Source organism: Bacillus sp. JS, assembly GCF_000259365.1.
GTDB classification, from domain to species: domain Bacteria; phylum Bacillota; class Bacilli; order Bacillales; family Bacillaceae; genus Bacillus; species Bacillus stercoris.
Window position 1 is genome coordinate 2,495,802 of the sequence record NC_017743.1, and the last position, 56,606, is coordinate 2,552,407.

Annotated in this window: 64 protein-coding genes and 1 other annotated feature (2 of these 65 cut by a window edge); of the genes, 9 read left to right on the forward strand and 55 right to left on the reverse strand. The window is 43.1% G+C overall.

The annotated features are described in order from the left end of the window. On the forward strand, positions 1-233 hold the 3' portion of the coding sequence (ispG, locus tag MY9_RS12630) for a flavodoxin-dependent (E)-4-hydroxy-3-methylbut-2-enyl-diphosphate synthase (RefSeq protein WP_080478249.1). It extends 901 nt beyond the left edge of the window; 233 of the gene's 1,134 nt are visible here — the last part of the coding sequence; its start codon lies beyond the left edge, outside the window; its stop codon occupies positions 231-233. 25 nt (positions 234-258) lie between these two features. Here ispG and MY9_RS12635 read toward each other — a convergent pair whose 3' ends face one another. After that, the gene (locus tag MY9_RS12635; RefSeq protein ID WP_080478340.1) at positions 259-648 is read right to left on the reverse strand and encodes a DUF308 domain-containing protein; all 390 of its coding nucleotides are present in this window, start codon (positions 646-648) and stop codon (positions 259-261) included. Between the two features lie 132 nt (positions 649-780). On the opposite strand from MY9_RS12635, the gene MY9_RS12640 reads away from it, so the two are divergent. Further along, entirely contained in the window at positions 781-1,362 is a 582-nt protein-coding gene (locus MY9_RS12640; RefSeq protein WP_014664629.1) for a nucleotidase, read from the forward strand. Between the two features lie 40 nt (positions 1,363-1,402). On the opposite strand, the gene zur is transcribed toward MY9_RS12640, so the two are convergent. Beyond that, positions 1,403-1,840, reverse strand: coding sequence for a zinc uptake transcriptional repressor Zur (gene zur / locus MY9_RS12645; RefSeq protein WP_004398578.1), 438 nt, complete (start codon positions 1,838-1,840; stop codon positions 1,403-1,405). Between the two features lie 136 nt (positions 1,841-1,976). Continuing rightward, on the reverse strand, positions 1,977-2,858 hold the full coding sequence (locus MY9_RS12650) for a YitT family protein (RefSeq protein ID WP_014664630.1): 882 nt from the start codon (positions 2,856-2,858) through the stop codon (positions 1,977-1,979). A gap of 115 nt (positions 2,859-2,973) precedes the next feature. On the opposite strand from MY9_RS12650, the gene MY9_RS12655 reads away from it, so the two are divergent. Next, entirely contained in the window at positions 2,974-3,228 is a 255-nt protein-coding gene (locus MY9_RS12655; protein WP_014664631.1) for a DUF2624 domain-containing protein, read from the forward strand. 26 nt (positions 3,229-3,254) lie between these two features. On the opposite strand, the gene MY9_RS12660 is transcribed toward MY9_RS12655, so the two are convergent. Continuing rightward, positions 3,255-4,148: a deoxyribonuclease IV gene (locus tag MY9_RS12660; RefSeq protein ID WP_041521383.1), complete on the reverse strand. Its 894-nt coding sequence runs from the start codon at positions 4,146-4,148 to the stop codon at positions 3,255-3,257. 9 nt (positions 4,149-4,157) lie between these two features. Beyond that, complete coding sequence (gene cshB, locus MY9_RS12665; RefSeq protein ID WP_041521384.1) at positions 4,158-5,474, reverse strand: DEAD-box ATP-dependent RNA helicase CshB; 1,317 nt, start codon at positions 5,472-5,474, stop codon at positions 4,158-4,160. Positions 5,475-5,642: 168 nt separating this feature from the next. On the opposite strand from cshB, the gene MY9_RS12670 reads away from it, so the two are divergent. Both MY9_RS12670 and MY9_RS12675 read left to right on the forward strand, forming a co-directional pair. Further along, positions 5,643-6,380 carry a YqfQ family protein gene (locus MY9_RS12670; RefSeq protein WP_014664634.1) on the forward strand — a complete coding sequence of 246 codons (738 nt, stop codon included), beginning with the start codon at positions 5,643-5,645 and terminating at the stop codon, positions 6,378-6,380. A gap of 122 nt (positions 6,381-6,502) precedes the next feature. Then, on the forward strand, positions 6,503-7,447 hold the full coding sequence (locus MY9_RS12675) for a 4-hydroxy-3-methylbut-2-enyl diphosphate reductase (protein WP_014664635.1): 945 nt from the start codon (positions 6,503-6,505) through the stop codon (positions 7,445-7,447). Positions 7,448-7,469: 22 nt separating this feature from the next. Here MY9_RS12675 and MY9_RS12680 read toward each other — a convergent pair whose 3' ends face one another. From MY9_RS12680 to rpsU, 25 genes are all read right to left on the reverse strand, one after another. Continuing rightward, entirely contained in the window at positions 7,470-8,591 is a 1,122-nt protein-coding gene (locus MY9_RS12680; protein WP_014664636.1) for a Nif3-like dinuclear metal center hexameric protein, read from the reverse strand. Continuing rightward, complete coding sequence (trmK, locus tag MY9_RS12685; RefSeq protein ID WP_041521385.1) at positions 8,584-9,234, reverse strand: tRNA (adenine(22)-N(1))-methyltransferase TrmK; 651 nt, start codon at positions 9,232-9,234, stop codon at positions 8,584-8,586. The genes MY9_RS12680 and trmK overlap by 8 nt, the downstream gene beginning before the upstream one ends. A 255-nt stretch (positions 9,235-9,489) precedes the next feature. Further along, positions 9,490-9,852 (reverse strand): cytochrome c550, encoded by a 363-nt coding sequence (gene cccA, locus MY9_RS12690; RefSeq protein WP_003230068.1) that lies wholly within the window; start codon positions 9,850-9,852, stop codon positions 9,490-9,492. 328 nt (positions 9,853-10,180) lie between these two features. After that, positions 10,181-11,296, reverse strand: a complete 1,116-nt coding sequence (gene rpoD, locus MY9_RS12695; protein ID WP_003226225.1) for an RNA polymerase sigma factor RpoD — start codon at positions 11,294-11,296, stop codon at positions 10,181-10,183. Positions 11,297-11,495: 199 nt separating this feature from the next. Then, on the reverse strand, positions 11,496-13,307 hold the full coding sequence (gene dnaG, locus MY9_RS12700) for a DNA primase (RefSeq protein ID WP_014664639.1): 1,812 nt from the start codon (positions 13,305-13,307) through the stop codon (positions 11,496-11,498). A gap of 33 nt (positions 13,308-13,340) precedes the next feature. Then, entirely contained in the window at positions 13,341-13,835 is a 495-nt protein-coding gene (locus tag MY9_RS12705) for a YaiI/YqxD family protein (RefSeq protein WP_014664640.1), read from the reverse strand. Positions 13,836-14,088: 253 nt separating this feature from the next. Then, the gene (locus MY9_RS12710; protein WP_014664641.1) at positions 14,089-14,901 is read right to left on the reverse strand and encodes a pyruvate, water dikinase regulatory protein; all 813 of its coding nucleotides are present in this window, start codon (positions 14,899-14,901) and stop codon (positions 14,089-14,091) included. A 25-nt stretch (positions 14,902-14,926) separates the two neighbouring features. Continuing rightward, positions 14,927-15,565 carry a transcriptional regulator CcpN gene (ccpN, locus tag MY9_RS12715; protein ID WP_003237058.1) on the reverse strand — a complete coding sequence of 213 codons (639 nt, stop codon included), beginning with the start codon at positions 15,563-15,565 and terminating at the stop codon, positions 14,927-14,929. A gap of 132 nt (positions 15,566-15,697) precedes the next feature. After that, entirely contained in the window at positions 15,698-17,737 is a 2,040-nt protein-coding gene (glyS, locus tag MY9_RS12720) for a glycine--tRNA ligase subunit beta (RefSeq protein ID WP_014664642.1), read from the reverse strand. Beyond that, entirely contained in the window at positions 17,730-18,617 is an 888-nt protein-coding gene (glyQ, locus tag MY9_RS12725) for a glycine--tRNA ligase subunit alpha (RefSeq protein WP_040083765.1), read from the reverse strand. Before glyQ ends, glyS begins: the two co-directional genes overlap by 8 nt. A gap of 82 nt (positions 18,618-18,699) precedes the next feature. Continuing rightward, positions 18,700-18,874 (reverse strand) — a binding site (T-box leader). A gap of 39 nt (positions 18,875-18,913) precedes the next feature. Further along, entirely contained in the window at positions 18,914-19,681 is a 768-nt protein-coding gene (gene recO, locus MY9_RS12730; RefSeq protein WP_014664644.1) for a DNA repair protein RecO, read from the reverse strand. A 36-nt stretch (positions 19,682-19,717) separates the two neighbouring features. Then, positions 19,718-19,861 (reverse strand): YqzL family protein, encoded by a 144-nt coding sequence (locus tag MY9_RS12735; RefSeq protein ID WP_003230053.1) that lies wholly within the window; start codon positions 19,859-19,861, stop codon positions 19,718-19,720. A gap of 147 nt (positions 19,862-20,008) precedes the next feature. Then, positions 20,009-20,914, reverse strand: a complete 906-nt coding sequence (gene era, locus MY9_RS12740) for a GTPase Era (protein WP_014664645.1) — start codon at positions 20,912-20,914, stop codon at positions 20,009-20,011. Beyond that, positions 20,895-21,305 (reverse strand): cytidine deaminase, encoded by a 411-nt coding sequence (locus MY9_RS12745; protein ID WP_014664646.1) that lies wholly within the window; start codon positions 21,303-21,305, stop codon positions 20,895-20,897. Before MY9_RS12745 ends, era begins: the two co-directional genes overlap by 20 nt. A 118-nt stretch (positions 21,306-21,423) precedes the next feature. Next, positions 21,424-21,795, reverse strand: coding sequence for a diacylglycerol kinase family protein (locus tag MY9_RS12750; RefSeq protein WP_014664647.1), 372 nt, complete (start codon positions 21,793-21,795; stop codon positions 21,424-21,426). Further along, positions 21,776-22,249 carry an rRNA maturation RNase YbeY gene (gene ybeY / locus MY9_RS12755; RefSeq protein WP_014664648.1) on the reverse strand — a complete coding sequence of 158 codons (474 nt, stop codon included), beginning with the start codon at positions 22,247-22,249 and terminating at the stop codon, positions 21,776-21,778. The genes MY9_RS12750 and ybeY overlap by 20 nt, the downstream gene beginning before the upstream one ends. After that, on the reverse strand, positions 22,250-24,385 hold the full coding sequence (pgpH, locus tag MY9_RS12760; protein ID WP_014664649.1) for a cyclic-di-AMP phosphodiesterase PgpH: 2,136 nt from the start codon (positions 24,383-24,385) through the stop codon (positions 22,250-22,252). Positions 24,386-24,463: 78 nt separating this feature from the next. Then, the gene (locus MY9_RS12770; RefSeq protein WP_014477373.1) at positions 24,464-25,423 is read right to left on the reverse strand and encodes a PhoH family protein; all 960 of its coding nucleotides are present in this window, start codon (positions 25,421-25,423) and stop codon (positions 24,464-24,466) included. Continuing rightward, on the reverse strand, positions 25,420-26,616 hold the full coding sequence (gene yqfD, locus MY9_RS12775) for a sporulation protein YqfD (RefSeq protein WP_014664650.1): 1,197 nt from the start codon (positions 26,614-26,616) through the stop codon (positions 25,420-25,422). Before yqfD ends, MY9_RS12770 begins: the two co-directional genes overlap by 4 nt. An 18-nt stretch (positions 26,617-26,634) precedes the next feature. Further along, positions 26,635-26,916 carry a sporulation protein YqfC gene (gene yqfC, locus MY9_RS12780; RefSeq protein ID WP_003237082.1) on the reverse strand — a complete coding sequence of 94 codons (282 nt, stop codon included), beginning with the start codon at positions 26,914-26,916 and terminating at the stop codon, positions 26,635-26,637. A 56-nt stretch (positions 26,917-26,972) separates the two neighbouring features. After that, the gene (locus tag MY9_RS12785; RefSeq protein WP_014664651.1) at positions 26,973-27,392 is read right to left on the reverse strand and encodes a hypothetical protein; all 420 of its coding nucleotides are present in this window, start codon (positions 27,390-27,392) and stop codon (positions 26,973-26,975) included. A 24-nt stretch (positions 27,393-27,416) separates the two neighbouring features. Beyond that, positions 27,417-28,412, reverse strand: coding sequence for a flotillin-like protein FloA (gene floA / locus MY9_RS12790; protein WP_014664652.1), 996 nt, complete (start codon positions 28,410-28,412; stop codon positions 27,417-27,419). A 21-nt stretch (positions 28,413-28,433) separates the two neighbouring features. Continuing rightward, positions 28,434-29,747: an NfeD family protein gene (locus MY9_RS12795; protein WP_014664653.1), complete on the reverse strand. Its 1,314-nt coding sequence runs from the start codon at positions 29,745-29,747 to the stop codon at positions 28,434-28,436. A 130-nt stretch (positions 29,748-29,877) separates the two neighbouring features. Further along, entirely contained in the window at positions 29,878-30,324 is a 447-nt protein-coding gene (locus MY9_RS12800; RefSeq protein WP_003230022.1) for a GatB/YqeY domain-containing protein, read from the reverse strand. Positions 30,325-30,338: 14 nt separating this feature from the next. After that, positions 30,339-30,512: a 30S ribosomal protein S21 gene (gene rpsU / locus MY9_RS12805; protein WP_003152957.1), complete on the reverse strand. Its 174-nt coding sequence runs from the start codon at positions 30,510-30,512 to the stop codon at positions 30,339-30,341. A 172-nt stretch (positions 30,513-30,684) separates the two neighbouring features. Between rpsU and MY9_RS12810 the strand changes: the two genes are divergently transcribed. After that, entirely contained in the window at positions 30,685-31,608 is a 924-nt protein-coding gene (locus MY9_RS12810) for a Na/Pi symporter (protein WP_014664654.1), read from the forward strand. A 36-nt stretch (positions 31,609-31,644) separates the two neighbouring features. On the opposite strand, the gene mtaB is transcribed toward MY9_RS12810, so the two are convergent. The 12 genes from mtaB to gpr form a co-directional block, all read right to left on the reverse strand. Beyond that, a complete protein-coding gene (mtaB, locus tag MY9_RS12815; RefSeq protein ID WP_014664655.1) occupies positions 31,645-33,000 on the reverse strand; it encodes a tRNA (N(6)-L-threonylcarbamoyladenosine(37)-C(2))-methylthiotransferase MtaB in 1,356 nt (451 codons plus the stop codon). Further along, positions 33,000-33,770, reverse strand: coding sequence for a 16S rRNA (uracil(1498)-N(3))-methyltransferase (locus tag MY9_RS12820; protein WP_014664656.1), 771 nt, complete (start codon positions 33,768-33,770; stop codon positions 33,000-33,002). The genes mtaB and MY9_RS12820 overlap by 1 nt, the downstream gene beginning before the upstream one ends. A 22-nt stretch (positions 33,771-33,792) precedes the next feature. Then, complete coding sequence (gene prmA, locus MY9_RS12825; RefSeq protein ID WP_004398884.1) at positions 33,793-34,728, reverse strand: 50S ribosomal protein L11 methyltransferase; 936 nt, start codon at positions 34,726-34,728, stop codon at positions 33,793-33,795. Positions 34,729-34,752: 24 nt separating this feature from the next. Next, the gene (gene dnaJ, locus MY9_RS12830; protein WP_014114461.1) at positions 34,753-35,880 is read right to left on the reverse strand and encodes a molecular chaperone DnaJ; all 1,128 of its coding nucleotides are present in this window, start codon (positions 35,878-35,880) and stop codon (positions 34,753-34,755) included. A gap of 199 nt (positions 35,881-36,079) precedes the next feature. Next, positions 36,080-37,915: a molecular chaperone DnaK gene (gene dnaK / locus MY9_RS12835; RefSeq protein WP_014664658.1), complete on the reverse strand. Its 1,836-nt coding sequence runs from the start codon at positions 37,913-37,915 to the stop codon at positions 36,080-36,082. 23 nt (positions 37,916-37,938) lie between these two features. Continuing rightward, positions 37,939-38,502: a nucleotide exchange factor GrpE gene (gene grpE, locus MY9_RS12840; protein WP_014664659.1), complete on the reverse strand. Its 564-nt coding sequence runs from the start codon at positions 38,500-38,502 to the stop codon at positions 37,939-37,941. 71 nt (positions 38,503-38,573) lie between these two features. Continuing rightward, positions 38,574-39,605 (reverse strand): heat-inducible transcriptional repressor HrcA, encoded by a 1,032-nt coding sequence (gene hrcA / locus MY9_RS12845; protein WP_014664660.1) that lies wholly within the window; start codon positions 39,603-39,605, stop codon positions 38,574-38,576. Between the two features lie 80 nt (positions 39,606-39,685). Beyond that, positions 39,686-40,825, reverse strand: a complete 1,140-nt coding sequence (gene hemW / locus MY9_RS12850; RefSeq protein ID WP_014664661.1) for a radical SAM family heme chaperone HemW — start codon at positions 40,823-40,825, stop codon at positions 39,686-39,688. A gap of 55 nt (positions 40,826-40,880) precedes the next feature. Then, positions 40,881-42,716 (reverse strand): translation elongation factor 4, encoded by a 1,836-nt coding sequence (lepA, locus tag MY9_RS12855; RefSeq protein ID WP_014664662.1) that lies wholly within the window; start codon positions 42,714-42,716, stop codon positions 40,881-40,883. 133 nt (positions 42,717-42,849) lie between these two features. After that, a complete protein-coding gene (locus MY9_RS12860; RefSeq protein WP_014664663.1) occupies positions 42,850-43,188 on the reverse strand; it encodes a YqxA family protein in 339 nt (112 codons plus the stop codon). Between the two features lie 16 nt (positions 43,189-43,204). Then, the gene (gene spoIIP, locus MY9_RS12865) at positions 43,205-44,410 is read right to left on the reverse strand and encodes a spore autolysin SpoIIP (protein WP_014664664.1); all 1,206 of its coding nucleotides are present in this window, start codon (positions 44,408-44,410) and stop codon (positions 43,205-43,207) included. A gap of 62 nt (positions 44,411-44,472) precedes the next feature. Next, complete coding sequence (gene gpr, locus MY9_RS12870; protein WP_014664665.1) at positions 44,473-45,579, reverse strand: GPR endopeptidase; 1,107 nt, start codon at positions 45,577-45,579, stop codon at positions 44,473-44,475. 203 nt (positions 45,580-45,782) lie between these two features. Here gpr and rpsT point away from each other — a divergent pair, with 203 nt between their 5' ends. Next, the gene (rpsT, locus tag MY9_RS12875) at positions 45,783-46,049 is read left to right on the forward strand and encodes a 30S ribosomal protein S20 (RefSeq protein ID WP_003229989.1); all 267 of its coding nucleotides are present in this window, start codon (positions 45,783-45,785) and stop codon (positions 46,047-46,049) included. Between the two features lie 14 nt (positions 46,050-46,063). Here rpsT and holA read toward each other — a convergent pair whose 3' ends face one another. Beyond that, the gene (gene holA, locus MY9_RS12880) at positions 46,064-47,107 is read right to left on the reverse strand and encodes a DNA polymerase III subunit delta (RefSeq protein WP_014664666.1); all 1,044 of its coding nucleotides are present in this window, start codon (positions 47,105-47,107) and stop codon (positions 46,064-46,066) included. 39 nt (positions 47,108-47,146) lie between these two features. Then, on the reverse strand, positions 47,147-47,260 hold the full coding sequence (locus MY9_RS21610; RefSeq protein ID WP_134975484.1) for a hypothetical protein: 114 nt from the start codon (positions 47,258-47,260) through the stop codon (positions 47,147-47,149). A gap of 76 nt (positions 47,261-47,336) precedes the next feature. Here MY9_RS21610 and MY9_RS12885 point away from each other — a divergent pair, with 76 nt between their 5' ends. After that, entirely contained in the window at positions 47,337-47,471 is a 135-nt protein-coding gene (locus tag MY9_RS12885; protein ID WP_003229983.1) for a YqzM family protein, read from the forward strand. A 40-nt stretch (positions 47,472-47,511) separates the two neighbouring features. Here the strand turns inward: MY9_RS12885 and MY9_RS12890 are convergent, their stop codons facing one another. From MY9_RS12890 to MY9_RS12900, 3 genes are all read right to left on the reverse strand, one after another. Further along, on the reverse strand, positions 47,512-49,842 hold the full coding sequence (locus MY9_RS12890) for a DNA internalization-related competence protein ComEC/Rec2 (RefSeq protein WP_014664667.1): 2,331 nt from the start codon (positions 49,840-49,842) through the stop codon (positions 47,512-47,514). 3 nt (positions 49,843-49,845) lie between these two features. Then, on the reverse strand, positions 49,846-50,415 hold the full coding sequence (locus tag MY9_RS12895; RefSeq protein ID WP_014664668.1) for a ComE operon protein 2: 570 nt from the start codon (positions 50,413-50,415) through the stop codon (positions 49,846-49,848). 66 nt (positions 50,416-50,481) lie between these two features. Then, entirely contained in the window at positions 50,482-51,099 is a 618-nt protein-coding gene (locus MY9_RS12900) for a helix-hairpin-helix domain-containing protein (protein WP_014664669.1), read from the reverse strand. Between the two features lie 83 nt (positions 51,100-51,182). On the opposite strand from MY9_RS12900, the gene comER reads away from it, so the two are divergent. Further along, positions 51,183-52,004, forward strand: coding sequence for a late competence protein ComER (comER, locus tag MY9_RS12905; protein ID WP_004398597.1), 822 nt, complete (start codon positions 51,183-51,185; stop codon positions 52,002-52,004). Positions 52,005-52,069: 65 nt separating this feature from the next. Here comER and MY9_RS12910 read toward each other — a convergent pair whose 3' ends face one another. The 8 genes in view from MY9_RS12910 to MY9_RS12945 are tightly spaced (at most 17 nt apart) and all read right to left on the reverse strand, a layout consistent with a single transcriptional unit that may run on beyond the window. Further along, a complete protein-coding gene (locus tag MY9_RS12910; protein ID WP_014664670.1) occupies positions 52,070-52,813 on the reverse strand; it encodes a class I SAM-dependent DNA methyltransferase in 744 nt (247 codons plus the stop codon). Continuing rightward, the gene (rsfS, locus tag MY9_RS12915; protein WP_014664671.1) at positions 52,810-53,166 is read right to left on the reverse strand and encodes a ribosome silencing factor; all 357 of its coding nucleotides are present in this window, start codon (positions 53,164-53,166) and stop codon (positions 52,810-52,812) included. The genes MY9_RS12910 and rsfS overlap by 4 nt, the downstream gene beginning before the upstream one ends. A 17-nt stretch (positions 53,167-53,183) precedes the next feature. Further along, complete coding sequence (gene yqeK / locus MY9_RS12920) at positions 53,184-53,744, reverse strand: bis(5'-nucleosyl)-tetraphosphatase (symmetrical) YqeK (RefSeq protein ID WP_014664672.1); 561 nt, start codon at positions 53,742-53,744, stop codon at positions 53,184-53,186. Continuing rightward, positions 53,734-54,303, reverse strand: a complete 570-nt coding sequence (locus tag MY9_RS12925) for a nicotinate-nucleotide adenylyltransferase (RefSeq protein WP_014664673.1) — start codon at positions 54,301-54,303, stop codon at positions 53,734-53,736. Before MY9_RS12925 ends, yqeK begins: the two co-directional genes overlap by 11 nt. Positions 54,304-54,314: 11 nt before the next feature. After that, entirely contained in the window at positions 54,315-54,605 is a 291-nt protein-coding gene (gene yhbY, locus MY9_RS12930; RefSeq protein ID WP_014664674.1) for a ribosome assembly RNA-binding protein YhbY, read from the reverse strand. Next, entirely contained in the window at positions 54,599-55,441 is an 843-nt protein-coding gene (gene aroE / locus MY9_RS12935; RefSeq protein ID WP_014664675.1) for a shikimate dehydrogenase, read from the reverse strand. The genes yhbY and aroE overlap by 7 nt, the downstream gene beginning before the upstream one ends. A 17-nt stretch (positions 55,442-55,458) precedes the next feature. Continuing rightward, positions 55,459-56,559, reverse strand: coding sequence for a ribosome biogenesis GTPase YqeH (gene yqeH / locus MY9_RS12940; RefSeq protein ID WP_014664676.1), 1,101 nt, complete (start codon positions 56,557-56,559; stop codon positions 55,459-55,461). Positions 56,560-56,562: 3 nt separating this feature from the next. Further along, positions 56,563-56,606: the 3' end of a YqeG family HAD IIIA-type phosphatase gene (locus MY9_RS12945; RefSeq protein ID WP_003226126.1), read on the reverse strand. 475 nt of this gene lie beyond the right edge of the window; only the last 44 of its 519 coding nucleotides appear in the window; the start codon falls outside the window, past its right edge; the stop codon is at positions 56,563-56,565.

The window sequence follows — 56,606 nt, forward strand, 5'->3', positions numbered from 1 at the left end:
CTGTTCTCGGCTGCGCTGTAAACGGGCCTGGTGAAGCGAGAGAAGCTGATATCGGAATCGCCGGCGCACGCGGTGAAGGACTGCTGTTCCGGAAAGGAAAAATTGTCCGTAAGGTTCCCGAGGAAACGATGGTTGAGGAACTCAAAAAAGAAATTGACATTCTTGCTGAGGAACACTATGCAAAGCTTGAAGCTGAAAAAGCAAATTTAAAAGAAGAAACACAAAAAGCTTGACGGGAACCCGTCAAGCTTTTTTGTGTTAGAAAAATGGAATAATAAATATTCCAAGCACTAATGAAACGACACCGATACCCATTGCCCAAGCACCCAGGCCTTGAGCACCTCTTCTTCTTGCGATATAGCCGACAATAATACCGGCAGCTCCCAATAAAACAGGCAGTACAAACAATGAAATAATGGACAAGGCTAAAGCGATATATCCTATTCCCCGTCCTTCATTGACATTGCCGCCGCTGCGATCGTTATCTCGGTCATTGCTGCGGTCAGCAGCACGATAAGGCTCTGCGATTTCAGCAGCTGTTTCCTCAAAAAAACCGTCATTGTCGCGGGTAATATTTGTTCCTTCAGATCCATGATCAACATAGTAACTGTTGTTATCACGCTTTTCGTAATCGTATGCCACCTTCAATTCCCCCTTCTGTTTTATTAAAGGAGCTTTTATAGTTTGATCCATTTTGCCTGATTCATGTTTGCTAAACTTTTCTGTTAATGTCAATTGTTTATGTTACACTTGAAAGGATGAAACTGAAGGAGTGTGGGCATGTTACGCTTAGGAATAGATATTGACGGCACAATTACGGCTCAGGATACATTCGTCCCTTATTTGAACCGTTCGTTTAATCTTTCCATTTCATTAAACGATATGACGGATTATGATTTAACAAAGCTGTTAAACATTACCCAGGAAGAATTTTGGGATTGGATGAATCAAAATGAAGCAATTATATATAAGGAAGCATTGCTTGCACAGCATGCAAAACAGTCACTTGACCTCCTCAAAGAGGAGCACAAGCTTATTTATATTACAGCGAGACGGACTCATTTAACTGATGTTACCTATGAATGGTTTGACAGACAAAACATTCATTATGATCACATCGAACTTGTTGGCGGTCATCACAAAGTTGAAGCGGTCAAAAACCATAACATCGACCTGTTTTTTGAGGATCATCACGGAAACGCCATGATGATTGCGAAGGAAGCCGGGATACCGGTGATTTTGTTCAATTCCCCTTATAATCAGCTTCCGATTGATTCAAGCATCATCAGAGTGAACAACTGGCTGGAAGCCGTCCAATGGATGAACAACAACAAGCACCATTTGATACGTGTCAATAACTAAAAAAGGAGCCCAAACCGGGCCCCTTTTTCATATATATTCATTACGCAGTAGTGTTTTCTTGGTTTTCCGCTGTACAATCAGGGCAAGTGCCGTAAATCTCAAATTTGTGCCCGCTGACCTGATAGCCATCCAAATCATCACAAAGCTTGTCCATCGGACATGATTCAATTTCCTTTGTTTTGCCGCAGGCAAGACAAATAAAATGATGATGGTGATGAGTGAATGAACACTTAAATCGGAAGAGCTTTTCACCAGACAGCTCAGTTGTTTCCAAAATCCCAAGTTCTTCATATAAAGAAAGATTTCTGTAGATTGTATCAAAGCTTAAGCCTGGATAATCATCATTTAATGCAGACAGTACGTTTTTAGCGGTAAGATATCTGTCTGAATCAGCAAAAAGCTGCAGCATATCCTCCCGTTTGTTTGTATATTTATATCCGTTTTCTTTTAGTAGGTTCAGCGCTTCTTGTACGTTCATGAAGGGTCCCCCTTTTCGCTTTGCTTAAGAACGTATCCCATGTATGAAAAAGAAAATGGCAGCTGTCTGTCAGCAAGCCATTTTCTTTACCGCAGATAAAATTATACCCATAAAATGAATAAAAGTAAATGAAAGCCTAGTGGATTGCGTTTTTGAATTTTCCGCCTCTCGTTTCATGAGTATTCATAATTGTGATGAATGCATTTTGATCAACTTCAAACACGATTGATTTGAGCTTTGTCACTTCCAGCCTTGTGACAACCGCGTAAATCACGTCTTTTTCTTCGTCCGTATATCCGCCTTTGCCCTTCAGCTTTGTTGTTCCCCGGCCGAGACGGTGCAAAATAGCATCCGAAATCTCATCATACTGATCAGATACAATAATGACCGCTTTTGTTTCATCAAGCCCTTGGATGACGGCATCAATGGTTTTCATCGCAATGTAATAAGTCATGAAAGAGTACATCGCTTGCTCAGGACCAAACTCAAAACCAGCCCAAATGAAAATGAATACATTGATGAGCATAACGAACTCACCTACTGAAAAAGGCAGCTTTTTCGTCAGCAAAATACCGAGGATTTCAGTGCCATCCATTGAACCTCCGTTTCGTATAACGAGCCCGACGCCAAAGCCGAGCAAAAGACCCCCGAACACAGTAGCCAAAATAGGCTGGGTTGTAAAGGCTTCTACATGGTGAAGTGAGGATTCAATAACGGCAAGCCCGACAATCCCTATAAAAGTAGAGACAAGGAAGGTCTTACCGATATATTTATATCCGAAGATCATAAAAGGAATATTTAATATGACAACGAAAAAAGCAAAATTCAGAAAGGGGTTTGATATAAAGAGGTGGTCTAAAATAAGTGATACACCGATGATCCCGCCATCAATAAAATCATTGGGGATTAAAAATAATTCGATACTTACAGCCGCAGATGCAGCTCCTGCCAGAATCATAAAGACCCTGAAAATAAAATGGGAAAATGTTTCTCTCTTATGTTGTTTTGTTGGGGTCATAAAATCTCCTTTCCTGCAATAACTATTTTAAATACATTATAAATCTATTTTACCATTAAACACTGACACATTTTACTGATTTGCCCATACATTAAGTCTGGAGGTGGAATGATCGATGATTTTATTTCAAAGAATTATTTTGCAGCGGCTTAATCAGGCTACTGCTGACGATTTGCTGAAGTACTCAAAACAATACGGAATCAGCTTAACAAGATCGCAGGCCGTTGAAGTGGCGAACCTGTTAAACGGCAAAAATGTAAACATCTTTAATGAGAGTGAACGGATGCGGCTGTTGAAACAAGTAGAGACAATTACATCGAAAGAAACAGCTCAAACCGTTAATGAACTATTCAAACAATTCACAAGCTAAAAAATGGGGGAATTATCCCCCATTTTTTATTGCTGTAAAATCTTTTCGAGCAATGTATCATCAAATTGTTTTTCTTTCAGCATTTCGATCTCAAAACGGTATGGCGGTTTTTTGTTCTTTTTATCCTCACCGACATACGGTGTTTCTAGAATTTTAGGAATGTCTTTTAACTGCTCATGGTGAACAACATATTGCAGAGCGTCAAAACCTATTTCACCAAAGCCGATATTTTCATGGCGGTCTTTTCTCGCGCCTTTGACATTTTTGCTGTCATTAATATGAAGCACTTTAATACGGTCAATGCCGACGATTTTATCGAACTCACTCAGCACCCCGTCAAAGTCCTCAACAATGTTATACCCGGCATCATGTGTATGGCACGTGTCGAAGCACACTGACAAATGCTCATTGTGTGTAACGCCTTCGATAATCTGTGCAAGCTCCTCGAAGCTTCTGCCGCATTCTGATCCTTTACCTGCCATTGTTTCTAATGCAATCTGGACATTTTGTTTTGGATCAATCACTTCATTTAAACCTTCAATAATTTTTTTGATGCCGACTTCAGCTCCTGCTCCTACATGAGCGCCAGGATGAAGGACAATTTGCTTCGCTCCGATGGCCGCTGTCCGTTCAATTTCAGAACGAAGAAAATCAACCCCCAGCTCAAAAGTGGACGGATTTGTCGTGTTGCCAATATTAATAATATAAGGCGCATGTACGATAATCTCGTCAATGCCGTTTTCTTGCATATGTGCCCGGCCTGCTTCTATATTTAAGTCTTCAATTTTCTTTCGGCGCGTATTTTGCGGTGCGCCTGTATAGATCATAAACGTGTTCGCCCCATAAGAGACTGCTTCCCGGCTTGCTGCCAGAAGCATATGTTTTCCGCTCATAGAGACGTGTGAGCCTATTCTCAACAACAGGTTCCCCTACTTTCTTTTCTTAGATTGGTTTCTTCTCTGTTTTTTCTTGATTTTCTCCATCTCATAGCTCATTTTCTTTTTATATCCAGGCTTAACCTTCTTCGGCTTTTTCACGAGACGATGAGCAATTTCATCTGCTTCGTTCGGCGTTTTTTTACGCTTTTTGCGGCGCTGGCGGTCATCGCCTTTTTTCCATTCGCCCTTTTCAAGCTCTAAGTAATCAAATTCGATGCCCATTTTCTCAAGTTTTACTAATGCATCCTCATCAGAAAGCTCATAAATGGTCATCGCTTGTCCTGATGAGCCGGCTCGGGCTGTTCTGCCTACACGGTGAACATAAAAATCGAGATCATCCGGCAGCTCATAGTTGATAACGTGGCTGACACCTTTAATATCAATGCCTCTTGCAGCAAGGTCAGTTGCAATGACATAAGTGAATTCCAGATCATTGATCTGCTTCATGACTTTTTTCCGCTCACGTGGTGTTAATCCGCCGTGCAGCAGGCCGATTTTCATGCCTTTTCCAGTCAGATACTGGGCAATATGATCAGCCGTGTTTTTCGTGTTGGCAAACACAATCCCCAGGTATGGATTCAGATGCGACATGATGTCAAAAAGGAGCTTGTCCTTGTCACGATGTTTCGAAGGGATAAGGATATGCTCAATTTTCGCAGCAGTCACCTGCTTTGGCTCCACATGGGCGTATTTTGGATTTTCCATGTATTTCTTTAAAAATGGTTTCAGCTTTTCCGGTATGGTCGCGGAGAACACAAGCATTTGCAGATCCTCAGGCATACGGGAACCGATGTAATCTACATCTGCAAGGAATCCCATGTCCAGCATTAAATCCGCTTCATCAATAACAAGAGCTTCCGCTTTATGAACACTTAACGCCTGTTCTTTGATTAAATCAGCAATCCGTCCGGGTGTACCGACAACAAGATGCGGCTGTATTTTCAATTTATCAATTGATTTTTGTTTGTCGGTGCCTCCGATAAAACATTTCGAGCGAATCTGACTTCCTTCTTCACCCTGCGTGATTTTAAGCGCTTCCTGATAAATCTGGTTGGCAAGCTCTCTTGTCGGAGCCGTAATAACAACCTGAACGACATCCTTAGCAGGATCGATTTTGTTTAATAAAGGCAGTAAATAAGCGTGGGTTTTTCCAGTTCCCGTCTGAGACTGGCCGATGACGCTTTCTTTTTTTAGCACTGCAGGAATCAGCCTTTTCTGGATATCGGTCGGTTCGTAAAAACCAAGGCGATGTACTGCATCTATGATAAACGGTTTCAATTCATAAAGTTCAAATTTCGTTTCTTTCATTTTTCCCAGCTCCTTAAAGCGGCACATTATGTGTCCATCATCACATTATACCCGATTTCGCTTAAAAACACCACGTTTGCAAGGCGTTTGTTTTATTCAGTTATGTAAAGCAAATACCGCAGCCCCTGCATATTCTAATAGCAGAGAGAGCTGAAAGGAGGTACAAGTATGTTTTCACCGCAGCAGCCAATGAGAAATTATCCACAGCCCGGACCGCCCCGCCCTATGCCAAATCAGCGAATGATGGGGAGAAGACCGCCTAATATGCGAGGGCCTTCATTTGGAGCACAGCAGCAGGGTTTTCAGCAAGCGGGACAATTTCTTCCTCAGGCAAATGCCGGAGCGAGAAATGGTGCGGGCGGAGGCTTAAAAGGGATGCTGTCAAAGTTCCTCCCCGGCGGAGGAGGCGCTGGAGGCGCCGGCGTTCCCGGCGTTCCTGGAGCAGGTGCAGCAGCGAGCGGAGGTGCAGGTCTGCAAGGCATTCAAAATATCGCCAATCCTGCATCTTTATCCAGTATGCTTGGAAATGTGCAAAAAGTACTCGGCATGGCGCAGCAAGTCACCCCTATGATCCAGCAGTACGGCCCTTTAGTCCGCAATCTGCCGTCATTGATGAAGCTTTACAGCCAATTAAGTAAAAGTGATGATACAGAGACAGAGAGCGATGAGGAAAGTAAAAAACAATCGGATTCAGATGAATCATCAGAAAAAGAGAAAGAGGATGAAACAAAAACCTCAGACGGGAACAAAAAATCAAAACCAAAAAGTTCTTCTCTGCCTAAGAAATCAAAAACACCTGACAATAAAGAGCAAGAATCAAAAACATCTGCTCCGAAGAAAAAAGAAGCTGCCTCTCCTGCTCCGAAAAGAACATCAGGCAGTTCAAAACCGAGATTATATATTTAACATTCTTTGATATCTGAAGTGAGATTGGCTATAATGAGATCAGAAGAATGCAAGAATAAAGCCGTTTGATTACGGCTTTTTATATTGCCTTTACTCACTTCAGTATTGGAGGACAACCGAAAATGGACGTAATTAAAATTTCGCCGCGCGGCTATTGCTATGGCGTTGTTGATGCTATGGTCATTGCCAAAAATGCGGCACTAGATAAAAGTTTGCCAAGACCCATCTATATACTCGGGATGATTGTTCATAATAAACACGTCACTGATGCGTTTGAAGAGGAAGGGATTTTTACATTGGACGGCGCTAACCGTCTGGACATTCTAAAGCAGGTTGACAAAGGAACTGTCATTTTCACTGCGCACGGTGTTTCTCCCGAAGTCAGAAGAATCGCAGAAGAAAAAGGATTGGTTGCAATTGATGCTACATGTCCGGATGTGACGAAAACTCATAATCTAATCTTAGAGATGAAAGAAAAAGGATATCACGTGATCTATATCGGCAAAAAAGGGCATCCAGAGCCTGAGGGAGCCGTTGGCGTAGCGCCGGAAATCGTTCACTTAGTTGAAACAGAAGAAGATGTAAAAAACCTTGATATCCAAGCAGATAAGTTAATTGTGACGAATCAAACAACCATGTCTCAATGGGATGTTCACGACATTATGGAGCTTGTCAAAGAGAAATATCCTCATGTCGAATATCACCAAGAGATTTGCCTTGCTACCCAAGTGCGGCAGGAAGCTGTATCAGAGCAGGCGAAAAAAGCGGACTTAACAATCGTTGTCGGAGACCCGAAAAGCAACAATTCAAATCGGCTTGCACAAGTGTCAGAGGAAATAGCCGGCACAAAAGCATACCGGATCGGCGACTTAAGCGAATTAAAGCTTGAATGGCTGAAAGGCGTTAATACCGTTGCAGTTACAGCGGGAGCTTCAACACCTACGCCGATCACAAAAGAAGTCATTCGCTTTTTGGAGCAGTACGATCACGAAGATCCATCAACTTGGACAACTGATCACAATGTACCGCTCAAAAAAATACTTCCAAAAGTAAAAGCAAAAAACTGAGGCTGTAAAAGCCTCAGTTTTTTTATAGAAATGCAAATGGATTTGTATCTGTTTCAGAAACAAAGATATTCACGTCATATTTTTTATCATTACACATTGATGTCAGTTTTCTCGTGACGCCTTCTTTCATGATTTTTTCCGCGTAATGGCCCGGATCAACCACATTCAGGCCAAGCATCATCGCATCATGGGCCACATGGAAATATAAATCTCCTGTAACGTAAACATCGGCGCCCTTTCGTTTTGCATGGTGAATATACTTGTTCCCATCTCCGCCAAGAACAGCTACCTTTTTCACCATACTGTCAGCATCCCCCACCATTCTGACACCATTGACATCAAGCTTGTCTTTCACATATAAAGCAAATTCCTTGAGCGTCATCTCATTTTTAAGGGTTCCGACACGGCCGAGCCCTTTTTCGGCGGGAGACTGTTCAACAGGATAGATGTCGTAAGCGACTTCTTCGTATGGATGGCTTTTTATCATTGCATTGATAACAGCTTTTTCGATACTTTTAGGAAATACAGTCTCAAGCCTTACTTCATGAACAAGCTCAAGCTCTCCTACTTCACCGATAAAAGGCTTAGCTCCGTCCAATGGCTTGAAGCTGCCGATCCCTTCAGACGAAAACGCGCAATGGCTGTATTCGCCGATATGGCCGGCGCCAGCATTTCCAAGCGCGGCTCTGACCTGCTCTTCATATTCCTTCGGCACGTAGACGGCCAGCTTTTTTAGAGGATCCGTATAAGTAGGCGCCAGCACTTCCGTCTCATGCAGCTCTAGTGCTTCAGCAAGCAAATCATTCACGCCGCCGTCCGCAACGTCTAAATTTGTATGAGCTGCATAAACAGCAATATCATGCTTCAAACACTTTTCAATTAACCTTCCGGCAGGCTGATCTGTTGAAATATGCTTGAGCGGCCGAAAAATAGGAGGATGGTGTGCAATAATCAAATCAACCTCTTTTTCAATCGCTTCATCGACAACGCTCTCCAACACATCAAGTGTAACCATCACATTTTTAATCGGTTTATTTAAGGTGCCGATTTGCAGGCCGATTTTATCTCCTTCGACCGCATAGGCTTTCGGGGAAAATTGTTCAAACAGCTGGATGATCTGCTGCCCATTTACGCTTTTAGCCATGATCGATTACCTCCTTTAACAGCTCCATTCGATCGGAGAGCTCCTTTAATTTTTGTTTATTTTGCTCTGTGCCTGCAGCTTGTCTAATCTGTTCATAAATGTTTTGAGTGTGCTGAAGCTCTTGTGTCCACTTTTTCAAAAAGACAGCATTTTTTTCTTTTGCCAAAAAAGGACCGACGAGCATCCCGGCTGATAAAGAAATATCGTCATAAGCCGCATCTCTGTCTCCCGCTTCGGCAACCAGCACCTCATAGCATTTTCCGTCCTCTTCAAGGATCACTTCATCTATCAGCGCATACCCTTCTTTATAAAGCCACTCCCTGATATGAACAGCATGAATATTCGGCTGTAAAATAAGGCGTTCCTTCCCCGTTAATTTGTCTTTACCCGCTTCTAAAATGTGAGCGATCAAAGCCCCGCCCATTCCGGCAATCGTAATGGCATCAGCTTCACCTTTTTTAATCACTTCCAGTCCGTCTCCCTGCCTTACAGAAATGTGCGAGTTTAAGCCTGATTTTTCAACCTGCCGCTTTGCAGACAAAAACGGGCCTTCTGTTATTTCTCCGGCAATCGCTCCGCTGGCTTTATGATTCAGCACCGCATAACAAGGAAGGTATGCGTGGTCAGACCCGATATCGGCCATCACCGCTCCATTCGGTATGTACTCCGCTACTGTTTGCAATCGTTTAGATAATTTTAATTCATTCACTTGTCATCACAACTTTTCTCAATCATTTTTTCCTTTACTATCATATAAAAAATCAGCCCGGAATCCAAGCTGAGCGAATGATTTTTAGTTTGTTTCTTTTGATTCGGGTCTGCACGCGGCCGTCAAAAATAAAAGGCTGTCGAGAACATCTCGGCGGCCTGTGAATGTATAAAGAGAAATATAGTTCTTTTATTTAATTTTTGACACCCACTCTGCCATATCATCCAGCTTATCTGCCGGAACAAGACCGGAAGGCATTCCATTACCGCCTTTTTCGATCTTTGTTTTAATTTCAGCGACATCTTTCTTATCCCCTACACCTTTTAAGCTCGGACCCGAAACACCTTCATAATTTTCACCGTGGCATGCGATGCAGTTTGCCTTGTAAATTTCTTCTGGTGAAGCGTTTGCATCTTTCTTTTCAGCAGATTTGCTTTCTCCTCCGCTTGCAATCTCCCGAGAGTCATCAAGTCCTTTTACTGATAAAAAGAAAGTTAGACCAATTCCTAAAACAGCGATCAGTAAAAATGGAATAAGCGGGTTCCATTTCATTTCCCTTCCCCCTTTTTGATCCTTCCCCCTATGTAAACACTTCTAATTCTAACTTATTTTAACAAAAAGTAAATGGATTGCTATACAAAAGTTTTTTATTCACACTTTATACAAAATTGAATAGAGACATGCCTATTTCTCTAATATCCTTTTTATTCTATTGTATAATGTATTGTATACGCTTACAATAGAAAATATGGAATTAGATTTTGAAATTTTTCATCACAATGTTCATTTGCAAATGACATCATTTTTCAGTAAAATAAAGGCATATTATCCATATATCTTTTTTAAAAAAGAAGAACGGATCTGCAAGACCCGTTCCATCTTATTCGAGGAAATCTTTCAAACGTTTACTTCTGCTAGGATGTCTTAGTTTCCGCAACGCTTTGGCTTCGATTTGTCGAATACGCTCTCTCGTCACTCCAAATACTTTGCCGACCTCTTCTAATGTTCTTGTACGGCCATCATCAAGACCGAATCGAAGACGCAATACATTTTCTTCACGATCAGTTAACGTATCAAGTACATCTTCCAGCTGCTCTTTTAACAGCTCGTATGCGGCGTGATCTGAAGGTGAAGTTGCTTCTTGGTCTTCAATAAAATCACCAAGGTGTGAGTCATCCTCTTCACCGATCGGTGTTTCCAGTGATACCGGCTCTTGTGCAATCTTTAAGATTTCGCGTACTTTTTCAGGCGTTAAATCCATATCTTCCGCAATTTCTTCAGGTGTTGGTTCTCTGCCTAAGTCTTGAAGCAATTGACGCTGCACACGGATTAATTTATTAATGGTTTCCACCATATGAACGGGAATCCGGATCGTTCTCGCCTGATCGGCAATAGCGCGTGTAATCGCCTGTCTGATCCACCACGTAGCATACGTACTGAATTTATAACCTTTGCGATAATCAAATTTTTCAACGGCTTTCATCAGACCCATGTTTCCTTCTTGGATCAGGTCAAGGAACAGCATACCGCGTCCGACATACCGTTTTGCGATACTGACAACAAGCCGCAGGTTCGCTTCAGCCAATCTGCGTTTAGATTCTTCGTCACCTTCTTCAATCTTTTGAGCGTAGGCGATTTCTTCTTTTGCAGATAGAAGGTTAACCCGACCGATTTCCTTTAAATACATACGAACTGGGTCATTGATTTTAACGCCAGGCGGTACACTAAGGTCATTAAGGTCAAATTCTTCTTCGGCTTTGGCAAGCTGCTGAATATTAGGATCTTCTGTTTCTTCATTCTCACTAATTAATTCAACACCTTGTTCACCTAAAAATTCATAATACTCATCCATTTGGTCTGATTCAATTTCAAAGCTGGACATACGCTCAGCGATTTCTTCATATGTCAAAACGCCACGTTTTTTACCAGACTCTGTTAATTGCTCTTTTACTTGGTCGAATGTTAATTCTGTCTCGTGGGTTTGTTTATCAGCCATTATGGATCCCTCCTTCCAAAGCTTGCAACGAATTCTATAAGCGGTATGATTCTTATTCGGTCCATTCAGGCGTTTTCTATATGAACTGCCTTTAACAAATGTGCGAATAATGAAATGACAATTCATGATGAGGTTAAGCGATCTATTTGCTCCTCCGCAAGGAATCATTGCCAATAAATGCTTCTCATCAGTTTTCCAGTTATTTTAAAGATCGGTTCAATGTAACGATTTCTTGAGCCAGAGAAGCAGCTCTTAAAAAATCTTTTTGCCTTTCGGCTTCGGCTCTTTCCGCCTCTTTTTCTTTTATCATTGACCAATTTCTTTGATTCAACACTTTTTTTACATAATCTGATAACTCAGCTTCGCTAAGCTCTTGATTAACCTGAAGCATTAATATATCAGACAAGAGCTGGCTTATATGATCATCTGTCACCCTGGCCATCAGATGCTGGGGCGTCAGCTCGGCTCCCTCTTCATAAAAAGCATAAAGATAAGCGGCTAATGCTCGGTGCTCATCAATATTAAATTGAAACCCTACCCGGTCAATCACTTTTTTTATGACGCTCCGATCTCGAAGCATGTGAGCGAGTAACAGCCTTTCTGCATTTTCATACGCCGGGCGCAAACGTTTTTGCCTTGCTTTTGTCGTCAAATGCGCTCGCCGTGTTTTTGTTTCACCGCCATTGTCAGCAGGTTTGTTTTGCTTGCTGAAAACAGACAGCTGCTCAGTTAAAGACTCCTGTGAAAGCGAAAACTCTGAAGCAAGCTGTTTTACATAGACTTCCTGCTCTAGAGACCCTGAAAGCGTGCTGATTTCTTTCAGTACGTCTTTAATGTAAGCCAGGCGATCGCCTTCATCGGACAGGTTCTTTCCTTTTCGGAAATATTGCATTTTAAATGCCATTACGGTGACACTGGCGTCAATAATGTCGTTTTTAAATTTTTCCCCGCCGAATTTTTTGATGTAATCATCAGGGTCCAATCCGTCAGGAATCATTGCAACTCTGACTTTGCACCCTTTTTTTTGCAGAAGCTCCGAAGCTTTTAAGGTGGCTTCATAACCGGCTTTATCAGAGTCATAGCAAAGAATGATTTCTTCGACGTTTCTTCTCAGGATCTTGACATGATCATCTGTAAGAGACGTTCCCATCGTGGCTATGCTTTCTTTTACACCCGAGCTTACAGCCGATATGACATCGGCAAACCCTTCAAATAAGACTGCTCTTTCCTGCTTTCTGATATGAAGACGGGCCTTATAGAAATTGTAAAGCAGTTTACTTTTATGAAAAAGCGGAGTCTCAGGACTGTTCATATACTTAGGCTGCTGGCTGCCAAGAGCCCTGCCTGAGAAAGCAACAACAGCCCCGTGATGATCATGGATCGGAAACATGACACGGTTTCTGAAGCGGTCGAAATATCCGCTTCCGTCTTCGCGTCTGATCAGAAGACCCGCTTTTTCCATTTGCGCCTCACTAAATCCCCTCTTCACAAGGAATTTCGTGATAAAGTCCCAAGAATCAAGAGCATAGCCAATCTGAAATTCATCAATCAGCTCTTTCGTAAAGCCCCTGGAAAGCAGATAATCCAGTGCATCTTGACCTTCTTTTGTATTTATTAACAAATGATGGTAAAATTTCTTCAGGAGCTCATGTGCCTCAGCCATTTTTTGATCCCCAGAAGACTCTGGCCGAGCTTCGGAATGGACTGCTATATCATCTGGAAAATCAATTTGGTATTTGTCAGCAAGGTGAGAAACCGACTCGGCAAATGAATAGCCTTCCATCTGCCTTAAAAAAGAGAAAACATTGCCGCCCGCTCCGCAGCCAAAGCAATGAAAAATCTGTTTGTCGGGCGATACGGAAAACGAAGGTGTGCTTTCTCCATGAAAAGGACAGAGTCCAAAGTAGTTTCGGCCTTGCTTTTTTAATTGAACATAATCACCTATGACTTCAACGATATCTGCCGACTTTTGCACCTGATCCACAATTTCATCTGGTATCCGATTTCCCATCTTATAACACTCCGTCGTACATTATTCGATGCTTTAGTGCAAAATCCCTTCATCGTTCGACAGGATTTTTTGCAGCAGTGTAATAAATCGTTCTCGATCTTCTTTATTCAATTTTTTAGGCCCTTTGGCGTATACGCCTTTTCTCCTTTGTTTGCCGGAAAAATGACGGCTCTCAAGAGCAAAATCAATCGTGTCTTCTTTGTAAAGACGACCTCTTTCCGACATAACAGAGACATTTCTGTTCAACAGCAGAGATGCTAATCCGATGTCCTGCGTCACAACAATATCTCCCGGTTTTACGTGATTTGCGATATATATATCAGCAGCTTCTTTATGAGGATCAACGTACTTCCATTTTTCTTCATTGCTTCTGGAAAGCTGATAATGTTCAAATGAAGCGACAAAAAGAACTTGAACTTCATACTCGGATGCTGTTTGTAAAATTTCATCTTTTACCGGACAAGCATCAGCATCGACAAAAATCGTCTTTTCTTGTTCATTAAGAAGAGTAATTCTCCATCCCTCCATTAAACTCCTGCATAAAAGCAAGCAAAATCGCACATCCTTTATTATTGCGGATGTATATGAATTTGTCGAAAAATTTCCGGGAGAAATTCTTGACATCTTACCCATAATAGTTTATTCGTATCACACGATCCTTAAACCTAAAATTAATCATTTTATCACAATTTTTTATTATAATACAAACTTCGCAAAGAAGCTATTGTTTTTCATTATTCCCTTTTGGCATAGCCAAAAACCCAGGATAGAGCGTCCTGAGTTATAAGTTTTTTGTTTTGAGATGATGGATAATATTCGCTGTTTCCTCAACCGCTTTATTTGAAACATCAACAACCTGGCAGCCGATTCGATCCACAATCTTTTCGAAATACTCCAGTTCCTCTTTGATTCGGTTGATATTTGCATAAATCGCTTTATCATTAAGCCCGAGTGATTTTAAGCGTTCTTTTCTGATATGATTCAGTTTATCAGGGCTAATCTTTAAGCCGATGCATTTTTTCGGATCAACGTTAAAAAGTTCTTCCGGTGGATCAACCTCAGGTACAATCGGAACATTGGCAACCTTCAGGCGCTTGTGAGCGAGATATTGAGACAGCGGTGTTTTAGACGTTCTTGAGACGCCGATTAAAACGATATCAGCTTTTAAAATCCCTCTTGGATCACGTCCATCATCGTATTTAACTGCAAACTCGATGGCCTCCACTTTTTTGAAATAATCTTCATCAAGCTGGCGGACCCGCCCCGGTTCGTATTTCGCTGTTAAACCGTAGGCCGTTTCCATTTTATCAATTAACGGGCCGATAATATCATAATATAAAACATTTGCTTTTTCCGCTTCGGCTATCAAATATTCTCTGATTTCCGGCACCACGAGTGTAAAACAGATAATGCCGCCGTCTGCCTTTGCAAGTGAAATCACTTCATTGATAGTGCCTATATCTTCAACATAAGGAATTCTTCTTACATGTGTATCATCCGCCGATCCGTTAAATTGGCTGAGTGCTGCTTTTACTACCAATTCGGCCGTTTCACCGACGGAATCCGATACAACATAGATGATGCGGTTATTCATATTATCCCCCCGTTAGTTTGCAATCTTATAGGATTTCATTTTCCGATAAACTGACAAGTATTTTTGTCATATTTGTTTTTGTCACTCTGCCGATTACTTCAAAGCCTTTATCGGTATCTTTGATGACAGGCAGCGCATCAATTTGTTTTTCTATTAAGTGCTTTGCAATGTCCATTACATAATCCTCACGTCTGCACACCGTAATGTTCGGCATCCTTGTCATGATGATGTGAACAGGGACCGATGTAAGCTCCTGCTGGCCAATGCTCGCTCTGAGCAAGTCCTTTCGTGAAAGCACCCCGACTAAAACAGCATCGCGGTCCACCACAAACAGAGTACCTACATCTTCTAAAAACATGGTGCAAATCGCATCGTACACAGAAACGTTTTCGTGAATCACTACGGGGATAGATTGAAAGTCTTTCACCTGAAGCTTTTTGAGTTTATCCGCTAAAAGCTGTGTGCCGGTTTTTCCCGTATAGAAATAACCGACTCTCGGGCGCGCCTCGAGGAATCCTGACATGGTGAGTATGGCTAAATCCGGGCGCAATGTCGCCCTGGTAAGGTTCAGCTTTTCTGCAATATGCTCCCCTGTAATCGGCCCGTTTTCTTTTACAATCTGCAAAATATGTTCTTGCCGTTTATTTAGTTCGATCGTACTCACCACCTTTTCACTTCATAGCTATGTAAAGAAATAATAATCCATATTATAGCGTAAATATCTTGTAATCAAACAAAAAACTTATAAATGGGGAAAAGACGATTACCGATCACACAGCAACCGCCTTTTCTCTCTTTATTTTACAATAAGGGCATTCATATTCGCAAAGGACTTGATCTCATCCGCCAAGCTTACCATTTGCGCTAAACGATTTGCCTTTAATGCCTCATTATCCGCTATAACCATTGTATGGTCGAAGTAAGCATCAATCGGTTCTTTTAAGGCTGCAAGTGAAGCAAGCGCCGCCTCATAATCTTTTTTGCTGAAGTTTTCCTGCAGATTTTGCTTCGCTGTTTGGTAGGCATCAAACAGCTTTGCTTCGTATTCATTTTCAAACAGATCAGGCTGAATGTCTCCGCGGACTCCTTTTTTGCTGATAGAGATCACTCGGCCTAACGCTTCAGCTGTTTCCTTAAAGCCAGGTGCACCAAGCTTTTGTTCCAGCACTTGCGCTTTATGCAGCGCTGAGTATGGCTCAAGCTCAGAGCTTTCCAGCACGGCGTCGATGACATCATGTCTGATTTGTTCAGCATTCAAGACATATTTCAGGCGCTGAGTAAAGAAATCCAGCAGTTCATTTTCTTTATCAGTTTGAACGAAAGTAAGCAGCTCTTCAAATGAAATTCCCCAGTTGCGGTCAAGAAGAATCGCAACAATACCGCTTGCCTGGCGGCGCAGTCCGTAAGGGTCCTGAGAACCGGTCGGAATAACGCCGATTGAGAAGAATGAAGCGATTGTGTCAAGCTTATCCGCCATTGCTACAACAGCTCCTGTAAAAGTAGAAGGCGTTTCTCCGCCAGCTGATCTAGGCATATAATGTTCATTGACTGCCGCAGCCACAGCTTCATCTTCACCAAGCATTCTCGCATACTTTTCGCCCATAATTCCTTGAAGTTCAGGGAATTCATATATCATATGCGTGACAAGGTCGAATTTAGAAATTTCAGCAGCTCGCTTCACATGTTTTAACGTATCTCCATCAGCCTGGAGACGAACGGCAAGCTTCTCTGCGATTGATGTGACTCTTCTAACCTTATCAGCTAGAGAACCAAGCTCTTCATGGAACACAATGTTTTCAAGCTTCTTCACGTTTGCATCAATGTTCAGTTTCTGATCTTCCTTGTAGAAGAATGAAGCATCAGACAAACGCGCGCGCAGCACTTTTTCATTGCCTCGGGCCACATTTTCGATCGCGTGGCTGTTGCCGTTTCGGACTGTGATAAAGTGAGGCAGCAAGTCACCGTTTTTGTCTTTGACAGGGAAGTAGCGCTGATGCTCTTTCATTGTCGTGACAAGCACTTCCTCAGGAATTGACAGAAACTCAGATTCAAATGAACCGTAAAGAGCTGTCGGGTATTCTACTAAATGATTCACTTCATCAAGAAGGTCTTCGTCAACCGGAATGCTCCAATTGTGTTCTGCAGCCATTGCCTCCAGCTGAGATTGAATCATTTGCTTTCGGACGCTAGGATCAGCAATAACATGCTGTTCTTTCAGCTGCTCTTCATAAGCTGAAGGTGATTCAATTGATACTTCATGTCCGAGAAAACGGTGTCCCTGTGTTGTTCGTCCAGATTCAACGTTTGTGATCGAAAATGGAATGACATCCTGTCCAAATAAAGCGACAATCCATTTGATTGGTCGGATATAACGCAAATCTTCATTTCCCCAGCGCATGTTTTTCGGGAAATGCAAGCTTGTAATTAAACCGCTTAGTTCTGGCAGCAGCGATTTCGTTTCTTGGCCGGCTTGGAATTTTTGCACGAATACATACTCTGTGCCTTTTACTTCTTTGATGTACAGGTCTTCCACATTCGCGCCTTGGCCTTTTGAAAAGCCGATTGCCGCTTTTGTCCAGTTTCCGTCTGCATCTAGGGCAATTTTTTTCGCAGGTCCTTTTGCTTCCTCTTTTATATCATCCTGCTTTTCTGCAACATCCTTAACGAACACAGCAAGACGTCTCGGTGTATTGAAGAGCTTCACATCACCGTGAGTAATATTTTTTTCTTTAAGCCAGCCTGTCAGCTTCTCGCCAAGCTGAACCATGCTTTCATTCAAAAAGCGCGCCGGCATTTCCTCTAATCCGATCTCTAAAAGTAAATCCTGTTTACTCATGAGAAGAACCCTCCCCTTTAAGCATTGGGAACCCTAGTTTTTCTCGTTCCTCATAATAGGTTTTTGCTACTTTTCTAGCTAAATTCCGCACTCTTGCGATATAGCCCGTCCGCTCGGTAACAGAGATCGCACCTTTGGCGTCAAGAAGATTGAAGGTGTGCGAGCATTTCAGCACATAGTCATATGCAGGATGAACAAGTCCGTTATCCATTTGCTTGATCGCTTCTTTTTCATATGTGCTGAACAGTTGGAACAGCATATCGACGTCTGACGTTTCAAATGTATAGACGGAATGCTCATATTCAGCCATCATGAATAAATCTTTTACTGTAAACCCTGTCGTCCATTCCAAGTCGAAAACATTTTCTTTATCCTGGATATAAGACGCGAGACGCTCGATTCCGTACGTAATTTCTACTGAAACCGGTTTACATTCAAGTCCTCCGACCTGCTGGAAATACGTAAATTGTGTAATTTCCATTCCGTCAAGCCATACTTCCCAGCCAAGACCCGCACAGCCTAAAGACGGATTCTCCCAGTTGTCTTCAACAAAACGAATATCGTGCTCAAGCGGATCAATTCCGAGAGCCCGCAAGGAATCTAAATACAGCTCTTGAATGTTATCAGGAGACGGTTTGATAATGACCTGGAACTGATGATGCTGATACAATCTGTTTGGGTTCTCCCCGTATCGGCCGTCTGCAGGGCGTCTTGAAGGCTCTACATAAGCCACTTTCCACGGCTCAGGGCCGATGCTGCGCAAAAATGTATACGGGCTCATCGTGCCGGCTCCTTTTTCTACATCGTAAGCCTGCATAAGCACACAGCCCTGACTGGACCAATGCTTTTGCAAGGTAAGAATCATGTCTTGAATATTCATTTCAAGCACCTCCACTTTTCTTTCATAAAATGACTGCGGCAGCAACCAAAAAACTCCCGTCTCTATGCTTGCCTGCCGCAAACATAGGGACGAGAGTTCTCCCGCGGTTCCACCCTAGTTGCTGAGAATAAAATCCCAGCCTCTTTTTTAAAATTGCTCAAGAATGCCTTTCGTTGCGTGCTCATCCTTAGCTTACACCGCCCTAAGGTCGCTTTCATGAGGTAAACGCAAGTACTTCTTTCTCTCACTGCAACATATTTTATAATAAATGATCATATAAAAAGATGGACCAAATGTCAACTTTTGTTTTCACCCATAAGATGTTTCATGCTTTCCATTTGATCTAAAAAGCGCTTTGATTTTAAATATAACCCTGAATATTCTTCGTAATACAAATCAATCACTTGCTTTAATTCAGCTTTTGTTTCCTCTTTTAAGGACACATTGCCCAGCCTCGACAGATCGAAGTAATAAAAGAGTCTCAACAGCCTTGCTGTTTGCGGTTTAATCGGAATCCTGTAAGGATCTTTTTCAAAACAGCGATGGCATATAAAACCATTATCACGGACAGAAAAGTGAAAAGTTCCGTCTTGGCTTTTACAATGTACACAATGATTCAGCTCAGGATACAGCCCCATGACACCGAGCATCTTCATTTGAACAATGAAGGTGATAACATCCGGATCTGTTCCTTCATTCAGCTGTTTTAGTGATTCTAATATAAATTCAAATAAATAAGGATTTGGCTTTCTTTCCTCTGTGCCTCTGTCGACTAATTCAGCAATATATGCGGCATAGGCTGTTAAAAACAAGTCTTCCCTGATGCCTCTCATGCTGAGGATCATTTCCCCCTGCTGAAGCGTTCCGAGGCCTGATGTTTTTTGCATTAAAAATGAACCATACAAAAAGGGCTGGCTGACTGCTGATAAACGGCTGTTCGGTTTTTTGGCGCCTCGTGCCATAACACCTATTTTTCCGTGTTCTCTTGTCAGTAATGTTACGATTTTATTCGTCTCTCCGTAATCATTTGTGCGAAGAACGATCCCTTCACATTTTGTCAGCATTTCCGCACCTTCCTAAAGCAGGAGCGGCCAAGAGGTTTATAAAATTGGATAATCAAATCGGGCTAGCTCATCTTCTAGTTCTTCGGGTCTTTCCATGTTCTCTTTTTCCAGTTCTTTAAAAAGAAGATACGTATCAACATTTCCTGTTTGAGAAAATACGTTCCAGGTAAAATTCAACACAAGAAACCCACCTTTCTGTAGTTAAACTAGCTTACCTAAATTCCAAATTCTTACCTTTATCTTGACCAGATGTCCTCCATTTCATGTTAAACAAAATTTGCTAATGTATCCCTGTTCCTGTGAGATAATGTCCCACACGGCAAGAGATTAATATTCGTCCTCTTTAAAGCCAAAATCGCGAAGCTGGGACATTTTATTGCGCCAATCTTTCTGCACTTTCACCCACAATTCAAGGTAGACACGGGAGCCTAACAGTGCTTCAATATCCGCCCTCGCTCTTTTTCCGACCTCTTTCAGAAGGCTTCCTTTTTTACCAATTACGATGCCTTTCTGGGAATCCCGCTCGACCACAATCGTTGCCGCTACATGCACAGAACCGTTGTCCTGCCCTTTGATGGATTCGATGGCCACCGCAATGCTGTGCGGGATTTCTTCTCTCGTCAAATGCAGCACCTTTTCCCTGATTAATTCAGAAATGATAAATCGCTCTGGGTGGTCGGTGACCTGATCACTCGGATAGAATTGCGGCCCTTCCGGCAAATACGCTTCAATCTGAGCGAGCAATGTTTCGATGTTATTTCCTTCTAGAGCAGAAATCGGAACAATTTCCTTAAAAGGATAACGTCCGCGGTATTCGTCAATTAACAAAAGCAATTGGTCGGGATGAATTTTATCAATTTTGTTTACGATTAAAAATACAGGCGTAGACATCTGCTGCAATTTCTCAATGATGAATTCGTCGCCTTTCCCGTAGCCTTCCTCGGCATTGATCATAAACAAGATCAAATCAACTTCTTTTAATGTATTTTGCGCCACTTTCATCATAAAGTCCCCGAGCTTATGCTTAGGTTTATGAATCCCTGGTGTGTCAATAAAAATGGTTTGTGATGTGCCTGTCGTTAATACCCCTTGCACCTTGTTTCTCGTCGTTTGGGGCTTATCGCTCATGATCGCGATTTTTTGCCCTATGACTCTGTTCAAAAATGTAGACTTTCCTACGTTTGGTCTTCCAATAATGGATACAAATCCTGATTTAAAGCTTTCGTTCGTCATGTAAATCCTCCGATGAAAATGCGCCTGGCAGTAATTCTTCCACAGTCATTTCTTTTATTTGTCCTTGTAAATTAGTCAGTACGACAACAACGTCCTTTGTGCAAAGCTCAGAAATCACCTGGCGGCAGGCTCCGCACGGAGATACCGGTCCAGGGGTGTCAGCCGCAACGGCCAGCATCTGAAACTCTGTATCCCCTTCAGAAACAGCTTTAAATAAAGCGGTACGCTCAGCGCAATTGCACATGCTGTATGCAGCGTTCTCAATGTTGCAGCCTCTGTACACTTTTCCATCCTTGGTAAGAAGAGCGGCTCCTACTTGGAACTTGGAATACGGCGCATATGCCATATCACGCGCTTTTAAAGCTTCTGTTATTAATTCTTGTCTGTTCATGTGTACATTCCTCTCTTACCTATAATGGTACCGCTATCACTTTATATTTTACATAATCGCGCGCTTTTTTTCACGCCCATTTCTAAAAATGTAAAATAAATGTAAGAATTTTCAGCCATTACAGCTTTGGCAAAAAAATAAGTAAACCAATGATACACGAAATGACGGCAAAAACGCAAACAGCCCCGGCGGCAGCGTCCTTGGCCGCTTTAGCAAGAGGGTGATGTTTGTCAGTTATTAAATCAACCGTATGTTCAACGGCTGTATTTAAAAGCTCAAGCGAAAACATTCCGCCGATCAAAAGGAATATAATCACCCACTCTATCGTGCTGAGCTCTAAAAGGAAGCCGCAAATGAGAACAACGCAGGCGGCTGCGGCATGAAATTGGAAATTCCGCTCCGTCCGCGCTGTTTTCCAGATTCCCCGGCCTGCATGCACGAAGCTTTTGAAGAATCGCTTCAGCTCATTTCTATGATCTCTTGAGTCCATAAGCGTCCAGCAAATCCTTTTGCTTAGTAAACATCTCCTCTTCTTCCTCTTTCGTCATATGGTCATATCCTAAAAGGTGCAGAAATCCGTGTACGGCAAGAAATCCGAGCTCTCTTTTAAAAGAATGATTATACTCCTCTGCCTGCTCTCTTGTGCGATCGGCACTGATGATAATGTCACCTAAAACCGGAGGCATCTCGGCGCCCACGATTTCGACCTCGCCTTCTCCCTCTTCTTCAAGAGCAAATGAGATGACATCTGTCGGTGTATCCTTTCCCCGGTATTCTTTGTTAATCTGCTGTATGTCATCATTGGTAACGATCGTGACAGAAACCTCAGCCTGATCCTGAACGCCTTCACGCTCAGCAGCAAATTGAAGCAGATTTTCTACTTCTTTGAGCATCTCTTCTGAGACGCTTCCTGTTTCATCAACGATATCAATCAGTAAACTCATCTATTTCACCTTCTTAGTAGCCTCCGGATATTCAATCCGGGAGTGGAAAATTCCTTTTAATGTTGCACAGAGTGTTTTTGCGATTGTATCCAGCTCTTTAAATGTCAAATCGCATTCACTGAACTGTCCGTCCTGAAGCTTATCGGATATAATACCCCGGACAAGCTTTTCAATTCGTTCAGGATTTGGGTTATGCATGGATCTGACGGCCGCTTCAACACTGTCGGCCACTGATATAATTGCGGCTTCCTTTGACTGCGGCTTCGGCCCCGGATAACGGAACTCTTCCTCTGTAATCTGGTCGCCTTTTTCCTTCGCTTTATAGTAAAAAAACTTTAAAAGCGAGGTTCCATGATGCTGCTCAGCAATATCGACAAGCTCTTTCGGAAATTTATAGCTTCTCAGCATGTTCGCACCGTCAGTCGTATGCGAGATGATAATATTTTTACTCAGCTGAGGAGACAGTTTATCATGCGGATTGTCAATATTCATTTGGTTTTCAATAAAATATTGCGGGCGCTTTGTTTTTCCGAGATCGTGATAATATGCGCCGACTCTTGCAAGCAAACCATTAGCCCCAACCGCTTCACAGGCTGCCTCTGATAAATTGGCGACCATTACACTGTGATGATATGTACCTGGTGTTTCTGTCAGTATTTTGCGCAATAGCGGATGGTTAGGATTAGACAGCTCGAGCAGCCTCATGGTGGATAAAATGCCAAAGCCCGTCTCAAAAAACGGCATCAGGCCGATGATTAATACCGATGAAGCAAACCCCGACACAACCCCCATGAGCATTAACGTGCCGATTTCAAGACCCGAAAGCGCGGTGTTCTGGATCAATAATAAGGATAGAACGACAACCATATTAATAAACGCCACGAAAAGTCCGGTCTGCAAAATTTTTGACCTTGCATTATGTTTTCCTAAAAATAAAACGCCTGAAATACCGCTAATCAAATAATAAATTCCTATGACATAATTGAACGTTCCTGTCACACCCTGATTAAACATCATACTCCCGCAAATCGCAAGAATGATACTTCCCAAAATGGCAATGCGTTCATTCATCAGCAGTTTGATTAAGATGGCCCCGGCCGCAATGGGAACGAGATAGCCGATATTATTATATTCCATCTTCTGAAACAAACTGACAACCTCCATGATCACAAGCAAAAGTGTTGTGATAATAGAGAAAAGCAGAATGGATTGGTTTTTAAACTTTAGGTTTTGTTTCTGTTTTTCAAAATAATATACAAGTGTTGCAATGAACAGTCCGATCATAATCAATAGCCCGCTGATCGGCTTAAAGAGATTTGAGTTATTTAATAACCCGGTCAGCTCAAGTTTTCTGTACACTTCCCGATCAATAAGGTCATTTTCTTCCACGAGCACTTGCCCCTGTTTGATTTGAACTTGCTGGACATTATCTGACGCTTCCTGCCGCTTTGCCTCTGTTGCTTTCGGATCGAAGACGTAATTCGGAATAATAGCAAAACGCCCGATTTCTGTCGCAGCTCCCAAGTATTTAGATGGAATAGAATTGCTCTTTAGCTCTTTTTCTACTTTATCCTTTGCATCAGATAGCTTATCCGAAGGGATTTCACTGCTCATGACCGTATTTACCGCGGTAATGACCGTATCTCTGACAAAAGAAAAGTCTTCACTGTCTGCTTTCAGCAATGTCTTGATGGAGTCCTCGGATATGGAATCATTCACATCTGACGTCAATTTATCCTTTACGGATTTGACCATTGATTTTTCCGATGGGGATTTGCTGCCTTCTTCCGATGATTTTTTCACTTCACTGATACTGTCGAATATTGATGACACAAGGTCTATCCGATTATCTGTGTATTCTTTTTTTAATGTATATTGATCCTCAACCGCGTCCTCAGCGGCTTGCTTTTTTTCCTCCGTGGCTTTTTGATCTTCCACGGTTGCCGGAGCATAAATGGTCTTGTCGCTGACTGAAAACAGGTCTAAATCAAGTGTTTCCGGCTTAACATGTACAAAGAGCAAAGCAAACATAATGGCAGCCAGCAGAAGATACAGCAGTACATGCATGGAGCGGGCATTTTTAAAATTGCTCCATTTTTTTGAGCTGCTTTTGGTCTTAGCCTTCTTTTTCAACACAAGAACCTCCTCTTGAAACATCAAGCCCACAAGCAATCATAAAAATGACCCGATAACGCGCGATCGGGTCATTCAGCATTAATTTTGCTTATCGTATGCTTCAATAATTTTCGCAACAAGCGGATGTCTGACCACGTCTGTCTGGTCTAGCTCAATCATAGAAATGCCGTCTATTCCTTTCAGCATCTCCTTCGCTACTGCAAGTCCCGATTTGACGCCTTTCGGCAGGTCAATTTGGCTAACGTCACCTGTAATGATCATTTTAGAGCCAAAACCCAGTCTCGTCAAAAACATTTTCATTTGAGCAGGCGTGGTATTCTGTGCTTCATCAAGTATAACATAAGCATCATCGAGCGTCCGTCCCCTCATATATGCAAGCGGAGCAATTTCAATGATGCCTCTTTCCATCAGACGTTCTGTATGATCTGCCCCAAGCACATCATGGAGAGCGTCATACAGCGGGCGCAAATAAGGATCTACTTTTTCTTTTAGGTCACCTGGGAGAAAACCGAGGCTTTCACCGGCTTCCACGGCAGGCCTTGTTAAAATGATTTTTTTAATATGTCCGTTTTTTAAAGCATGGACTGCTTTTACGACAGCCAGGTACGTTTTCCCGGTTCCCGCCGGGCCAATGCCGAATACAAGGTCATTCCGCTTCATAGCGGCCACGTATTCCCGCTGTCCCATTGTTTTTACACGGATTGATTTTCCTTTTGCGTTTTTTGTAATTTCTTCTTCATACATGCTTTCAAAGTATTCAAGTTCATTCTTCTTTGCCATTTTGATGGCGTAAATCACATCACGTTCAGAGATCTCTATCCCCTTGCGAATTAAAGCGAGGAGTGATCCCAGCAGCCTGTCTGCAATCTGAAACGATTCATCATCGCCTGAAACATAAATCGTCTCGCCGCGCGTAATGATATTTACATTCAGATCTTTCTCCATCAATTTCAAAAAAGAATCTTGGTTCCCGAAGAGTGAAAGCGCCTCGTCCGGGTTTTTCAGTTTTTGATTCATCGCAAGTAAATGTTCTGTCATTCTTCAGTCTCCCTGACAATAGGTGTGGTTTGAACGATATCTTCTATAACTTGGTAGAGAATAATCAACTTTACTTTACCATTCTCAACAGTCTGGTGCAAAACTTTTTCACTTTTCACCTCGCCGTTTTCGCCTATTTTATCCTCTACATCCTGTTTACCCAATTTAATGCCTTCTTGAACTGCTTCTTCTTTCGTATATTTTCGCAAAGCCTCTTCACTTTCTCTTGTTTGCTCTTTGACATAGGATACAGGGAGCTTAAATCCGAGAAAATGAAGCGAGTGCTTTTCTTGTTCTGTTTTTGGATGCTTCAATTCCTCTTTTTTAAACGTCATCCCCCAGATCGGGATTGCCCACGAGCCAAAAGAAAGCTTGTGCTTTGTCCTTACTTTGCCCGTATAGACGTTAAATAATGTTTCAAGCGGGACTGTCACTTCTGATCTATACCAGGTTTCTCCGTAAATTTCTGCTTTTGAGGCGACTTCCTGCTCATGGTCTTCGCTGCCGATCAGTCCCGAAACAAGCAGCTGCCCCTTTTCAACATGATCGTGTATGGCGGCCATTGGCTGCCCTTTTTGCACAAACATTCTCGTAATCGTTGCTTTCTTTTTGGCGACAATATTGCGCGGGCTAACATACTTTTCTTTTTCGGGCTCATTTTTCTCCACGACTTTCATGTGAATGGTCGTCCCCTTCAGATCAACGCCGACCCAGGTGATATTGTCTATTCCATTGGTTAATGATTTCTGTATTTTTTCGGGCGACATCATTAAAAACTGCAGCCGGCCCTTTTTGACGCCGATTTCATTAAGATGCTGCCTCATTTGATGCTCTGTTTCAGGCTTAGCGCCTGTCACATCAATTTTCCACACCATATTGGAAAGCAAAAACAAAAGGATGAAAAAGATCGCGAAACCGATTGTAAACCCTATATTCAATTTTGATTTCAGCAACAGGAAGGGAAATCCCTTCCGATTGATAAATCGGGCTTTACATTTAAATTTACTTCTCACCCGCCGAAAGGCATGTACATCCTGAAGCTGTATATATAACGATACGGCTTCTTTCTTTTTTTTGACATGAAAGACTGGAATCCCCTGTCTTGTGCATTCATTAAGGAGCCGCTCAATCCCTCTTCCCGTCAATTCAAGCTGGACCTTACCCGAAAAAAAAGACAACCATTTATTTTTCACAACATTTCCCCCTCGGCTTTATGACTCAACATATCGAACGACATCAATCGTACCCTCCAAAAGTATTTCTTCCGGAAGAATCGCCTTGATGACAAAATTTTTACCAGATATGATGCACTGGCCCTGCTTCAGCATCAGCCTCACTTCATTCTCGCTGAAAAGCAAAAGGCCTCTGTGGTTTTCTATGTAGATATGAAGTCTGCCAACCATTGTAATCCTCGGCAGATCCATCATAACGTCCGGGGGAATTTCCAATGCTCTTGTCAGCCAAGCTTTCACACGATTCTTTCTTTGCCCCATACAAAAAGAACCCCCTTTCATCTCATATGTATGATTTGAAAGGAGGTTCTAACACTTTAATTTTTACGGGCCGGGCGCATCGTATGATGAGGTTTTTTCGCCCTTGGGGGTCCGAATACCTCTCCTAGAACGATCCCCTGTACCACGGTGTCTTTATTCACTTGGAGCATTTTTTGTTTTGTGTATACCGCTTTTTGTTTGGCAGCAGCAAGATCTCGTTCCAGCCCTTTCAGATTTCTTTCTGTTTCCCTGCGTCTTTCTTCCGCTTCCCGTCTTGCCTGTTCCATACGGTTAGGGATAGGTGCAGGAGCTTCTTCTTTTGACTGCTTCTTTTGAGGGGAAGCAGTTTGCACCTGTTGAGGTATTTTTCTTTTTTGGCTGTTTTGCTTTTCTTCTTTGCTCTTTTTGCCGAAAATCGCAGAAATAATCCCGATGATCGCTGCAATAATAAGCGGATTTGTCAGTAGATCTTCCATCAGCGTTCTCCCTTCTTAGAGAGATTATGATTTGCGGTCTTCATCCGACGGGTCTTTCGTCAGCTTGCCGAATGAATCACGCATATCTGTGTCAGCATCAATGTTCTTGATATTCATGTAATCCATGACGCCAATATTCCCTTCACGCAAGGCTTCCGCCATCGCAAGCGGCACTTCCGCCTCGGCTTCTACCACTTTCGCGCGCATTTCTTCTACGCGGGCGCGCATTTCCTGTTCTTGAGCGACAGCCATTGCACGTCGTTCTTCCGCTTTTGCCTGCGCGATGTTTTTATCAGCCTCGGCCTGATCAGTTTGTAAAATCGCACCGATGTTTTTACCGATGTCAACATCAGCAATATCAATCGAGAGAATTTCAAATGCCGTTCCTGAGTCCAATCCTTTTCCTAGTACCGTCTGAGAAATCATGTCGGGGTTTTCAAGCACTTTTTTGTGATTTTCGGATGAACCGATTGTAGAGACGATCCCTTCACCGACACGGGCAACAATAGTTTCTTCCCCCGCTCCCCCGACGAGACGTTCGATATTCGCTCTTACTGTGATTCTCGCTTTCGCTTTCACTTCAATCCCGTCCATGGCCACACCGGCAATGAACGGCGTTTCAATGACCTTAGGGTTAACGCTCATTTGAACAGCTTCCAATACATCCCGGCCGGCAAGATCAATGGCAGCACAGCGCTCGAATGTGAGTTCAATGTTCGCGCGCTGGGCGGCGATAAGCGCGTTGACAACTCTGTCAACATTACCTCCGGCCAGGTAGTGGCTTTCAAGCTGGTTTGTTCCAACATTAAGTCCCGCTTTATGCGCTTTAATCAGCGGGTTAACAACCCGATTCGGTATGACTCGGCGAAGCCTCATCCCAACCAGGGTGAAAATGCTGATTTTCACTCCGGCTGCTAAAGCTGAAATCCAAAGCATTACAGGCACAAATGTAAAAAATACAGCCAAAACAATGATCGCGACTGCGACAATTGCCAGAATCATAAATGTTGACGGATCCATATAACTTCTCCTCGTTTCTATTTAAATTTCTCTCACGACAATACGTGAGCCTTCTACTTTAATCACTTTTACTTTCTTATCTTTTTCTGTAAACGATCCCTCCGAAACAACGTCAAGGCGTTCATCGTCAATAATGACGGTACCGGAAGGACGCAGCGGTGTAGAGGTTATACCCACCTTTCCCATTAGGTCCGTCCGCGTTTGATTTGATACGTAGCCGCTCTCGGTATTTGTAGAATCATTTAATATCAATTTTCTAAAGAATTTCATACGCTTTCCCAACACCCTTGTCAGTAAAATAAAAGCTGTAATTGAAACAGCTGTGGCGATCAAGAGAGAAACCGCCATGACAGTGAAGCTCCCCGCGGCTAAAAACAGGCTCACAATAATCGATCCCAAGCCAAGTAAACCAATGATTCCTCCAGGAAGGAAAATCTCAAGCAGGATGAGGATCACCCCTGCGATAAAGAGGAGAACCGTCTCATACCCGGCAAGGCCTGCTGCGAGATGACCGTAGAAAAACAGCAATAACGCAATGAATCCAGCCGTTCCAGGGAGGCCGACACCCGGGGAAAAAAGCTCTACTGTCAGACCTAAAAAAGCGATAGTCAGCAGAATGGGGACAATGACCGGACTCGTCAGCCATCTTGCTGTTTTTTCCGCAAAGCTTTCCTTTGCATAGCTGATCTGCGCTTTTTCGAACCCAAGCTTCTTTACGAGCGCGGATACATTGTCAGCAGTGCCTTCTGAATAGCCTACCTCCATCGCCTTGTCTGCGTTAAGTGTCAGCAGATCTCCCTTAGGCGCGCCGACTTCCTTGGCATCTATATCCGGGTCAGCCATTGCGAGCGCATATTTTGGATCGCGATTATTTTTCACTGCGGCATCTTCCATCTCTGCCAGCCAAAGTGATTCAGCTTTTTGGTCAGCGGCATTGCCTTGGCCATCAATAATCGCGGCGGCTCCCATTTTTCCGCCAGGCGCCATATAAATGTGATCGGCTTGCAGCGCAATGTATGCACCAGCAGACAACGCGCGTTTGTTTACATATGCAGTTACGGGGATCTCGCTTTCGGTGATCACATCCGCCATATCAATAGCAGATTTGACTAATCCCCCCGGTGTATTGATATCAAGAATAATATGGGCTGCATGTGCATCCTTTGCATCTTGTAACGAACGGGACAAAAACGAGGCGAGACCCTGTTCGACATTTTTCTCAACCGGGATCACATATACAGTTTGTTTTTCTGCTTTTGCGTTCAGCTGTACGCCAAATAAAGAAAGTAAAAATATACTCAAAAGAACAGCACGGAATCCTTTGATTTGAAGCAAGGGCTGTGTATCCCTCCTTCCTTTTATAATAAGTGCCTTCTCTTCATACGTAACAAATGTATCAAAGGTTTCATTTTTTTATGTATAAAAAAAGACATCTCTCTTAGAAAGATGTCCTTTTCTTTGCCATTTAAGACAGTTGACTGCTCACAAGCTTATTAATTAAACTTCCGTCAGCTTTACCTTTTACTTTAGGCATAATTGCCCCCATTACTTTGCCCATGTCCGCTTTTGAGCTCGCACCGACCTCTGCAATGGTTTCATTTACGATTGTACGCAGCTCTTCTTCTGACAGCTGCTCAGGTAAATAAACTTCTAAAATGTCCAGCTCTTTTTGAACTTTATCTACTAAATCTAAACGATTAGCGTTTGAAAATTCCTGGAGGGAGTCTTTACGTTGCTTAAGTTCACGAGAAAGGACAGTGAGTTCCTCATCCTCGGTCAAACTGTCTTTCTTAAGCTTAATTGCTTCATTTTGAAGTGAAGCCTTAACCATTCGAACGACAGTCAGTTTGTCTTTCTCACGGTTTTTCATATACAGCTTCATATCCTGGTTGAGACGCTCAAGAAGACTCATAAATCCACCCTCTTTTAGAATTTGCGTTTTCTAGCAGCTTCAGACTTTTTCTTGCGCTTTACGCTAGGTTTTTCATAAAATTCACGCTTTCTTGCTTCTTGCAAAGTACCTGTCTTTGATACACTGCGTTTGAAGCGACGAAGAGCATCTTCAAGCGATTCGTTTTTTCTAACGACCGTTTTTGACATTCTCTTTCCCTCCCTCCGAATACACCAATCGACTACCTTTAAGTTACACATATAAACATGTACTTTGACATTATAATATAAGCCATCAGTCAGGTCAACTAAGTGAGTTCACTTTTCCGTCATGAGTGAGACTGCCTGTCTATATAATGATAGAAAGGGGTTGGTGAATGGGATGTTGATTCTGATCAGTTTTACAGCTCTTATATTATTCTTTCTCGCAGGCATGAATATGCTTCGAAAAGGCTTAATATCGATGGCGTACTCAAAAATTGAAGACCGTTTGCTATTATTTACGGACCACCCATTAAAAGCGTTTCTTATCAGCATTGTATTTACGGGGATACTTCAGAGCAGTTCAGCCTTTATGGTCATTGTCATCGGCTTTGTCAGTGCGGGCGTTCTTTCTTTTAAGCGGACGATACCGATGATTCTGGGGACAAATGTTGGCTCTACTTTTACAACTGAATTTATTGCCATCAAAATGGATATTTTGATTTGGGTTCTTTTAATAGGCGGTTTATTGTTTTTTCTGACTGGCAGGTATCCTTTAAAACAGCTGGGAACAAGCTTCCTCGGATTGGGCATCATCTTCTTTTGCATCAGTGGATTCAGCCACCTTGCCGGGCCGCTGACAAAGCTGAAAACGGGAGCCGACGTTTTATACCACGTTAACGATTCGAACTGGTCAGCTTTGCTCATCGGAATGGTGTTAACTGCCATCATTCATTCCAGCTCTGTCTGTATCGGTATTTTAATGAGTTTTATGAATGAAGGGATTATCGGGCTGACACAGGCGATGAGCGTCGTGCTCGGATCAAATATCGGGACATGCATTACAGCTGTCATGGCGGCTGTATCCGGCGGATATGCGGCGAAACAGACAGCGTATGCCCATGTGGTGTTTAATGTGCTAGGCGTGGCTCTAGTATTGCCTTTTCTGACCGCCGCGACTGGTTTTGTAGAACAGTTATCACCAGATCCCGCCCAAAGGATTGCTCATTTCAGCCTTTTATTTAATGTAGTGACAGCTCTTTTATTTCTTCCGCTTACAAACTTGTTTTACCGATTGATTCACCTTCTTATCCCAGCTAAATAAAAAACCGGGACATTTTAAATGCACCGGTTTTTTAGGTTAAGAAGACAAACGCATATGTTCAGTTATTTCATCCCCAACAACACGGACAAATTGCCCTTCGTTGTAAGGATAACCTGCTTTTAGGATTTTGACTTTTACAATTTTGCCGATCATATCTTCCGTGCCTTTGAAAACAACCTTCATATAATTGTCTGTGTAACCGACAAACATATTTTCTTCTTCTGTTTCCTTAAACGCTTCCTCAGGGATAATCTCAAGCACTTCATTTTCATACTGAGAAGCGTATTCCTTTGCAAGCTGGTCAGAAAGAGCAATCAGGCGGTGCACACGTTCGTTTTTCACGTTTTCATCCACTTGGTCTTCCATTCGCGCAGCTGGTGTTCCTGTACGTTTACTATAAGGAAAAACATGCAGTTCAGAGAATTTATGTTCTTTAATAAAGTTATAGGTTTCCATAAATTCTTCTTCTGTTTCACCAGGGAACCCAACAATAACATCAGAAGTAACGGCTAAGCCTGGCAGTGCTTTTTTCAATTTGTTTAAACGGTCTGCAAAGAATTCCATTGTATATTTGCGTCTCATCCGTTTAAGCACTGTGTTTGAGCCGGATTGGATAGGAATATGCAAATGATTCACTATCTTATCTGAGCGGTCTAAGACTTCGATCACTTCGTCAGTGATTTGGCTGGCTTCGATTGAAGAAATTCTGATCCGTTTCACGCCTTCTACACGAGAGTCTAATTCGCTCAAAAGCTTAGCGAAGTTGTAATCTTTCATATCTTCGCCGTAACCGCCCGTGTGAATACCTGTAAGAACAATTTCTTTATAGCCCGCATTGACAAGCTGCTGCGCTTGTTTAATGACTTCTTCAGGGTCGCGGGAGCGTAGCAGGCCGCGCGCCCACGGAATGATACAGAATGTGCAGAAATTATTGCAGCCCTCTTGTATTTTCAATGACGCTCTTGTCCGGTCCGTGAAAGCAGGCACATCGAGCTCTTCATAGACTCTCGCTTTCATGATGTTGCTGACGCCGTTAATCGGCTGGCGTTCTTCACGGTATTGGTCAATGTAGCCAAGCATTTTTTCACGGTCCTGTGTTCCAACTACAATATCGACACCAGGGATCGCCATAATCTCAGCAGGTGAGGTTTGCGCGTAGCAGCCTGTGACACAGATGACACCGTCAGGATTTTGACGAATGGCGCGTCTGATCACTTGGCGGCTTTTTTTATCTCCAGTATTAGTTACTGTACATGTATTAATGACATATACATCAGCTGTTTGTTCAAAGTCTCTTCTTTCATAGCCCGCTTCTTTGAAAAGCTGCCAGATTGCTTCTGTTTCATAATGGTTGACTTTACAGCCAAGCGTATGGAAAGCAACAGTTGCCATTACTGATCACCTCTTAATAACTCTGTTTGATAAGAAATCGCACTCAACGCATATAGCGGAGCGGTTTCTGTCCTTAAAATTCTCGGTCCAAGGCCGCACGGCACACCGTCTTTCTCAGTGAGCCGTTCAACCTCCGCTTCTGTTAAACCGCCTTCGGGACCAAATACGATCAAAAGAGATGATCCTTTCGGAAGGCTGCTTACAACCGCGCTGAATGCGCTTATTTCCCCTTGCTTCGATGACTCCTCGTATGCAACGACACATTTATCGAAATCCTGCATCCTTTGAAGAAGCTGCTGAAAAGAATGGACATCCATCACTTGCGGCACTTCGTTACGGTACGATTGTTCAGCCGCTTCCTTCGCAATTTTCGTCCATCTTTCCCGCTTTTTCTTCGCCTTTTTGTCATCCAGCTTGACAACAGAACGCGCGGCTTGGAAGGGAATAAAGGCATGAGCTCCGAGCTCAGTCCCCTTTTGGATAATCCATTCAAGCTTATCACCTTTCGGGAGGCCGCTCGCAATATAGATCTTTATCGGAAGCTCTCTGTTTTCATTCGTCCATTCTATCACAAGGCAGGACACTTTATCTTTGGAAACAGATTGAAGTTCACATTTTGCCTCGAAGCCGTCTTGAGAGCAGCAGATGATATGATCTCCCTCATTCATTCTCATCACGTTCACAATATGATGAACATCTTCGCCGGTAACCGAAAAAGCCGGCGCTTCCTCTATTTGCTGCTTCGTGAGCTCGATAAAATATCGTTGCATACGCTGTGACACCTACTAACTGTTATTTTTTCGCAATAATGCTGACCCAATCTTCCATTGAAAGGATTTCTACAATGGTGAAGCCAGCTTGTTCCAATGCTTCTTTTACTTCTTGTTTTTTATGGCCGATGATACCTGACGTAATAAAATGTCCGCCTTCTTTTAACAGGCTGTACGCTTGTGAAGTAAAGCGAAGAATGACTTCAGCCAAAATGTTGGCCACAATCACATCATGTTCACCTTCAATCCCGTCTAACAAGTTGTTTTGCTTCACTTGTGCAATATCGCTCACTTTGTTCAGCTTGAGATTGAGGCGTGCACTTTCTACAGCTACAGGGTCAAGATCGTAGGCATGAACCGATTCAGCCTCAAGCATTGCAGCCGCAATACTTAAAATTCCCGAACCTGTACCAACATCAATCACCTTATCACCCTTTTGCACAAAGCGTTCAAGCGCCTGAATGCAGAGCACGGTTGTCGGATGTGTCCCTGTGCCGAAAGCCATTCCCGGGTCCATTTCAATAATCAGTTCATCAGTATGGACCGGCGTATATTCCTCCCACGTCGGCACAATCGTAAACTTTTCAGAAATTTTCACAGGATGATAATACTTTTTCCAGGCAGTCGCCCACTCTTCTTCATTTACTTCAGAAATGGTGATGTGATTTCTGCCCAAATCAATATTGTAAAGAAGGAGATTATTAATCGTTTCTTTAATGCCGTCTACCGTTTCGCCCAGAAAACTGTTAACCGGCAGATATGCTTTGACAATGACACCCTCATCTGGATAATCATTGGGGTCGAGCTGGTAGATTTCCCCGTACACATTCTCACGTTCTTTAATTAAATCAAGCGGGTCCTCTATCACAACCCCACTTGCACCAGCTTCATGCAATATATTTGAGATAGGTTCGACCGCTTCATGTGTTGTGTGAATGCTTAATTCGGACCATTTCAAAACTACCAACTCCTCATCCAATAATTAATCGCCTTTAAACGCGCGTTTTACCTTGTCAAAGAAACTCATTTCCTGTTCATCAGGCAGGTTTCCGCTGACCTCGGCAAATTCGCGGATAATGTCTTTTTGTTTATCTGTCAGGTTTGTCGGCGTAACGACGCGGACGACGATATGCTGGTCACCCTGTCCATAGCCCCTGACGTTTTGAACGCCTTTTCCTCTTAATCTGAATTTCGTTCCTGTTTGTGTACCGGCTGGAATTTTCAATTTCACTTTTCCATGCAGCGTCGGAACTTCTACCTCATCTCCAAGAGCAGCCTGAGCAAACGTTAACGGCATTTCACAGTAAATATCATCGCCGTCACGCTCGAAGAACTCGTGGGCGCGCACATGGAACACGACAAATAAATCCCCGGCAGGGCCGCCGTTTACTCCTGGTTCACCCTGTCCCGAGAGACGAAGCTGCTGTCCGTCATCTACACCGGCTGGAATTGTCACGTTGATTTTTTTGCGTTTTTTGATTTTTCCTTTGCCGCCGCAATCCGCACACTTGTCTTTAATAATTTTGCCCGTACCTTCACAGTGGTGGCAGACCCGTCTGTTCACGACTTTTCCAAACGGCGTGTTTTGCTCCACGTTTAACTGGCCGGAGCCTCCGCAGTGGGAGCACGTTTCCGGGTTTGTTCCAGGTTTCGCACCTGAGCCTTTACATGTGTCGCACGTTTCCTCGCGCGGAATTTCAATCGTTGTTTCTTTGCCGAAAGCGGCATCCTCAAACGACAAGGTCATCGTATATTGCAAATCGGCACCTTGGCGCGGTGCGTTTGGATCTCTTCGTCTTGTTCCTCCGCCGAAAATACTTGAGAAAATATCATCGAAACCAAAGCCGCCGAAATCGCCGCCGCCAAAACCACCGCCGCCGAAGCCCTGATTAGGATCAGTATGCCCAAATTGGTCGTAATGCGCACGTTTTTGGTCATCTGACAGCGCTTCGTACGCTTCTTTTACCTCTTTAAATTTTTCATCTGATCCGGCTTCTTTGTTAATATCAGGATGATATTTTTTTGACAGCTTCCGATAAGCTTTTTTAATTTCATCCTTTGAAGCGCTCTTACTTACTCCCAGCACTTCATAGTAATCACGCTTACTCATCTCGCTTCACTCTCCCGAATTTCTCACATAAATTAGATTGTATCATTTTGAATTATGATTTTTCAATTCCTTTTATCCCGGGCAAGAAAAAAAGTCAAAGCCAAGAGATGCCTGACTTTGACTTTCTAATCATTGAATCAGATTATGAAATGTGTTCTTTTCTGTCAGCCCCGGAAGCGGGACTGACTTAAAAAAGAATTTATTTTTTGTTTTGGTCGTCGTTTACTTCTTCGTATTCAGCGTCGACAACGTTGTCATCCGCTTTGCCTTCAGCGCTTGCTCCGCCTTGAGCTTGCTGTGCTTTGGCAGCTTCTTCATAAAGCTTCATAGAAAGCTCTTGAACGATTGCTTGAAGCTCATCTTTTTTCGCTTTGATCTCTTCAAATTCGTTTTTCTCAATCGCAGCTTTTAAAGCGTCTTTGGCATCATTGGCTTTTTTCACTTGTTCTTCATCCACTTTGCCTTCAAGATCTTTTAATGTTTTTTCAGTTTGGAAAACAAGCTGATCTGCTTCGTTGCGGACTTCGATTTCTTCTTTTTTCTTCGCATCAGCGTCAGCATTTTCTTCCGCTTCTTTTACCATGCGTTCGATCTCATCATCAGAAAGACCTGAAGAAGATTTGATTGTAATATTTTGTTCTTTTCCTGTGCCTAAGTCTTTCGCTCTTACGTTTACGATACCGTTTTTGTCAATATCGAAAGAAACTTCGATTTGCGGTACGCCGCGCGGTGCTGGCGGGATATCAGTAAGCTGGAAGCGACCGAGTGTTTTGTTGTCGGCAGACATTGGGCGCTCACCTTGAAGAACATGGATATCAACAGCTGTTTGGTTATCAGCAGCAGTTGAGAACACTTGAGATTTGCTTGTCGGGATCGTCGTATTGCGGTCGATCAGTTTTGTGAACACGCCGCCCATTGTTTCGATACCGAGAGAAAGCGGTGTAACGTCAAGAAGAACCACGTCTTTTACGTCACCAGTGATAACGCCGCCCTGAATCGCAGCACCAAGCGCCACAACTTCATCTGGGTTTACGCCTTTATGCGCTTCTTTTCCAGTTTCTTTTTTGATTGCTTCTTGTACAGCAGGGATACGAGTTGATCCGCCGACAAGGATAACTTTGTCGATTTCGCTTGCAGAAAGTCCTGCATCTTGAAGCGCTTGACGGACAGGACCCATTGTGCGCTCTACTAAATGAGAAGAAAGCTCTTCGAATTTAGCGCGAGTTAATGTAAGTTCAAGGTGAAGCGGTCCTGCTTCTCCAGCTGTGATAAACGGTAAAGAAATTTGCGTAGAAGATACGCCGGAAAGATCTTTTTTCGCTTTTTCAGCTGCGTCTTTCAAACGTTGAAGCGCCATTTTGTCTTTTGACAGATCAATGCCGTTTTCTTTTTTGAATTCAGATACAAGGTGATCGATGATGACTTGGTCAAAATCGTCCCCGCCCAGACGGTTGTCACCCGCAGTTGAACGAACTTCGAATACACCGTCGCCAAGTTCAAGGATTGAAACGTCGAATGTACCGCCGCCAAGGTCATATACTAGGATCGTTTGATCTTCATCTGTTTTATCAAGTCCGTATGCAAGCGCTGCTGCAGTAGGTTCGTTGATGATACGTTCTACTTCAAGACCTGCAATTTTACCAGCGTCTTTTGTCGCTTGACGCTCAGCATCGTTAAAGTAAGCAGGAACTGTGATAACTGCTTTTGATACTGTTTCGCCAAGATAGCTTTCAGCGTATGATTTAAGGTGTTGAAGGATGATAGCAGACACTTCTTGAGGAGTGTAATCTTTCCCTTCAATTTCCACTTTATAGTCAGTACCCATATGGCGTTTAACAGACATGATTGTGTTAGGGTTTGTGATAGATTGGCGTTTAGCCACTTCCCCTACTTGGCGTTCGCCGTTTTTGAATGCAACAACTGATGGCGTTGTGCGGTTTCCTTCAGCGTTAGCAATAACTTTAGGCTCGCCGCCTTCAAGCACTGCCACACATGAGTTTGTTGTTCCTAAGTCGATTCCGATAACTTTACTCACTTGAATAACCTCCTGCTATGTAATTATTGATTCACTTTGACCATGGAAGGGCGAATGACGCGATCCTTCAACTTATAGCCTTTTTGCATTTCCTCAACAACAATGTTGGAGCCGTAATTTTCGTCTTCAGCCTGCATAACGGCTTGGTGCAGATTAGGATCAAATTCCTGCCCTACAGCTTCGATGGCTTCGACGCCTTCTTTTTTCAAGGCTTCTACGAGCTGACGGTGGACCATTTCCATTCCCTGGAGCAAACTTTTCGTCTGTTCATTGTCGGTTTCAACCTGAAGCGCTCGTTCAAAGCTGTCAAGAGCCGGCAGCAAATCAGTCACGATATTTTGAGAACGGTATTTTTGGGACGCTTCCATCTCTAAACGGCTGCGTCGTTTATAGTTTTCAAAGTCTGCTTGAACACGCAAAAGTTTGTTTTCTTTTTCCTCAAGCAAACCTTGCAATTCGTTAATTTGATTTTGAAGAAGTTCGCTTTCATTTGTTTCCTCTTGCTGTTCATCAGCGGCAGCTTGTTCTTCAATGATTTCTTGCTCTTCTGTTTCGTTTTGTTCAACGGTTTGTTTTTCTTCTGACATTGTGTTCACCTCCCTCAAAGTGTAAGGAGAAGGACAGGCGCTGCCCTTCGATAAAATTTGCCAAAATTCCCTTATTCATCATACAAATTTGTTAATGCTTTTGACAAGTCCGAAGTCACATGCTGAAGCAGGCTGACAACCCTGGAATAATTCATGCGGGTCGGGCCGATGATCGCAATTGAGCCGATCTGCTTCTGGTCAACGGAATAAGAAGCCGTAATCAGACTGCAGTTTTCCATCTCTTCATAGTCGTTTTCTTTCCCGATTTTAATCGAAATTCCCGTGTGCGGGGATTGAACGAGCTTTAACACATCCTGTTCTTTTTCGATTAATGAGAGCAGTGACCGAACTCTGGTGATATCATGGAACTCCGGCTGATTTAGCATATTGATTTTTCCGCCAAAAAACAACTTTTCGACGTGATTTGTGGAATGAAAGGTTGATCGAAGCGCATCGAGTATATTGTCATAGTTCTTAATGTGCTGTCTTAGGTACATGACAACTTCCTTAAATATGCGCTCATTCAGTTCATCCATTGGAACGCCGCTTAAACGGTCGTTCAGTATATTTACCAGTTTTTCAATATCAGACAGATCCATTTTGGTCGGAAAGTTAATCGTTTTGTTTTCCACATGCCCCGTATTGGTAACGAGAATTGCTACCGCCATATCAGGCTGAATCGGTATGATTTGAATCTGTTTAAGGTAATTCTCACTCAGCTTCGGCCCGAGTACGATGGATGTGTAATTCGTCAGATCGGACAAAATTTGCGCTGATTTTTGAACTGTCTTCTCCAGCTCGAAAATTTTCTCTTTGAAGATCGAGTGGATTTGGTCCAGGTCTCTTTTCGTCAGTTTAACGGGTGACAGCAAATGGTCAACATAGTACCGATACCCTTTTTCTGACGGAACACGCCCTGAGGATGAATGGGTTTTTTCAATAAAGCCCAATTCCTCCAAGTCAGCCATCTCGTTTCTAATTGTTGCAGAGCTAAATGTGATTTCATCTTTTTTCGAAAGAGTTCTCGATCCTACCGGCTGTGCCGATTTAATAAAATCGTTGATTATAACCTGAAGGATCAGCAGCTGACGATTTGTTAACATCATCATCACCTCTGTTAGCACTCTCAATAAGTGAGTGCTAATTCTATAACAAAAGTATCAAACCACAAGAAAAATGTCAATTATAACTCACCCAAAAAAGCGCCAAAAACTTCATTGCCTAATAATTTCCCTTGATGAGTCAAATAAACGGCAGACTCCGAATTGTGAATCAGCCCTTTTTCAGCGAGGTCTTTTAATACGTTTGGGAAAAGTTCATCCAGGGAACGGCCGTATTTTTCTGCGAATCGTTTTTTGCTGACTCCGGCTGTTTTTCTCAAACCTAAAAACATTTCTTCCTCAATCTGTTCTTCTGTTGTCACTTCATGTGTATCTCTGTACGGAAAACCCTTTTCAGCAATCAGGTCAATGTAATGCTTAACAGGTCCGACATTCACAGTTCGTGTGCCGCCGATATATCCGTGGGCCCCTGCTCCGAAACCAAAATATTGTTCGTTGCTCCAATACGTCAGATTGTGCTTGGATTCCATGCCTGCCTTAGCAAAGTTGCTGATTTCATATTGATGAATATCGTGAGTTTCCATCCGGCTCATCACCATTTCATACATTTCAGCTTCCTGCTCCTGCGGCGGAAGATGAAGTCGCCCTTTTTGCATCAAATTATAAAATACCGTTTTCGGTTCTACAATAAGGGAGTATACGGAATAATGCTCGGCATCCAGTGATAAAGCAGTGTTTATGGAATGTTCCAGATGCTTGAGGGTTTGCCCCGGGAGCCCGAACATTAGATCAAGACTGATATTCTCAAAACCGATTTCCCGCGCTCTTTCAAAAGAGGCGAATACATCTTTTTGCTTATGCACTCGGCCGATTTTTTCTAACAGATCGTCTTCGAATGTTTGAACACCAAAGCTGAGGCGGTTTACGCCTGCTTCTTTTAATATCTTTAATTTCTCTGCGGACAAGTCGTCCGGATTCGCTTCTACAGCAAATTCCGATAAGTCGCTTGATGGCTTCAGCACGCGATTGACCATGTCCATCAGCTTTTTGAGCTGTTCCTCAGACAAGGAGGTCGGCGTGCCTCCTCCGATAAAGATCGTTTTGAGGTCTGGCTGCCCAGTTTTTGCTAATGTATTTATCATTTCCTGTTCGAGTGCGTTTAAATACTCGTCGACAGGCTGACTTTGAATAAAATATTTATTGAAATCGCAGTAGTGGCAAATATGCTCACAAAATGGAATATGGATATAAGCTGATTTCAACGGATTCACCTTCTTTACAGAAAGAAGCCGCAGTACAGGACTGCGGCGACTTCTATTATTTTTTCGGACTGTCGTCCATTTTCAGGACCGCCATAAATGCTTCTTGCGGCACTTCAACTGAGCCGACCTGCTTCATTCGGCGTTTTCCTTCTTTTTGTTTTTCAAGAAGCTTTCGTTTCCGCGAGATGTCCCCTCCGTAACATTTAGCCAATACGTTTTTACGCATTGCTTTTATGGTAGAGCGGGCCACGATTTTCTGGCCGATCGCCGCTTGAATCGGTACTTCAAAGTGCTGGCGCGGAATAAGTTCTTTCAGTTTTTCAACGATCACTTTTCCGCGCTCATATGCGTAATCACGATGCACGATAAAGGAAAGGGCATCGATTTTTTCACCATTCAGCATAATGTCCATTTTCACAAGCTTGGACGGTTTGTAGCCGATCAGTTCATAATCAAAGGACGCATAGCCTTTTGTGCTTGATTTCAGCTGGTCAAAAAACTCATATACGATTTCCGCTAATGGCATATCATAAATGATGCTGACACGGTTTGCGTCTAAATACTGCATATCAATGAAATTGCCGCGTTTTCCTTGGCAAAGCTCCATTACAGCGCCGACATAGTCATTCGGCACCATCATCGTCGCTTTTACGTATGGCTCCTCAACCCGTTCGATCTTTTGAGGGTCCGGCATGTTGGACGGGTTGTCGACAACGACCTTTTCGCCGTCTGTCATATACACGTCATAGATAACACTTGGCGCTGTCGTAATCAGGTCAATGTTGAACTCACGCTCAATACGCTCCTGAATGATCTCCATGTGGAGCATGCCTAAAAATCCGCAGCGGAACCCAAATCCAAGCGCTTGTGAAGTTTCCGCTTCATATTGAAGGGAGGAATCATTCAGCTCAAGCTTTTCAAGGGCCTCCCTTAAATCATTGTACTTCGCTGTATCAATCGGATACAAACCACAGTACACCATCGGGTTTAGCTTGCGGTATCCCGGCAGCGCTTCTTCTGCAGGATTGGCAGCGCTCGTTATCGTATCACCGACACGTGTGTCACCGACATTTTTAATTGATGCAGTCAGGAAGCCTACATCACCGACAGTCAGTTCATTTGTCGGAGTCGCTTTCGGCGTGAACACGCCGACCTCTGTTACTTCGAATTCTTTGCCGGTTGCCATCATTTTGATTTTTTGACCCGGCTTTACCGTTCCTTCTACAACTCTGATATACGCCACGACACCGCGGTAGGCGTCATAAAGCGAGTCGAAAATCAGCGCTTTTAGCGGTGCCTCTGGATCTCCGGTCGGAGCGGGCACCTTTTCTACGATTTGCTCTAAAATCTCCTCGATCCCGATTCCTGCTTTTGCGGAAGCAAGCACGGCTTCTGACGCATCAAGGCCGATAACGTCTTCTACCTCTTGGCGTACGCGTTCCGGTTCGGCGCTCGGAAGGTCGATTTTATTGATGACCGGAAGGATTTCAAGATCGTTGTCAAGCGCTAAGTAGACATTGGCGAGCGTCTGCGCTTCAATCCCCTGGGCTGCATCCACGACAAGAATCGCTCCCTCACAGGCAGCAAGGCTTCGGGATACTTCATACGTGAAGTCGACGTGTCCCGGCGTGTCGATCAGATGAAAAATATATTCCTCTCCGTCTTTTGCTTTATATTTAAGCTGAACAGAGTTTAACTTAATGGTTATGCCCCGCTCACGTTCAAGATCCATAGAATCGAGCAATTGTTCTTTCATTTCTCGTTGAGTGATTGCCGACGTTTTTTCTAAAATACGATCCGCTAAGGTCGATTTTCCGTGGTCAATATGGGCAATGATAGAGAAATTCCGTATTCTCGACTGCCTCTCTAAACGCTTTTCTTTATCTGTCACAATCTATCACTCCTACTATTAAACGCAAAATACACTAGCTTAGATTATATCAATAGGATTGTAAAGATTCAATGTAAAACAAGAAAGAGAAAAGTCCCCCGTCATATCTGGGCTGCTTTTCTCTTCCACATACCTATTGATTCATATCCCGTATCCATTCATACATTGACTGGGCAGTATTGGTTACGGTATCCGAAAGCGCTTTTCCGGCTTTTGAGAACATATTGAATGTTTCCACCTGTTCAAGCTCTTTTTGTTTTTCTTCTAAATCTTTTGCTGTGACTGTTTCTCCTAGAATCGAGGCTTCTTTTTCATTCCCTTTTCCGTCGGTGAGCGTAAACGCCCCCTTCAGTGAAGGGTCATGATAGCCTTTCATACTCAGCATTCCATTGTTTGCCTGCTGCATGCCAAACAGAACGCCTAAAAACATGATCGTAACAAGCAGTAAGCACTTTCCAAAGTATGCAATCAAATCAACCACCTATTTCTTATTGTTTTTTCGTCTCACCGCTCTTCGCGTTGACCTTTTCAGCATCCCAATACATTTCGCTGAATACATCCGCTGCCGCGTTAGCCGCACGCTGCAGCTCTTCGAGATTATTATCTACTCCGCCAAATTCGAGCAAAAGCGCTCTGTCAGTTAAATCTTGATTGTAAACACCGTTATCGCCTGGCGAACCTTTGGAAAAGACACCTGTACTTAGTCCAGGGTATTTTTTCTCCATCAGTTTATGAAGCTCGCTCGCAATTTTATAGTTTTCTTCGAAGTTTTTGCTTTTTTTCCCGACGACAAAGGATACCCTGGCATAGCTTTTCCCTTTAATCGTTGCGGTCGTGTCTTTTTTGCGTCGTGAGTCTCTGTGGATATCAATGATATATTGCAGATTTTTATTTGTAGTGAGAGCGTCTTTCACGACCGGTCTTGATTCATCATAAGACCTTGCATAGTTTAAGCCTTTTTTATTCAGTTTTGACTGTATATCGGTTTTATTCACTGTGGCTCCGATACCTTGGGATTCAAGCGCTTTTCCGAACATATCTCCTACAAGCGTGACGTTGGCTTTAGAATGGCGCGCCATATCAGGATTAGTCTCGCCTTTTAATAGAGGGAGATATGATTCCGTATTGTGCGTATGATAGATAAACACGACCTTTTTGTCACCTGTTGTTTGTTTCGGCGGATCTTTTTGCCCATTGTCTGATTGCGACTGCTGTTTTTCAATCTCTGCCAAATTCGCTTCTCTTTCTTCTTCCATCACCTTAGACGGCGGCGGCGATTCCGCAGGCATATTCGTATAATCCGTGCCTTGTCCAGCTAACAGAATCTCGGTATCAAATTGTGCAAACCCCGGCAGCTCCCGGCCGAGAAAGCTCCGCGGATCTTCGAGGTTAATGCTCGTCGCCAGCTTTAAAGATAGACGGGAAAGATGAAATGAGCTGTCGGTTTCAGAAAGGTCAGAAGCAAAATAATGGTTTTCCATCCGCAGCAAGTGTGCAAACACGTCACCCGGGAATTCTTCAGCAATCCCATAAAAAGAGTCGGACGACGGCCTGAGTTCCGGCCGGAGAGACGTCAGCACACCGGATAGAACAAAAATCACGATAAGGCTTACGATAAATAGAAAGATGGCTTTTACCGCTTTCCCGCCATTTACCGCAACAACAATTTGTCTGTTTCTGCGTTTATTTCTCATTGAATCCCTCCAGCGCTTGTCTAGTAATTACTCTATGAACAAGCTAGAGGAAGTAGAACTGTTTAGTGATTGTAGGAGCCTTTGTTTTCTTGTGATACTTTTTCATGAAGCGCTGTGTTTAATCCGTTCGCCAAAACATTTGCCATGTCATCGATAAATGAATCGACTTCCTTCGGCGTAACCATTAAGTTGTGCCCTAAAGGCGAAAGCACCTCATGAATAAGCTGCCGTTTTTCATCTTCATGAAGGGTTCCGACAATACCCAGAAACGATTGGCGCTGCTTTTCATCTGGAAGATCTTCTTCAGTAAGCACTTTCTTTTTCCCAAACGTCATGCCAGCTGGAACAAGTGATCTTGACGGACTGTTATCCTTCATTTCTCTGCCAAAATGTTTTAATATGTAGTCCACCGTGTCGCTGGCAATTGTCACGGCATCAACTACTGTCGGAACACCGATAGCAATAACCGGAACACCAAGTGTGTCTTTGCTTAAATCTTTTCGTTTATTCCCCACCCCAGATCCTGGGTGAATGCCTGTATCCGATATCTGAATGGTTGTGTTGACCCTTTCCACCGCCCGTGCCGCCAATGCGTCAATAGCAATGACAAAATCAGGCTTCGATTGCTCAATCACACCTTTAATAATGTCGCTTGTCTCGATTCCTGTAATCCCCATAACACCCGGTGCAAATGCACTGACAGGCCTATACCCCTCCTGTACGTTTTCCGGCTGAAGCTTAAATAAGTGCCTTGTTACCAACAGATTTTCTACAGCCATCGGTCCAAGTGCGTCAGGTGTCACGTTCCAGTTGCCGAGTCCAACGATCAAACAGCTCGCATCTTTTGAGATATTAAGGTTTTCAAGAAAAGCCGAGAATTCCTCTGCAAAGACAGCAGAGACCTTTTCCTGCATTTCCGAATCATTCTCCCTGATTCCCTGTGCCTCAAGCGTTAAATAGCGCCCTTCTTTTTTTCCCGAAAGCTCCGCGCCTTCCTTTGTAACATCAACTGTGCGGATTTTAATGCCGCCGTGATCACGCTCTTTTTCAATAAATCCTTTAATTTCTTTTGTCGGCACAGTCTGCTGATTGGCCATTGCTTCCTTCGTTTCCACTGCCAAATCGGTACGTATCAAATACTGATTCACATCCAGCTCACTCTTTTTCATACAGGGGCCTCCTTCACATTAAGTACCTATATTGTTGCCATTTGCTGAATGAATCATGCTAAAAAGAGAGCCTTCAATGAAAAATACTTTACATTTATATTGCAATCTAAAGATGTGTTTGATAGAATACAATTTGTTCTATTGTGAAGAAGATTTAACCTTAAGACACTGTGCTACAGGTTGTATCTTAGGAGGTGAAACACATGCCAAACATTAAATCAGCGATTAAACGTACAAAAACAAACAACGAACGCCGCGTTCATAACGCGACAATCAAATCTGCTATGCGTACTGCAATCAAACAAGTTGAAGCTTCTGTTGCCAACAACGAAGCTGACAAAGCGAAAACTGCTCTTACTGAAGCAGCTAAACGTATTGATAAAGCAGTGAAAACAGGTCTTGTACACAAAAATACCGCAGCTCGATACAAATCAAGACTAGCGAAAAAAGTGAACGGACTTTCTGCATAATATAAAAACGATCCTCAATAATGGGGATCGTTTTTTTCATTTCTTTTTAACAGCTGTAAAAGGAACAGTTCGAGCAGGAGCTGCTTGTCCTTTTTACCGGTTTTCATCTCATAGTCCATGACGGCAAGCTGCTCAATGATAGAACGGAGCTCCTCCTCTGAAAAAAGCCTCGCTTGATCCATCGCCAGCTTTACCCGAAATGGGTGAACTTTTAGATTAGAAGCGATTTGTTTTTGTCCGTACCCCTGTTCCGCAAAGTACTTTGTCTGCAGAATCAGTCGGAACTGGTTCGAAATAAGCGCCATGATCTTGATCGGTTCTTCATTTTGTTTAAGCAAATCATAAAAAATTTGCAGACTCTCAGTTCGTTTTCGGTTGACGATTTTATTGATCAGCTCAAAAATATTTTGTTCAAGGCTTCTAGCAACAAGCATTTTCACATCATCCAGCGTAATTTCTTCACGGTCTCCAATAAACGTGCAGAGCTTTTGAATCTCCTGAAAAATCGATGACAGATGTCCATTCACAAGCAGAACCAAATGCTCCGCTGCTTCAGTGCCAATCGTTTTTTGCTCTGTTTTTGCAAGGTTGACAGTAAAGTCTGTTGTCTCCTTTGCGTTTAATTCCTTCGCCTCCATCATAAACGCGTGCTTCTTTAACGCTTTCGTCAGCTTTTTCCGCTCATCAAGCTTTTCATACGGAGCAAGCAGGACAAAAACTGTGTAAGGCGCAGGCGATTGTATATACGATTCAAGCGCACTTATGTTGTGCTCCAGTTTTTCTTTTTTCTTTTCACCTGTTAAAAAATATGGATTTTTCACAATGACAAGACGCCGCTCCCCCATAAACGGAAACGTTTCAGCATCTGCAATCGCTTGATCCAGCGGGTCCTCTTCCAGATCGAAAACGGATAGATTGAAATCCTTTGTCTCCTGATCAACGACCGTCTGTCTGATCCTGCTGACGGTTTCCTGCAGCAGATATGTCTCTTTTCCGTATAAGCAATAAACCGGATGGACATCTCCTTTTTTCAGGCTTTTCCACACATCAAATACCATTGTTGTACAACTTCCTCTCTTTCATCATCCCCTTCTATCCTAAATTGAGTTTACAAAATAGTAAAGAGGAAGCCTGACTGCTGCTTCCCCATTTATATTAAACGCCTGTTCGCAAGCCCCCGGGACAGCTTGTAAAAAGGCGATAATCACCAGAACAGAAAACGTTACCTAAGCTTCTAGATTTTTCAAAACGATTCGATTATACTTAAATCAGTCAGGAGGGATAAAGTTGAATGATTTTGAAAAAAACGTTCAAAGCAAACGAAATGATGCTGTAGACTCAGCTGTTGGTTTTGTTGTGTCCTTCGGATTTTTCGCCTTCTTGTTTGTCATGGCAACGGTTATTCACCTGGTTGGTTCATAACAGCGACTGCCCGGGCTGCTGATTTCTCGGCAGTCTTTTTTTAGTTCGTCTCTGTTATATCTGATGTATCATATGGAGGATAGACAGAAAAGGTTCCAACTCTGTTTTGATATCTATATTGGATCGTTCCGTTTTGATCTGTACGCAGCACACGGATAGAATGTCTCTGTAATATCTGCAGAACTTCTTGATGAGGATGGTGGTACCGATTGTTTTTCCCGGCTGAGATAATGGCCGTTTTCGGCCGAAGCTGTTTGATGAATTCTTCACCGGTAGAGCCTTTGCTCCCATGGTGCCCCACCTTTAACACATCTGCTTTTATATTCGGAAACACCTTCATCACCTCTTGTTCCCCTTCTTTCTCCAGATCACCCGTCAAGATCCAGCTCATACCGCCCATTTCCATCCACAGAACGAGAGATGAATTATTTTTGCTTGCCGGATCAGGTGCTTCAGGCGACAGTACATGGAACTGCAAATCCTTTATTTGCAACACGTCGCCTCGCTTCACCTCTTCAATTGCCACTCCCTCTTCTTTGGCTGCCTGCAGCACTTTTTCATCTTTAGGTTCAGAAACGAACCCTTTCGGAATCACGAGGCGCTTTACTTTGTGGTGCTTCAGCAAGGTCTCCGCCTCCCCGATATGATCTTGGTCAGCGTGCGTCAGAATTAAAGCATCAAGCTGATTGATTCCCTTAGCAGTTAAAAATGGAATCAGCACCTTTTCCCCCAGTGAAAACGGATGTTGTTTTTCACGCCAAGGCTCTGACGAGTAAGACAAAGTGCCGCCAGTATCGATTAAGACATGTCCCCGCTGATGCGGAGCACCTACATACATGCTGTCCCCCTGCCCAATATCAATCATATCCACTTCTCCTTCGGGACTAAGACGCGGAGATGCAAAGAGAAGAAACAGCACCGAGCAGCAAATGCCGCTGGTTACCATCAACTGAGAAAAGGAGCGTTTTTCAATCGACATCAGCAATAGGATGATCGTCACTGTGAATAAAAAGAGAAGAACAGGCGCGGGACGTGCGATGATAAGCGTGAACACATCAATATCTGCGATTTTTGTGATCAGCTTATTGGTCCAACTTATCAAGAAATCAAACCAACTGAAAAACAATCTGCCAAATGAAGCGGAAAGACTTAATAGAAGAACACCTGCTACAGCCCCCAGCAAAATACAGAACGTATAAAATGGAACCAACAACATATTCATCGGTATGCTAATGATTGAAAACTGATGAAAATGATACAGGAGAATCGGAAGCGATCCGAGCTGGGCAATGAGTGATACAATTGCCAGCTGACCTAAGGAGGTTTTTACCTGCTGAAAAATAGAAGAGGAAAGAATTAAAGAAAAACTGACGGCGAACGATAGCTGAAAACCGGCTTCAAAGAGATGATAAGGATTGAAGAGCAGAAGGGCGATATATGAAAGACAGATTGCCGTTGCCGAGCGGACACGCCATTTGGCGAGACTTCCGACTAAGTAAACACCTGACATTAAAGCGGCGCGAAGCACTGAAGGAGCAGCGCCGGTCAACATCACATAGAGCGGCAGAAATAATAGCAACAGAATTGACGCCTTTTCTCTGGTTATACCGAGACGGATCATGATAAAAAACAAACCTGCTGTGAAAATCCCAACGTGGAGCCCTGAAATCGCCAAGAGATGGACAACACCAAGCTTTTGATACGCGGTAAGCACTTCATCCTCCACATAAAATCTGTCACCAACTGTAAGCGCCTGTACAATTCCTGCCGAATCAGGAGGCAGAAGGCTGTTTGTGAATGATATGATATGTTTTCTCAAGCTGGGCACCTTGTACTTGAAATTTTCAGGTTTGCTGCAGTTTTGGATAGACGTGACAGAGTAGTTCCAATGAATATGCTGCCGATAAAGATACTCGTTATAATCAAATGCACCCGGCACAGTTGCGTGATTCGGTTCTTCCAATGTACCAGTCAACTCACATGACATTCCTGGATCTATGTATAACAGCTGTTCTTTTTCATCAGCAGACTGAATGCGATACGCAGCAGCCCATTTTTCCTTATCAGGTGTCTTAACGATCATAGACATACGGTCGCCGTCAATTTTGGGAATAGTGTCAATCACTGCCTTGAATTGATAGGTTCCCTGCCGATAGGAAGAGACATTCTGAGAATCTGTGACTGCATACAGTACAAAAAACAATATAAAAGAGAAGAAACAAACAAAAGTGAGAAAAGCGTGCCTCGTTTTGATTAAAATGATGAGGAGAAAGAGGATGAATAGAAAAATAGCGGGGAAATAAGCGGCGGCAGTAATTCCAGCCGTTGCCGAAGCTGCCGCCAAAGGCAATAACAAACGCGAATTACGCATTCATCACACGTAGCTCGTGAAAAGTGTATTCGCCTGTTCATGTATCTTTTTCAATTCTTCCTCCGCTAAACCGGCATCGGCCAATTTCCCTATAAGACCCGCTACAAATGAAAGCTTTTCCCTGTTTTTCAAATCAACGATCATTTCATCGAGTTCAACCTGTTCAACAGTTACACCCGCCTGTTCAAATAATTCCTGCGCATACGGATTTGTTTTGTAATCCTCAGCATAATAAACCGTTTTGATACCCGCTTGAATAATAGATTTGCAGCATTGAATGCACGGATAATGCGTCACATAAATCTCCGCTCCATCAGTCGGTACCCCAAACTTAGAGCATTGTAGAATCGCATTCATTTCAGCGTGAATCGTTCTTGCACAATGATCATCTATCATTAAGCATCCTTCGTCGGCACAATGCACGCCGCCCGCAATTGACCCGTTATAGCCTCCTGCAATCATGCGTTTGTCTCTGACTATAGTAGCGCCGACAGATAATCTCGGACAGGTGCTGCGCAGCGCCAATAAATGGCTTTGAGCCATAAAGTATTGATTCCATGATATTCGTTCCACGTTGTTCCCTCCAAATGTTGTGTTGCCTGACCTTTAGTTTACCTATCATAATGCATGACCGTCAAATCACTTTACTGAAATGGAAGACTTTATTTTCTCAAATGACTTTTCGCCTATTCCTGAAACCTTCGTGATATCTTCAATAGTATGGAAACGCCCATTTTCTTCCCGGTATGCAATAATAGCTTCAGCTTTGGATGGCCCCACTCCTGAGATGCCTTGTAACTCCTCTAAGGTGGCTGTATTGATATTTACCAGCTCCCCCTTCCCTCCACCGCTTTGAACAGCTCCTCCGGCACCCTGCTGCACTGCTGTTTCCTCTCCTTTTTTCGGGATGTACACCACTGTCCCGTCCTGCAGAATCTCCGCCAAATTCACTTGCACTTCATCAGCTTGCTCATTGGTTCCACCTGCTTTCTCAATTGCCTGAGATACTCTGTCCCCTGTTCGCATTTCATAAACGCCAGGATGCTGAACAGCACCTTTGATGTCTATCACAATTGCTTCGCTTGGCTCATCTTTGCCTGCTTCCTGCTTTACCTCTGTATTTACCGTCTCAGTTGGTACAGCCTGCTTCACCGGCTCTTTGTTTCTCCCGCTGGCCAGAAAGATCATAATTGCTGTGAAAACAGCTGCAGAAGCCGCTAAAATCATTGCTTTCTTATGCTGATTCAACCAATTCATCGTGCATGTTCCCCGCTTTCGTCATATTTTATTTTCATAACACATATGGTTTAGAGGATAATAGCTCAAAGGAGGGGAAACCATTGAAGATAGGCTTTATCGGCACAGGAAATATGGGTACGATCCTTATAGAATCATTTATTGAATCAAAAGCAGCCGATCCCTCAAACATGACAATCACAAACCGCACAATTGAAAAAGCGTTGCACATAAAAAACCGCTACAACAGCATCAACGTTACCGAAAGTCTCGAAAAGCTCGTTTCTGAAAACGAGATGATTTTTATTTGTGTTAAGCCGCTTGATATATATCCTTTACTGGCAAGAGCGTTACCTTATTTAAGAAAAGATCATATTCTCATTTCAATTACAAGCCCCGTTCAAACCGAACAGCTCGAACAATATGTGCCGTGTCAAGTGGCGCGAGTGATCCCAAGTATTACGAACAGGGCGCTGGCAGGTGTTTCTCTCGTCACTTTCGGCACAAGCTGCGGCGAATCTGCAAAAGCGAAAATCAATGAGCTGATGCAGCATATTTCTCATCCGCTGCAAATTGAAAGTGACATAACGAGAGTTGCATCAGACATCGTAAGCTGCGGCCCCGCTTTTATGAGCTATCTGATTCAGCGGTTTATAGATGCAGCTGTTTCGGAAACGTCAGTGTCTAAACAGGACGCGATTTTGATGTGTAAGGAAATGCTTGTCGGAATGGGAAAACTGTTAGAAACCGAATTGTACACCCTGCCTGCATTACAGGAAAAGGTTTGCGTTAAAGGCGGTGTAACGGGAGAAGGCATTAAAGCGCTGGAAAGCGGTGTGCAGGATATGTTTCATCGGGTATTTCAAAATACTCATATGAAGTACGAGGAGGATATTTCCGCAGTGAAAAAGCAGTTTCATGTGTAGGCGAGTATGTCATACTTTTGTCTGTACTGCAAAAGCATAAAAAAGCATTTTAAAAAACCATCGTTTTAGGAAACGATGGTTTTTGGTTTCTGCGCCTTGAAAAATAGGCGTTCTGATTGTGCTGATGGCTCAGAATCCGTAAAATCAGCTGTCACGTGATGGAGCTGAAAGCCACAGTTCTTCAGCATTTCTTCGTATTCATCCACTGGGAACGTTCTTTGCTCGTGTGTCTCATCAAAGCGGTCATATGCTTCTCCGTTCCAAACAAAAAACGACATATCATGAATGACAGAAAGCTCTTCACTTCCAGCAAAGCTCTGCCAAATATAGCTGATATCTTCGTCCTGGTCAGCAAATGTGCTATCCGGAAAAACTTCTGCAATTTTATAAGATGAATGTACATCAAACAGCAAAATGCCTCCAGGCTTTAACACCCGAAACACACTTTTAAAGGTTTGGATTACATCATTTTTTGTTTTTAAATAATTTAATGAGTCACAGCATATCGCAACAGCATCAAACTGACCGTCAAAGCCGGAAATCTCTCTCATATCCTGCTGAAGAAATAGAATAGGCTGGCTACTAGATACCTTTTGCTGGGCGAAGGAAAGCATCTCCTCGCTGAGATCGATGCCTGTAACCTCGAAACCTTTTTCGGCAAGCCGGATGGAGATTTCTCCCGTGCCGCATGCAAGATCAAGAACACGGCCTTTTTCCGGGAGAGATGCATCAATCCATTTTGTCCATTGATCATAAGGCGCGTGTGACATCAACTCGTCATACACGCTTGCAAAGCCTTGATAAATCATTGGTTCATTCCAAGGTCAAGATCTGCGAGCGGAGCGTCTCCCCACAGCTTTTCAAGGTTATAGTAGCTTCTTTCGTCCTTGTGGAAGACATGAACAATCACATCGCCAAGGTCAACGAGCACCCATCTTGCTTCATCAAAGCCTTCCATCTTTTTGACTTGAATGCCGTTTTCATCAGCCTGATCCTTGATTTCACGGGCAATCGCCTGCACCTGTTTATCTGAATTTCCGTGGCAGATCAAAAAATAATCAGCAACTAGAGAAATGCCTTCCATATCCAGTGCTAAAATATCCTCTGCCCGTTTATCATCGCATGCCGCAGCTGCGAGCTTTAAAATGGCCTTTTGGTTCATTCACAAATTCCTCCTGTTCAGTTGCCAGACACAAGCCAGTTATATGTTAAAAATGTGTCTGGAAAAACCGGTTGATTTTTTTTCATAAGAAAAACCATTGTATTTTTAATGGACTGAATCAGCGCTTGATTCAAATCAGTCTCAGCAAGCTTACGCACCTCATCGACACCGGGAAATGCCCGATTAGGCTCAATGTAATCAGCAACGTAAATGACTTTTTCTAAAAGTGTCATGCCAGGGCGCCCTGAGGTATGATACCTGATGGCGTCAAGAATGTCTTCATCTTGGACACCCGCTTCTCTTTGGACCAAATACGCGCCGACCGGAGCGTGCCAGAGCTCCGGATTATGATCCAATAAATGCGCAGGCATTTTTTCTCGCGCAATAATTTGTTTCATTTCTTCTTTTGGGCGGAATTTGGCATAATCATGAAAGATCGCCGCTGTTTCCGCTTTTTTAGAATCGGCTCCAAAACGCTCCGCAAGTTCGATCGCCGTGTTCATCACGCCAATCGTGTGGATATATCGATGTTCGGTCAATTGCTGTTTCACGCATGCAAGTGCCTCCTCACGATTCATATAAACCATTCTCCTCTACATACTTCTTCACTTTATCAGGGATTAAGTAGTCAGTGGGCTTCTTGCTTTTAAACCGTTCCCTTATCATAGTTGATGATACCTCAAATTCCGGAACGTCTGCAAAGAGAAGCGGATAAGGGGTTTCAACATGAAAACCGGGGCGCTTTACTCCAATAAATTGAATGAGGTTCAGCAGCTCGTCCAGCTTATACCATTTCGGCAAATATTCAATCATATCAGCACCGATAATAAAGAACAGCTGATCATTTGGATAACGCTGCTTCAATAAAGAAACGGTATCAAAGGTATATGATGGCCCTTCTCTTTCCATTTCAACAAGCTCCAGCTTAAAGGACGGATTGGATTGAATCGCAAGCTTCAGCATTTCCACGCGATGCAAGCTGTCGGTATAGTCTTCGTCCTGTTTATGCGGCGGAATTTGATTGGGCATAAACCAAATTTCATCAAGCCCCGCCTGGTACAGCACCTCATTCGCCATTAAGAGGTGACCATTATGCGGAGGATCAAACGTGCCTCCGAAAATTCCGATTTTCTTCATTTCAACCACCTTTAAGGAAGCTCGATTTGTTTATTTTCCTTTGATTCCTTATATAACACAATTGTATTGCCGATTGTCTGCACCAATTGAGAACGGCTTCCTTTTACAAGAGCGTCCGCCACATCATTTTTATCCTCTTCGCAATTCTGGAGAACACTGACTTTAATCAGCTCTCTCGCTTCAAGTGCCTCAGCAATTTGTTTAATCATGTTGTCGTTTACTCCGCCTTTACCTACTTGAAAAATCGGCGTTAAATGATGCGCTTTTGAACGCAAAAAACGTTTTTGTTTACCTGTTAACATTCTGTTCCTCCTAATTTTCCTATTACAATTGTTCTCATTTTTTCAATATCAGGCTCTTGTCCAGTCCATAATTGAAAGGATAATGCCGCCTGTTCAACAAACATGCCCACACCATCAAGTGTTTTTAAGCCTTTCTGGCTTGCTTCTTTTAAAAGAGCCGTCTGAATTGGATTATACACGATATCACATACGACAGCACTGCTTGCGGCACGCTGTAATGAAAGCGGCACTTCATCCACGTTCGGATACATGCCCACTGATGTTGTATGGATGATCACATCATACTGCTCAAGACGTTCTTCTGCTTCTTTTAAGCTTAATACTTCTTTATTGTGAAACGAAGGAGTGGATTCTGTAAGCCGCTTTGCTTTTTCCAGCGTCCGGTTGCAAATGTCAAATTTTTTTGGGCTATTACGGACAATTGTTGTAAAGATGGCTCTCGCCGCTCCGCCCGCGCCGATCATTAAAAATGACAGTTCAGAGATGGGCTTGTCTAATACCTTCATTAATGACTTTACAAAGCCTTCCCCGTCGGTATTGTATCCGACAAGCTTGTCTCCCTCTCTTCTGACCGTGTTTACGGCACCAAGCACTTTTGCACTCTCATCAATATGATCCAAATAATCCATAATAGAAACCTTGTGCGGGACAGTCACATTGATTCCTTGTACGCCTAGAGCTTTTATTCCCTTTACCGCATCCTCCAGATCATTCTCTTCCACCTTGAAGGCATGATAATGCCCGTCAAGCCCAAGATCTTTCAATGATGCGTTATGAATATCAGGTGACATGGAATGGCCAATCGGATTTCCGATAACCCCGTACAGCTTTTTCATACTCCTCTCCCCTTTTCTTAAATTAATGAGCGCCGAACAAATACATGAACGCCTTTTGGAGCGTATGCAGTTACCTTTTTATCGGCGTCATGGACAGTAACCCAGCCTAACCCAGAGAAAACGATATCTGTCTTTTTGTCTTTTATCGTAAACGTATGGGCGACCAATTCCGGAAACTCATCCATTTCATCTTTACCTGGAGGCGTGAGCAATTCCCCTGCATGCTTTTCATAAAGCGCATCTGCATTTTTAAGTTTTGTTCTATGAATCATCAGCTCATTTGGCATATAACAAATAAAAGGAGATCTTTCCCCAGACACATAATCGAACCTTGCAAGTCCGCCAAAATACAGTGTTTGCTGATCATTAAGCTGAAAAGTGCGAGGCTTCAGCTCTTTTTTAGGGGATAGTATTTTCAGATCCTTCTTATTGACATAATGCGCCATTTGATGGTTGTTGATAATTCCCGGAGTATCATAAAGCGCTGAGCCGTCATCCAGCGGAATTTCAATCGCATCAAGGGTTGTGCCAGGAAATTGGGATGTTGTAATAATATCTTCTTCACCTGACACTTCTTTAATAATCCGGTTAATAAAGGTGGACTTCCCTACATTTGTACATCCGACAACATAGACATCTTTGCCGTTGCGGTAATGCTCAATCGCATCAATGACTTCTTTGATTCCCTGGCCGCGTCCTGCACTGACCAAAAATACGTCAACAGGTTTTAAGCCAAGCTCTTTCGCTTCACGTTTCATCCACTGGATCAGACGCTCTCTTTTCAGTGACTTAGGCAAAATATCCGCTTTATTGCCAACTAATAAGATAGGGTTCCCCCCCACCAAGCGCTGCAGCCCATTAATCCAGCTGCCGTTAAAATCAAAAATATCAACTATTTTTACGACAAGAGAGTCCGTTTCCCCAATACCGTGAAGGATGTTCAAAAAATCATCATCCGTTAAGGAAACATCTTGTATTTCATTGTAGTTTTTCAGTCTGAAACAACGCTGGCAAATCACATTTTCTTTCGTAAGCGATGCAGGCGGCGCGTACCCCAGACCTGTTTTGTCCTCGGTTTGGATTGCAACTCCGCATCCGATACAAACAACCTTTTCCATTTCTTACTCCTCCCACTGAATGTGCCCTTTTCGTTTGAGAGCACTCA

What these genes read in the sequence shown, in the direction of transcription:
- rpoD (WP_003226225.1), bottom strand. Translation starts at nt 11,296, where the DNA reads ATGGCTGATAAACAAACCCACGAGACAGAATTAACATTCGACCAAGTA.
- era (WP_014664645.1), bottom strand. Translation starts at nt 20,914, where the DNA reads ATGACGAACGAAAGCTTTAAATCAGGATTTGTATCCATTATTGGAAGA.
- yhbY (WP_014664674.1), bottom strand. Translation starts at nt 54,605, where the DNA reads ATGTTAACAGGTAAACAAAAACGTTTTTTGCGTTCAAAAGCGCATCAT.
- rsfS (WP_014664671.1), bottom strand. Translation starts at nt 53,166, where the DNA reads ATGAACCAAAAGGCCATTTTAAAGCTCGCAGCTGCGGCATGCGATGAT.
- recO (WP_014664644.1), bottom strand. Translation starts at nt 19,681, where the DNA reads ATGCTGACAAAATGTGAAGGGATCGTTCTTCGCACAAATGATTACGGA.
- holA (WP_014664666.1), bottom strand. Translation starts at nt 47,107, where the DNA reads ATGGTATTTGATGTGTGGAAAAGCCTGAAAAAAGGAGATGTCCATCCG.
- MY9_RS12770 (WP_014477373.1), bottom strand. Translation starts at nt 25,423, where the DNA reads ATGACAGAACATTTACTTGCGATGAATCAAAAACTGAAAAACCCGGAC.
- rpsU (WP_003152957.1), bottom strand. Translation starts at nt 30,512, where the DNA reads ATGTCAAAAACGGTCGTTAGAAAAAACGAATCGCTTGAAGATGCTCTT.
- MY9_RS12785 (WP_014664651.1), bottom strand. Translation starts at nt 27,392, where the DNA reads ATGGAAGATCTACTGACAAATCCGCTTATTATTGCAGCGATCATCGGG.
- MY9_RS12670 (WP_014664634.1), top strand. Translation starts at nt 5,643, where the DNA reads ATGTTTTCACCGCAGCAGCCAATGAGAAATTATCCACAGCCCGGACCG.
- dnaJ (WP_014114461.1), bottom strand. Translation starts at nt 35,880, where the DNA reads ATGAGTAAGCGTGATTACTATGAAGTGCTGGGAGTAAGTAAGAGCGCT.
- MY9_RS12710 (WP_014664641.1), bottom strand. Translation starts at nt 14,901, where the DNA reads ATGAATAACCGCATCATCTATGTTGTATCGGATTCCGTCGGTGAAACG.
- MY9_RS12745 (WP_014664646.1), bottom strand. Translation starts at nt 21,305, where the DNA reads ATGAACAGACAAGAATTAATAACAGAAGCTTTAAAAGCGCGTGATATG.
- rpsT (WP_003229989.1), top strand. Translation starts at nt 45,783, where the DNA reads ATGCCAAACATTAAATCAGCGATTAAACGTACAAAAACAAACAACGAA.
- spoIIP (WP_014664664.1), bottom strand. Translation starts at nt 44,410, where the DNA reads ATGAGAAATAAACGCAGAAACAGACAAATTGTTGTTGCGGTAAATGGC.
- grpE (WP_014664659.1), bottom strand. Translation starts at nt 38,502, where the DNA reads ATGTCAGAAGAAAAACAAACCGTTGAACAAAACGAAACAGAAGAGCAA.
- hrcA (WP_014664660.1), bottom strand. Translation starts at nt 39,605, where the DNA reads ATGTTAACAAATCGTCAGCTGCTGATCCTTCAGGTTATAATCAACGAT.
- MY9_RS12650 (WP_014664630.1), bottom strand. Translation starts at nt 2,858, where the DNA reads ATGACCCCAACAAAACAACATAAGAGAGAAACATTTTCCCATTTTATT.
- gpr (WP_014664665.1), bottom strand. Translation starts at nt 45,579, where the DNA reads ATGAAAAAGAGTGAGCTGGATGTGAATCAGTATTTGATACGTACCGAT.
- MY9_RS12910 (WP_014664670.1), bottom strand. Translation starts at nt 52,813, where the DNA reads ATGATTTATCAAGGCTTTGCAAGCGTGTATGACGAGTTGATGTCACAC.
- aroE (WP_014664675.1), bottom strand. Translation starts at nt 55,441, where the DNA reads ATGAAAAAGCTGTACGGGGTTATCGGAAATCCGATTGGCCATTCCATG.
- cccA (WP_003230068.1), bottom strand. Translation starts at nt 9,852, where the DNA reads ATGAAATGGAACCCGCTTATTCCATTTTTACTGATCGCTGTTTTAGGA.
- yqeK (WP_014664672.1), bottom strand. Translation starts at nt 53,744, where the DNA reads ATGAATCGTGAGGAGGCACTTGCATGCGTGAAACAGCAATTGACCGAA.
- MY9_RS12820 (WP_014664656.1), bottom strand. Translation starts at nt 33,770, where the DNA reads ATGCAACGATATTTTATCGAGCTCACGAAGCAGCAAATAGAGGAAGCG.
- glyQ (WP_040083765.1), bottom strand. Translation starts at nt 18,617, where the DNA reads ATGAATATTCAAGACATGATTCTTACCTTGCAAAAGCATTGGTCCAGT.
- ybeY (WP_014664648.1), bottom strand. Translation starts at nt 22,249, where the DNA reads ATGAGTTTACTGATTGATATCGTTGATGAAACAGGAAGCGTCTCAGAA.
- MY9_RS12800 (WP_003230022.1), bottom strand. Translation starts at nt 30,324, where the DNA reads ATGAGTCTTCTTGAGCGTCTCAACCAGGATATGAAGCTGTATATGAAA.
- yqeH (WP_014664676.1), bottom strand. Translation starts at nt 56,559, where the DNA reads ATGGAAAAGGTTGTTTGTATCGGATGCGGAGTTGCAATCCAAACCGAG.
- trmK (WP_041521385.1), bottom strand. Translation starts at nt 9,234, where the DNA reads ATGGCCGATATCGGGTCTGACCACGCATACCTTCCTTGTTATGCGGTG.
- zur (WP_004398578.1), bottom strand. Translation starts at nt 1,840, where the DNA reads ATGAACGTACAAGAAGCGCTGAACCTACTAAAAGAAAACGGATATAAA.
- mtaB (WP_014664655.1), bottom strand. Translation starts at nt 33,000, where the DNA reads ATGGCAACTGTTGCTTTCCATACGCTTGGCTGTAAAGTCAACCATTAT.
- MY9_RS12900 (WP_014664669.1), bottom strand. Translation starts at nt 51,099, where the DNA reads ATGAATTGGTTGAATCAGCATAAGAAAGCAATGATTTTAGCGGCTTCT.
- MY9_RS12925 (WP_014664673.1), bottom strand. Translation starts at nt 54,303, where the DNA reads ATGAAGAAAATCGGAATTTTCGGAGGCACGTTTGATCCTCCGCATAAT.
- yqfC (WP_003237082.1), bottom strand. Translation starts at nt 26,916, where the DNA reads ATGGGGCAAAGAAAGAATCGTGTGAAAGCTTGGCTGACAAGAGCATTG.
- MY9_RS12675 (WP_014664635.1), top strand. Translation starts at nt 6,503, where the DNA reads ATGGACGTAATTAAAATTTCGCCGCGCGGCTATTGCTATGGCGTTGTT.
- glyS (WP_014664642.1), bottom strand. Translation starts at nt 17,737, where the DNA reads ATGAGTAAACAGGATTTACTTTTAGAGATCGGATTAGAGGAAATGCCG.
- MY9_RS12810 (WP_014664654.1), top strand. Translation starts at nt 30,685, where the DNA reads ATGTTGATTCTGATCAGTTTTACAGCTCTTATATTATTCTTTCTCGCA.
- MY9_RS12680 (WP_014664636.1), bottom strand. Translation starts at nt 8,591, where the DNA reads ATGGCTAAAAGCGTAAATGGGCAGCAGATCATCCAGCTGTTTGAACAA.
- dnaG (WP_014664639.1), bottom strand. Translation starts at nt 13,307, where the DNA reads ATGGGAAATCGGATACCAGATGAAATTGTGGATCAGGTGCAAAAGTCG.
- cshB (WP_041521384.1), bottom strand. Translation starts at nt 5,474, where the DNA reads ATGAAAGAAACGAAATTTGAACTTTATGAATTGAAACCGTTTATCATA.
- floA (WP_014664652.1), bottom strand. Translation starts at nt 28,412, where the DNA reads ATGGATCCGTCAACATTTATGATTCTGGCAATTGTCGCAGTCGCGATC.
- MY9_RS12750 (WP_014664647.1), bottom strand. Translation starts at nt 21,795, where the DNA reads ATGGACTCAAGAGATCATAGAAATGAGCTGAAGCGATTCTTCAAAAGC.
- MY9_RS12890 (WP_014664667.1), bottom strand. Translation starts at nt 49,842, where the DNA reads ATGCGTAATTCGCGTTTGTTATTGCCTTTGGCGGCAGCTTCGGCAACG.
- MY9_RS12655 (WP_014664631.1), top strand. Translation starts at nt 2,974, where the DNA reads ATGATTTTATTTCAAAGAATTATTTTGCAGCGGCTTAATCAGGCTACT.
- MY9_RS12640 (WP_014664629.1), top strand. Translation starts at nt 781, where the DNA reads ATGTTACGCTTAGGAATAGATATTGACGGCACAATTACGGCTCAGGAT.
- MY9_RS12705 (WP_014664640.1), bottom strand. Translation starts at nt 13,835, where the DNA reads ATGGAGGGATGGAGAATTACTCTTCTTAATGAACAAGAAAAGACGATT.